Origin of the sequence: Aeromonas bestiarum (genome assembly GCF_028751155.1) — a bacterium.
In the GTDB taxonomy this organism is placed as follows: domain Bacteria; phylum Pseudomonadota; class Gammaproteobacteria; order Enterobacterales; family Aeromonadaceae; genus Aeromonas; species Aeromonas bestiarum.
Genome location: NZ_CP064746.1, coordinates 4,695,001 through 4,751,295, shown reverse-complemented (window position 1 = coordinate 4,751,295; position 56,295 = coordinate 4,695,001). Strand labels below are relative to the sequence as shown.

The following is a 56,295-nucleotide window of genomic DNA, read 5'->3' as shown; positions in this document are numbered from 1 at the left end:
TGACTTTCAAGGATCCAGCACCGCTGGATCTGATTTCATCCCCAAAGTTACCCACAGCCTGATCCATCCAGGATGGCACCAAAGATCCAGACCTGAACCGGTTATTTTATATAACCAAATATCATTTATTCTTTGGCTTTTATTCCAATAACATCAGCGCAAATCCAGTGATTACAACTAAAAATACAGAACAACAGAGAGAGGAATCCCCATGACATCATCCATCAAGCTGGTCTCCGGTGCCGCCATTCTGCTGGCAGCCCTGTCCGGTCAAGCCATCGCCCAGGAAACCATCAAGGTCGGCATGTCCGGCAAGTATTTCCCGTTCACCTTCGTCAAGCAGGACAAGCTGCAGGGCTTCGAGGTGGATATGTGGAACCAGATCGGTGAGCGCACCGGCTACAAGGTCGAGTTCGTGACCGCCAGCTTCTCCGGCCTGTTCGGCATGCTGGAAACCGGCCGCGTCGATACCATCTCCAACCAGATCACCATCACCGACGAGCGCAAGGCCAAGTACGCCTTCTCCCAGCCCTACGTCTATGACGGCGCCCAGATAGTGGTCCGCAAGGGCAACAGCACCATCCACGGTATCAAGGATCTGGAAGGCAAGAAGGTCGCGGTCAACCTCGGCTCCAACTTCGAAGAGCTGCTGCGCAAGAACGACCCGAACAAGAAGATCGATATCCGCACCTACGACTCCAGCTTCGAGCAGGATGTCGCCCTGGGTCGCATCGACGCCTTCGTGATGGACCGCGTCTCCACCGCCCAGCTTATCAAGGAATCCAAGCTGCCGCTGCAACAGGCCGGCGCACCGTTCGAGACCATCGAGAACGCCCTGCCCTTCCTGAAGACGCCGGAGAAACAGGCCGTACTGAAGAAGGTCGACGACGCCCTGACCGCCATGCGCAAGGATGGCTCCCTGCGTCAAATCTCCGAGAAATGGTTCGCTTCCGATATCACCGACAAATAAATGATGGAATTTGACCTCGAGTACACACTAGGGCTGTTCCCCATCCTGCTCAAATACCTGGGCACCACGATGGAAATGGCTCTGTGGGGATTCGTATTGGCACTCGTACTGTCGCTGACCCTGGCGATAGTACGGGTGTTTCGCGTCCCCGTGATCCACTGGCTGGCGATGCTCTATATCTCGTTCTTTCGAGGTACTCCCCTGCTCGTCCAGCTGTTCCTGCTCTACTACGGACTGCCGCAACTGTTCCCCGTCTTCGTGGGGATGGATGCCTTTACCGCCGCCATCGTCGGCCTGACCCTGCACTTCGCCGCCTACATGGCCGAGTCGATCCGTGCCGCCATTCTGGGCATTCACAAGAGCCAGATGGAAGCGGCGCTCAGTATCGGCATGAGCCGCTACCAGGCGATGCAGCGGATCATACTGCCGCAGGCGGCCCGCATAGCGACCCCGTCGCTGATGAACTACTTCATCGACATGATCAAGAGCACCTCGCTGGCCTTCACCCTGGGGGTGGCCGAGATCATGGGCAAGGCGCAGATGGAAGCCTCCTCCTCCTTCAAGTTCTTCGAGAGCTTCATGGCGGTGGCCCTGGTCTACTGGGTGGTGGTCATCATCTTCACCCGCTTGCAGCACCTGCTGGAAATTCACCTGAACCGAGCCTATTAAGGGAGGTCTGCGATGATCAAATTAACCGGCCTCTCCAAGGCATTTCACGGCAACAAGGTGCTCAACAGCATAGATCTGGAGGTCAGGAAGGGGGAGATAGTGGTCATCATAGGCCCCTCCGGCACCGGCAAATCGACCCTGCTGCGCTGCCTGAACCTGCTGGAGACCCCGGATGCAGGCACCCTTGCCATCGACGACCTGCAGCTGGACCTGGCCAACGCCAGCGAGCAGCAGGCCATCGAGCTGCGCAAGCGCGCCTCCTTCGTGTTCCAGAACTATGCCCTGTTCGCCAACAAGACGGCGCTCGACAACATAGCCGAGGGGCTGATCACCGTCTGGAAGCAGCCGAAGGCAGAGGCCCGCGCCACCGCGCTGGGCATCCTCAAGGACATAGGGCTTGCCGACAAGCAGGATGCCTACCCGGCGTCCCTCTCCGGCGGCCAGCAGCAACGGGTCGGCATAGGCCGCGCCATGGCGGCTCACTCCAAGGTCATTCTGTTCGATGAGCCCACCTCGGCCCTGGATCCCGAGTGGGTCGACGAGGTACTCGGGCTGATGAAGGAACTCGCCCGCCAGCACCAGACCATGGTGGTGGTGACCCATGAGATTGAATTTGCTCGTGATGTTGCCGATCGGGTGATCTTCATGGAGGGTGGCCGGATCGTGGAACAGGGCCCACCGGATCAGATATTGGTCGATCCCAAGGATCCCCGTACCCGGGAGTTCTTGCGAAAAGTGCTTAAATAGCTCTCTCTTTGGCGGCCTTGCCGCCTTTTTTATTGGAGGATCCTTGTTTAACCCCGGGTTGCCAGTATAATCCGGAGCCCTTGATCCTCCGGATCCTGCCAGCTTCTCCTGCTTCTTTATGAGTCAGGGCAAGATGAGAGGGAACGGCGGATTGACTAAAAGCCGAACTCTGTTTAGAATTCGGCCTCTTTTGCTAGTCGTCACACGCTATAGCTGGCGCGTCGGCTAAGTGTGACAATCAAAACTGTACAGAAATACGGAATCGAATCATGAAACGTACTTTTCAACCGTCCAACCTGAAGCGCAAGCGCTCTCACGGTTTCCGCGCCCGCATGGCAACTGCCAACGGTCGTAAAGTTCTGGCCGCTCGTCGTGCCAAGGGTCGTGCCCGTCTGGTAGTTTAATGCCAACGCCGCACACCTTCTCTCGGGAGTTACGTCTGTTAACTCCCGAACACTTCAAACGCGTTTTCGCCGAGCCTGTCCGGGCCGCTTCTCCGCAAATTACTCTTCTCGCCTGTCCCAACACCCTCGAACATCCCCGTCTTGGCCTCGCTGTGCCCAAAAAAGCACTCAAGCGTGCCGTCTGGCGTAATCGTGTCAAACGAGTGGTCCGGGAAAGTTTCCGTCTCAATCAAGCCAACCTGCCCGCTATCGACATAGTCGTGATCGCCAAGGGCGGCGTCAAAGAGATGGATAACGAGGAGCTGTTCAAGTTACTGGAAAAGCTATGGCGCACTCTGTCACGCCGTTGCAATGGGTAGCTGTCAAACTGATACGCCTGTATCAGCTAATCATTAGCCCTCTGCTCGGGCCGCGCTGCCGTTTCACGCCAACTTGTTCCCAATTTGCGATAGAAGCAATCCGACTTCACGGTTTCATAAAAGGCGTTTGGTTAGCCAGCAAACGTCTATTAAAATGCCATCCCTTATCCGAGGGTGGTTATGACCCGGTTCCGCAACCAAAGCGAAGAAACTGAAGACTATGGAATCACAACGCAATCTCATCCTGATCGGTTTGCTGTTCGTGAGCTTTCTGCTCTGGCAACAGTGGGAGTCTGACAAGGCTCCGAAGCCGGCCCCGACTACCGTGGCCCAAACCGAACATTTCGTACCTGAAGCCGGTCAGTCCGGTGATATTCCTCAGGTTTCCGAGCAAGCCAACGCGAACGCCGCACGCAAGCTGATCACAGTCTCCTCCGACGTGCTCAAGCTGACCCTGGACACCCAGGGCGGTGACATCGTTTCTGCCGAGCTGCTGGCCCACAAGCTGGAAGAAGGCAAGGATCAATCCTTCGTACTGCTGACCAGTCAACCTGACCGCCTCTATGTCGCCCAGAGCGGCCTGGTGGGTCGCGATGGTCCTGACAGCCAGGCCCAGGGTCGTCCCACCTATGACGCCACCCAGACCAGCTATCAGCTGGCCGATGGTCAGGATCAAGTCGTCGTACCGATGACCTGGACCGACAGCAAGGGTGTGGTCTTCACCAAAGAGTTCGTGCTCAAGCGCGGTGACTATGCGATTGGCGTCGATTACAAGATCGACAACAAATCCGCCGAGCCGGTCCAGGTGCAGTTCTACGGTCAGCTGAAGCAGACCGTGACCACGCCCAAGGATCAGGAAGGTCACGCCATGGTAGCCAGTGCTTACCGTGGTGGCGCCTTCTCCAGCGAAGAGAGCCGCTACAAGAAGTACACCTTCGACGAGATGAAGGATGCCGACCTGAACAAGACCACCAAGGGTGGTTGGGTCGCCATGCTGCAACACTACTTCGTCTCTGCCTGGGCACCGAATGCCGACGATACCAACAGCTTCTACAGCCGCGTGATCCCTGGTAAAGACCAGGCCATCATAGGCTACAAGGCGCCGCTGGTAGACGTGGCTGCCGGCCAGCAGGCCGAAGTGACCAGCAAGCTGTGGGTCGGTCCCAAGCTGCAAGACCAGATGGCCAAGGTGGCAAACCACCTCGACCTGACCGTCGACTACGGCTGGCTCTGGTTCATCGCCCAACCGCTGCACTGGTTGCTGACCGTGTTCCACGGTTTCGTCCAGAACTGGGGTCTGGCCATCATAATGCTGACCCTGCTGGTGCGCGGCATCATGTTCCCGCTGACCAAGGCCCAGTACACCTCCATGGCCAAGATGCGCATGCTGCAGCCCAAGCTGGCCGCACTGCGTGAGCGCTTCGGCGACGATCGCCAGAAGATGTCTCAGGGCATGATGGAGCTGTACAAGAAGGAGAAGGTCAACCCGCTGGGTGGCTGTCTGCCGATTCTGGTCCAGATGCCGATCTTCATCGCCCTGTACTGGGCCCTGATGGAATCCGTTGAGCTGCGTCACGCGCCGTTCACCCTGTGGATCACCGACCTGTCGGTGAAGGACCCCTTCTTCGTGCTGCCAATCCTCATGGGTGCTTCCATGTGGTATCTGCAGAAGATGAGCCCGACCACGGTGACAGACCCGATGCAGCAGAAAGTGATGCAGTTCATGCCGATCATCTTCACCTTCATGTTCCTCTGGTTCCCGGCTGGCCTGACGCTGTACTGGTTGGTGAGCAACGTCATCTCCATTACCCAGCAGACCATCATCTATCGTCAGCTGGAGAAGAAAGGCCTGCACACCCGCAGCTAATCTTCCCCCTGATGACAAAAGAGGCGGCCTTGGGGCCGCCTTTTTTATTACAATGTCCCCCAATTACCGAGCAAATGAGCCAAGCAAGATGACAACAGATACGATCGTGGCCCAGGCCACCGCGCCCGGCCGTGGCGGCGTTGGCATAGTCCGGGTCTCAGGCCCCGCCGCCGAACAGGTCGCCGAGATAGTGCTCGGCAAGCGCCCCCGGGTGCGCTACGCCGAATATCTGCCGTTCAAGGATGAGCAAGGCCAACCGCTGGATCAGGGCATAGCCCTGCTGTTCAAGGCCCCCAACAGCTTCACCGGCGAAGATGTGCTGGAGCTGCAGGGTCACGGCGGCCCCGTCATCATGGACATGCTGGTGCGCCGTATCCTGCAGATAAAGGGACTGCGCCCTGCCCGTCCCGGCGAGTTCAGCGAGCGCGCCTTCATGAACGACAAGCTGGACCTGGCCCAGGCCGAGGCCATCGCCGATCTGATCGAAGCCTCCAGCGAGCAGGCCGCCCGCAGCGCCATGCACTCCCTGCAGGGGCAGTTCTCCAGCAAAATCCAGCAACTGGTGGAGAGCCTGATCCGGCTGCGCATCTATGTGGAAGCCGCCATCGACTTCCCGGACGAGGAGATCGATTTTCTCTCCGACGGCAAGGTGGCGGGCGATCTCTACGCCATCATGGACGAGCTGGATGGCGTGCGCGGCGAAGCCAAGCAGGGCGCCCTGCTGCGGGAAGGGATGAAGGTGGTGATCGCCGGTCGTCCCAACGCCGGCAAGTCGAGCCTGCTCAACGCCCTGGCCGGGCGCGAGTCTGCCATCGTCACCGAGATAGCCGGCACCACCCGCGACGTGCTGCGCGAGCACATCCACCTGGATGGTATGCCGCTGCACATCATAGATACCGCCGGTCTGCGCGATACCCAGGATCAGGTGGAAAAGATCGGCATAGAACGCGCCTGGGCCGAGATAGAGCAAGCCGACCGCGTGCTCTTCATGGTGGATGGCACAACGACAGATGCGATCGACCCGCGGGAGATCTGGCCGGAATTTGTTGATCGGTTGCCAAAAAACATCGGCCTCACGGTCGTGCGCAACAAGGCTGACCTGACCGGCGAAGATCTGGCACCGAGCCAGGAGCTGGGCCACGCCGTCTACCGCATATCCGCCAAGACAGAGCTGGGGCTGCCCGCCCTGCGCGAGCACCTGAAAGCCTGCATGGGCTTCCAGGGCAACACAGAAGGGGGCTTCATGGCCCGCCGCCGTCACCTGGACGCGCTGGAGCGCGCCGCCGAGCGGTTGCTGGTGGCCAGGGATCAGCTGGAAATCTATGTCGCTGGTGAACTGGTGGCCGAAGAGCTGCGCCTGGCGCAGGAGTCCCTCTCCGAGATCACCGGCGAGTTCAGCTCCGACGATCTGCTGGGCCGCATCTTCTCCAGCTTCTGCATCGGCAAGTAATGTGGTGAAAAATCAGCAATAAAAAGCAGCCAGTGAGAACATAAGGCATTGTAAATATTGGACTTTGTTTTTTACTGGCTATTCTTGCCTGATCTTGTTTCGTGAGAATTTACCCCGAGAGTACCCCGAAGTAACCTCTCGGGGTACTTTCGGGGGACAATTATGAAGATCAGCATCGAATTCCGCGAACCGGACGCCGAAGGCAAGCGCGCTCTGCGCTTAACCTATTACGCCGGCTCCTACCTTGACCCAACCACGGGCATCCGCAAGCACAAACGCAGCAGAGAGCCCCTGGATCTCTTCCTGTACGACAAGCCGCGAACCCCAGCACAGCGGCTCCACAACAAAGAAACCCAGCGAGCAGCCGAAGCCATCCGCGCCAAGCGGCTCTTCGAGTACGAGACAGGTAAACACCATCTGGATTTCTCGAACGCCTACAAGGCCAGCTTCTTCGAGTACTTCCAAGAGGTTACTGACCAAAAAGCGGCAGGCAGCAAGAGCAACCATTCCATCTGGATATCAGCCCTCAAGCATTTACGCCAGTACCATAAGCTGCCGGAGCTGACTTTTGAGGAAGTAGATCAGCTGTTCCTGGAGGGGTTTCGGCATTACCTGATGCACAAGGCCCGCACCAAAAGCGGCACACCACTCAGCCGCAACACCCAGAGTGCCTACTTCAACAAGTTGAGAGCAGCCTTGAACCAGGCAGAGCAGGATCGGCTGCTGCCGGATAATCCGGTACGCCGTGTCAAAGCTATCCAGGGGGAGAAGAACAAGCGGGTTTATCTGACCGAAGATGAGGTTCGGGCCATGGCCCAGGCTGAGTGCCGCTATGACGTTCTTAAGCGTGCCTTTCTGTTCTCTTGTTGCACTGGCTTGCGTTGGTCCGACATTCACAAGCTGACCTGGGCCGAGCTGGAGCCCTTCTATGGCCATTACCGTATCGTCTTCACCCAGAAAAAGACCAGCGGCCTTCAATACCTGGATTTGAATGACATGGCGATGCAGCTGATGGGGCGCCCAGGCAAGGCAACAGAGCGGATCTTCAAGGGCCTCAAGTACTCGGCTTGGCACAACATGGAGCTCACCCGGTGGGCGTTGCAGGCGGGTATAACCAAGAAGGTAACCTTCCACAGCGCGCGTCATACCTTCGCCGTCATCCAGCTTAACCGTGGCGTCGATATCTATGCGCTCTCCCGCTTGTTGGGCCACAGTGAGCTGAGAACCACCGAGATCTACGCCGACATCCTTGAATCACGACGCAGGGACGCCATGCTCGATTTTCCCAACGTATTGTTGTGATCATGATGAGACAAAGCCTCGACGAGATCTTGACCTGAATTGATCGAAACAGCTTAGCCAGTTAGGGAAGATCCAACAAACAGGCCAGCGCAACCATACGCTGGCCTAGATTATCTTAGATAATATAGATCGGATCTCAGGATCGGCCTGCAGCCCAAGTAACACTTGGGTTTGACTGATTAGGCCTGTGACCAATATCGTGAACTTTGTGACCACTTTCGTGATAGTCCGTGACCATTATCGTGATAGCGCAGGCCGACCTATGGTGAACCGCCCCTTGGCATGTTCACTGATTGACCAACCCAGTTCAGCCAGTTCATCCAGTGCCTTGCGGACTCGCGATTGCCGCTTTCGGTCGGTGGCCGCGCTGGACTTATCAGGAAAAGCGTAAGAGACCAGTTTATCTAAACCTACTGGCTTGCTGCGGCCACAATCAATCCAGGCGCAAAGCCGCTGATGCAATATCCGAGCAGTGCTACTACGCAGTTGCCGTACCTCAGCCAGATCGATATAGGTATATCGGCCATTCCCCAACACGGCATTGGTCAGTAAAGGATTAAGCGCCACAAAGAGCCCATCGGTCAGGGCATCGCTGGCATAGTTCGCCAGCAGACGAAAACCGCTACGCAGGCCTGCCACCTGTGCTATTACCGACACCTTCCACAACCGCTCGACACTGCGGCGCACCGTGTTGGTGTCACGAGGGTTGGCGTAACCAATCTCCTTGGCCAGTTTGCGCAAGCTGCTTTTGACCACCAAGACATCCTGCTGGTTGGCAATCCCACGAAGCTGAAGTAGTTCTCGTAATATCTCTCCGGTTTCACCACTCGCAACAGGCTCAATCTTGCCGCCTTGTGATTCAAGCCCAGCTAGGGCAACCAACCCTTGAAGTACGCGCAAATCGTCGGCCCCCAAGGGTTCTGGCCCAGAAAACTCAATCTGATTACCGTTATCCAAACGGTAAATCACCGCCAGTTTGTCTCGACGGCGCTGACCAGGAGCGATGGCTCTGAACAATCCTGGGGCCAGACAGTGCATATGGTCGTGCCGAGCATGAGTTAGTTCAAAGCAAGGCACGTTTGCCTCCAGCCCGGCGTGTTACGTCCAACCTGACGGGGTGCAGCACGCCACCTTCCCCCCGCACCAACCAGCGCTCCGGTAGTGGCTGCCCATAATTACTTTTGCTTACTCCAAAGCGCACGTAAAGTTGGCTCAGCTCTGCCGATACGCCCAGCTGCTGCGCCTCTTTCTTGGTCATAGTGGCGAGATAGGCCTGCCAGCGGATGTTGTCCACCAGAACTGACGAACCTCGGCTTGCCTGCTGCAGATCGCCAGCTTCTTGGAATACTGCGGATTTGCTGGTGTGGTGTACAAACAACACAGCGCATCCCAGCCCCATGGCCAGCCGTTCCAACTGACCCAGCACCTGTGTCATGGCACAGGCCGCGTTCTCGTCGGCATCGTGAAAGCGCCTCAAAGTATCGATGACAATCAACCTCACCCCTTCAGCCCAAAGGGCAATCGCTTCCCACCAGTGGCTATCCAACACATTCGGACTGGATCCCAGCAGCGGTATAAGACGAAGGTCTCGTTCAACGTTGGCACGAAGTTCAGCGTCAAGATATCCGCCCAAGGCAAACAAGCGCTGGTGCAGTACAGGCCAAGGATCCTCGGCAGGCAGGTAGAGCACAGCCCCCCTGCCCAGATTGCCAAGCCCAATCCAATCCGGCCCACCGGATATCTGCATTGCCAGTTGCAATGCCAACATCGATTTGCCCACACCTCCCGGCGACACCAAAGCACCAACGCAGCCAACAGGCAGCCCCGGGAGGACAAAATCGAGGGGGTTCGGAGGTTCAGCAAAAGCCGACCGGAGATCCTGGGGCCTGTGAGATGCTATGAGATCTCGCTCCATAACAGCCTCACAACCGCCCATGACTAGCTTGCCGTACACGCTTGGTCACATGCTCAGTGAGCTCGGCGTCCGGTGAAATACGGTGGGAGAGCAGCCAATCGAGCAGCTCGGCTCGCTTAAAGTAGATCTTTTTGCCTTGTGGCTTGTAATGCGGCAGACGCTTTTCACTGGTCAGTCGATATACATAGCTAACCGATACTCCCAGCAACTCGGCACACTCCTCGGCAGAAATCACCTCCTTCTGCCCCTGTCCTTGCTGGATCACCAGCCGTTTCAACTCATAAAGCTCTTTCAGAATTGACCCGTTAGGATCGCTGTAAACTGACGGATTTTGCTCACGCATGCAGATGATCTCCCTGTAACAAACATCAACATGCAAAGCGTACCGAGGACCTAACGAAATCCAGAGCGCTGTAACTGCCCACTTTGGGCACTTACAGCAATTTTTCGGAGAAAAAAATTTCACATGTGAAAATACCGCAAAAACTCCATTACCATTGATGCAAAAAAAGATCGAGCTTTGTCTTGACGGAACAAAGTCTCATCAGAGACACTAATCTCCAGCATCATTAGCGATGACGAGATTTTTTGTGAAATTACACCTGTACCAAATCGCCACTATCAGCGCTGGTTATCCATTTCGCGGCAAGATCCCCGAGTATCCAGAGGGGAATCTGGCCGTTGTGCAGATGAAAGACTCCTCGTCAGAGTTCGGTGTCGACTGGATGAGCTGCGTGCGCAGTGAGGCAACTGGCAAAAAAGCGCCAGACTGGCTGCAAACTGGAGATATTCTGGTGGCAGCACGGGGCAACCAAAACTATGCCGTGCTGGTTGATACCCGGCATGCCCCACTGCCAGCTGTGGCGGCCCCCCACTTTTATGTGGTACGGCCACAATCTGATGCACTGATCCCGGAGTTCCTCGCCTGGCAGCTCAATCAGCAGCCCTGCCAGCGTTACTTCGAACTGCATGCCGAAGGCACCCTGACCAAGAGTATTCGCCGCCAGGTGTTGGAAGAGGCCTTGATTGGGCTTCCATCACTGACAGAGCAACAAACCATTTTGGCAATGGCTCGCACGCTGCAGGAGGAGCGCCAATTGATGCAGCGCCTCCAGCACAATGGCGAGCAGATGATGCATGCCATCGCGACTCGCCTACTTGAACCATCCGATGCAGATGCCTCTTGAGGCTCGCATACCCGTTATTACGCCAAGGAAACACCCTTTATGACCGAACAGATCAATCAGGACGTTATCAACAACACCGTTTGGGGCGCCTGCGATATCTTCCGTGGCACCATCAGCCCCGATACCTACAAGGATTTCATCCTCACCATGCTGTTCCTGAAGTACATCTCCGATGTCTGGCAGGACCATTACGACAGCTACAAGAAGCAGTACGGCGATGCGCCAGAGCTTATCGAAGAGATGATGAAGAGCGAGCGCTTTGTGCTACCCATCGCCGAAATCAAGGATCAGGATGACAAGGTAGTTCAGTCCTTCAAGGCTAACTTTTACAGCTTGTACGAAAAGCGATTCGAACCAGGTAACGGCGAGCGCATTGATGTCTGCCTGCACGCTATCGAAGAAGCCAACGGCACCAAGCTCAAAGATGGCAACAAGAGTGTGTTCCAGGACATCAGCTTCAACAGCGATCGCCTCGGCGAAGAGAAGCAGAAGAACACCATACTGCGCTACCTGCTGGAGGCATTTGCCAAACCGGAGCTCAACCTGAAACCAAGCCGGGTCGGTAACCTCGACGTGATTGGCAACGCATACGAGTACCTGATCGGCAAATTTGCCGCCAACAGCGGCCAGAAGGCTGGCGAGTACTACACCCCGCCCGAAGTCTCCGATCTGATGGCCGAACTGCTGGATCCGCAGCTCGGCGATACCATCTGCGATCCCGCCTGTGGTTCCGGGTCGCTGCTGATGAAATGCGGCCGCAAAGTGGTGCAAAACTACGGCCAGAAACGTTACGCCCTCTACGGGCAGGAGGCCATAGGCTCCACCTGGTCGCTGGCCAAGATGAACATGTTCCTGCACGGGGAAGACAACCACAAAATCGAGTGGGGCGATACCATCCGCAACCCCAAGCTGCTGGATAAAAACGGCGACCTGATGCGCTTCGATATCGTGACCGCCAACCCGCCGTTCTCACTGGACAAGTGGGGTCATGACGAGGCTGGGATTGATAAATATGGCCGCTTCAAGCGCGGGCTCCCGCCCAAGACCAAGGGGGATTACGCCTTTATCCTCCATATGATCGAGACCCTGAAACCCAAGAGCGGCCGTATGGGCGTCGTGGTGCCTCATGGCGTGCTGTTCCGGGGTTCGAGCGAGGGAAAAATTCGCCAGCAGCTGATCGACGAGAACCTGCTCGATGCGGTGATCGGCCTGCCGGAAAAGCTGTTCTTCGGCACCAGCATCCCCGCCGCCATCCTGATCTTTAAAAAAGAGAAGGTGGACGACAATGTGCTGTTTATCGACGCAAGCCGCGACTTCAAGCCGGGCAAGAATCAGAATGTGCTGAGCCCGGAGAATATCGCCAAGATCGTCGCCACCTACCGCAATGGCGGCAATGTCGAGAAATACGCCTATCTTGCCTCGCTCAAAGAGATCAAGGAGAACGACTACAACCTCAATATTCCTCGCTATGTGGATACCTTCGAGGAGGAGGCAGAGATCGATCTGCTAGCGGTGCGCACCGAGCGGGAGCAGCTAAAAACCCAGCTGGCCGAGCTGGAAATCGAGATGGCCAAGTATCTGAAGGAGTTGGGTTATGGTGCCTAATGAGTGGGTCACTAAAGATCTGCGTAGCATATCGCTATTAATCACTAAAGGTTCAACACCAACGACATACGGGCATGAGTTCGTAGAACAGTCGGGAAACTCTATTCGATTCGTCGGTGCTTATAATTGCTCTTTCGACGGAAAGTTCAAATCAGACTCAGAGAAGTGGATATCAAAAGAAGCTGATGAACTATTGAAAAGATCAAAGCTAAATGACAAAGACTGCATAATTTGTATTGTTGGGAATACTATTGGGTCCAACTTCCTTGTTTCCAAAGAGATAATTCCTGCGAATATAAATCAAAATGTAGCTATAATTCGAGCTGATGAAAGAAAAGTTAATTCAAAATATCTACATTATTGGATTATGTCTCCATATATCCAATATCAAGTACAACAGGAAGCATCTACACAGGCACAACCTAGCCTTAGCCTCAAACAGGTTGGTGATTTTACCATCGCCTTGCCACCGCTTAATGAACAGAAGAGGATTGCCAAAATACTTTCCACTTGGGACAAGGCGATCAACACCACCGAGCAACTGCTGGCCAATAGTCAGCGGCAGAAAAAGGGACTGATGCAGCAACTGCTCACCGGTAAAAAACGCTTACTGGATAGCAATGGAATGAGGTTTAGTGGGGAGTGGAGACCTTATAATTTATCCGATATAGCGATAATTATCATGGGCTCATCCCCTAAATCAGAGGCATACAACGAAGATGGTGTCGGTCTTCCTCTGCTTCAGGGTAATGCTGACGTCAAGAATCGAAAATCTGCGCCTAGAATATTTACTTCTGAAATCACTAAAGAATGTGCAATTGGTGACATCTTACTAAGTGTTCGTGCTCCAGTAGGAACAGTTGCTATATCGGAACATAAAGCCTGTATTGGCAGAGGGATTGCTGCGATAAAAGCTAAACGCAAATTTGATCAGGACTTTATCTATCAATGGCTTCTTTGGTTTGAGAAAAGATGGTGTTCCCTTTCTCAAGGAAGTACGTTTGAATCGATCAACAGCGATGACATAAAGCAACTAATAATCAGAGTTCCTGACTTTGGCGAACAGGTGAAAATAGCCGCAGTTCTCTCCACCGCCGATCAAGAAATTACTGCCTTACAACAAAAACTGGCTGCCTTAAAACAAGAAAAAAAGGCGCTGATGCAGCAACTGCTGACCGGCAAACGGCGAGTCAAGGTGGAAGAGGCAGCATGAAAAAAGTGACCATTCACCCCATGACCGAAGCCGAGGTGGAGTGGCTGGAGCAGCGGCTGATGGACTATGGCAACGACGATTCGATGCTTAGTTTGTCGGCGCTCGACGGCTTTCTGACTGCGGTACTCTCCGGCCCCGAGCTGGTGCCACCCAGCCAGTGGTGGCCGGTACTCTGGGGTGGCACGCCCCCAGAGTGGTCTTCCGAGCGGGATATGAAACGGGCGCTGGATTTGATCCTCGGCCATATGAATATTCTGGCCCACACCCTCTGTTATCAGCCCGAGCACTTTATCCCGGTGCTGATGGCCAACTATGTCGAAGGGCAGGAGATCTGCAACGCCGAAGATTGGTGCTTTGGCTATCTGCGTGGCATGGCGCTGGGGAACTGGCCAGCCTTGCCAGAGGAGCAGGAAAGCTCTCTTGAGGTGATCCGCCTGCATGGCAGCGATGACCTGCTGCCACAGCTTGCCAGCCTGTCGCTACCGGAGCACCAGCAGAGCGTGGCCGAGGTGGGCACCGCCGCCTTGCGGCTGCACGCCCATTTTCTGGCCCAACGGGGGCCAAACACAGCGCCGATAGCCACACCAGCACTCACTCCAGTAACCCTGCCGGTTAGAGCGGCCCCCAAGATCGGGCGCAATGACCCTTGCCCCTGTGGCAGCGGCAAAAAATTCAAGCAGTGCTGTTTGTATTGACCAGGAGCCCGGGATGAATAGCAGCAATGATCTGATCCTCTATACCACCGACGATGGCGAGTCCCAACTTGTACTACGTGAGCTAGGGGGTCAGGTATGGCTAACCCAGCAGGAGATCGCCGAGCTCTATCAGACCACCAAACAAAATATCAGTTTGCATGTTCAGAACATTCTGGATGAGGGCGAGCTTGTTCAAAATCTAACCGTCAAGGAAGACTTGACAGTTAAAACTGAGGGGGCGCGTCAAGTCAGGCGGCGGCTGCAACTCTATGCCCTGCCGATGATCGTCGCTATCGGCTATCGGGTACGCTCGACTAGAGGCACCCAATTCCGCCAATGGGCTACACGGACACTTGGTGAATACCTCACCAAGGGGTTCGCCATGGATGACGAGCGCCTTAAGGATCCCAAGTGGGATTACTTCGATGAACTGCTCGAGCGCATCCGCGACATACGTTCATCGGAGAAGCGCTTCTATCAAAAGGTTCGTGACCTGTTCACCTTGGCAGAAGATTATCGAGCCAGCGAGCAAGAGACCCAGTTGCTGTTTGCCGAGGTACAAAACAAGCTGTTTTATGCCGTCACGGGCCACACCGCCGCCGAGCTGATCGTTCTGCGCGCTGATCCGGGGCAACCCAATATGAATCTCCGCAGTTTTGCCGGGAAACGGGTACGTAAGGCCGATGTCGTCATAGCTAAAAACTACCTGCAGGGAGAGGAGCTAGAGCAGTTGAATAGGCTGGTCAGCATGTTCTTCGACTTTGCCGAGTTCCGGGCCAAAAGCAGACAACACCTGTGCATCAAAGAGTGGCGCGACTACCTCGACAAGTTTATGACCTTCAATGAGCAACCGCTGCTGGCTAATGCCGGTCAGGTCAGCCGCAAGCAGATGGAACAAATCGCCTATGAGCGATACGAAGCATTTGACCGTCAGCGCAAGCAGCAAGAAGCCATAGCCGAAGATCAAAAAGAACTGCGTGAGTTGGAACAGCTCGCCGAGCGTATGAGCAAGCGACACAAGGACAAGTCATGACTCACCCCGTGCCAAAATTCCAGGAAGAGTTCAGCGCCAAGATCCCTGCCCTGACCCTACTGACCCAGTTGGGCTGGACTTTTCTGCCCCCCAAGCAGGCACTGGCGGCCCGTAACAATAAATATGACCAGGTCGTGCTGAGCCAGATTCTGCGCGAGGAGCTGAGCAAGCGCGCCTTTGTGTATGCTGGCAAGAGGTATCCTCTCTCGGCCAAGTCAGTCGACAATCTGGTAAGTGAGCTGTGTAATCCAGCGCTTAACGAAGGGCTGATGACTGCCAATGAACGGATCTATAACCATTTGCTCTACGGCATGTCGGTCACCGAATTCATTGACGGCAAGAAGGTGAGCCCGACCATTGCCCTGATCGACTGGCATAACCCGCACAATAACAGCTTCACCTTTACCGAAGAGTTTCATGTCACCCGAGCCAGTGGCATAGAGTCTCGTCGCCCCGATATCGTCTGCTTCGTCAATGGCTTGCCATTGGCGGTGATCGAGGCGAAACGCCCGGATAGCAACGCCAAGAAGGGGCCAACCGTCAAAGAAGGGATCTCCCAGACTATTCGCAACCAGCTACACGGTGAGATCCCGCACTTGTTCGCCTATAGCCAGTTGCTGCTCTCCATCAGCGGAATCGAAGGACGCTATGGCACCTGCGGCACACCGGAAAAATTCTGGGCTGCCTGGCGTGAAGAGGACATAAGCGACGCGCAGATGGCCGAGATCAAGAATCGGCCGATTCCCCAAGATACCCTCTCGACACTGTTTGATCATCGCCCACCGGCCACACTGGATTGGTACCAGACCCTATTGGCCGCCGGCGAGTTGGCGGTGACGGACCAGGATCGGCTGCTTATCAGCCTGCTGTCACCTGATCGGCTGCTGGAGATGACCCGTCTGTTTACCCTGTTTGACAAGAAAGCCGGCAAGATAGTGGCCCGCTATCAGCAGGTGTTCGGCATCAAGCGACTGATCGAGCGGATCAGTCACAAGCGCCCTGATGGCGGCCGCCAAGGCGGGGTGATCTGGCACACCACAGGATCAGGCAAGTCGTTCACCATGGTCTTCCTGAGCAAGGCGATGATCCTGCATGATGCGCTTAAAGCCTGCCGCATCATTGTCGTGACCGACCGGGTGGATCTCGAAAGCCAGCTCAGCAAGACCTTCTCATCCAGTGGTGAACTGGCTGGCAAGAAGGACAAGGACGCGGCGATGGCCACCTCGGGCAAGCGACTGGCCGAGCAAATTGGCAAGGGTACCGAGCGCATCATTTTCTCGCTGATCCAGAAGTTCAACACTGCCACCAAATTGCCTGAGTGCGTCAACAGAAGCCCGGACCTCATAGTGCTGATTGATGAGGGGCACCGTAGCCAAGGGGGCGAAAACAACATTCGCATGCAACTGGCCTTGCCCAATGCCGCCTTTGTGGCCTTTACCGGCACTCCGCTGCTGAAAAACGACAAGACGACCAACAAGTTTGGCCCCATCCTGCACGCTTACACCATGCAGCGAGCCGTTGAGGACAAGGCTGTCACCCCCCTGCTATATGAAGAACGCATCCCGGATCTCGATGTGAACGACAGGGCGATTGATGCCGGTTTTAACCGCATCGCCACCAACCTGACCGAGGAGCAAAAGGCTGACCTGAAGCGCAAATACACACGCAAGGGTGAGCTCTACAAAGCCGATGACCGGCTCCAGCTAATCGCTCGCGACATAGCCGAACACTTCGACAAAAACATTCCGGAAGGGCTGAAAGGTCAGCTCGCCTGCGACAGCAAGTCTTCCGCCATCAAGTACAAGCAATATCTCGATGAGGTTGGATTGTTCGAATCCGCCATTGTTATCAGCTCCCCCGATAGCCGGGAGGGCAATACCGATGTTGATGAATCTACCCTCCCTCTGGTCGTGCAGTGGTGGAAAGATAACGTGGGTAGCCAGGATGAGCAGCTCTACACCAAGCAGATTATCGAGCGCTTCGCCGACAAGGATGATCCGCTCAAGCTTTTGATCGTGGTAGACAAGTTACTGACCGGTTTCGATGAGCCCAAGAATACGGTGCTTTACATCGACAAACCCTTGAAGGAACACAACCTGATCCAGGCCATCGCCCGGGTCAACCGCCTGCACCCGGACAAAGAGTTTGGCTTGCTCATCGACTACCGCGGCATTCTTTCGGAGCTAGATACCACTATCGCCAAGTATCAGGATCTCGCCTCACGCACTCAGGGCGGCTACGACCTTGACGACATCGCCGGCCTCTACAACCAGATGAGCTCTGAATACAAACGCCTGCCACAGCTCTACAAGGACCTGTGGAACATCTTTGCCGGGGTAAAGAACAAGCAGGACATAGAGCAACTGCGCCAGGTGCTGGTACCCCGAATGGAAGAGGTAGAGGGAGAGCTGGTAGATGTGCATCTCAAGGTGCGTGAAGACTTCTATGAAGCGCTCTCCCGCTTTGCCAGTTGCCTGAAAGTAGCTCTACAGTCGGCTTCGTTCTTCGAGGACACCGCCTTTACCGAAGCGGATCGCCGCCACTACAAAGAGACGCTGCAGCAGTTCTCCAGCCTGCGGCAAACCGTGCAACAGGATGCAGGTGAACGAGTCGACTACGACGAGTACGCCCAGCAGGTGAAAAAGCTGCTCGACAAGCATGTGGTTGGCGTCGAGGTCAAAGAGCCCGGTGGTGTATATGAAGTCGGCAAGATGGGACTGCAAAAACCGCCGGAAGAGTGGAGCAAAGAGAAGACCCGCAACGAGACTGATATCATCAAGACTCGCGTCACGCGCATGATTGAGCAGGATCTCAGGGATGACCCTTATGCTCGGGAGTCTTTCTCAACCTTGTTGCGCCTCGCCATTGAAGAGGCGGAAAAACTGTTTGATCACCCTCTCAAGCAGTACATGCTTTTCCGCGAGTTTGAAGAGCAGGTACAGGAACGCCGCCTGAACGATATGCCTGATGCGTTTGGCACTAACCGCCATGCTCAGGCCTACTTCGGGGTCTTCAAAAAGAACCTTCCACAACTGTTTGACAGCCAGGATGCTCAGGTTGAAGAAAAGTGGGTCAAACTCGCTTTCGAGATCGACCGGTTGGTTGATGCCTCAGTCGCCGAACACTCTATCAACCCGCAAAATATTGAGGCCGATATTCGCAAGAAGCTGCTGCCATTGCTGTTCACCGAGTGCAAGGCCATCGGCTGTGGCATGGATCAAGCCAAACGCATGGTGGAAATGGTCGTGCAGATTACCCGAGTTGGTCACAGTGGGATGTAACTGCAGATGAGTACCTCCGGCAACATGGCCAATAGGCTCCAGCACTTTTCCTATGGCGGCGAGCTTATCCGGTTCGAACGGCTCACCAGACCCAAGGCTGGCAAACTGCTGATCAAGGTGCATCCTGACTGCCGGGTTGAGGTGATGGCTCCGCCGCAAACGCCAGATGAAGAGGTGCTTGCGGCGGTAAAAAAGCGTGCCCGCTGGATCTACGAACAGTTGCGTGACTTTCGTCAGCAGTTGGAACATGTCACGCCACGCCGTTATGTCAGTGGCGAGAGTCACCTTTACCTCGGCAAGCAATACCTGCTCAAGGTCATCGTTGCACCAAGCAGTGTGCAAGGGGTCAAACTGCTGCGAGGCAAGCTGGAAGTATCAGTCAGGCAGCCAGGACCCGAGACAGTGAAGGCTCAACTGACCCAGTGGTATAGAACCCGCGCCAGAGAGCTTTTCGCCAAACGTCTCGATGCTATGCTGGAACAAGCCTTGTGGGTTGTGGATCGCCCTCCGCTACGCCTGCTGAATATGCAAACCCAATGGGGAAGCTGCTCACCCAATGGCCGGATCACACTCAATCCTCATCTGGTAAAAGCCCCCAGAGAGTGCATTGATTACGTCATCCTCCACGAGCTTTGCCACCTAGCCGAGCACAATCACAGCGAGCGATTCTGGCGGTTGCTCAGCCAGGTGATGCCGACCTGGGAGAAGACCAAGCTGCTACTCGACGGGATGGCCCACCGACTGCTGACATCCTGAAATATGAGGGGCAAAATTCCAGATAGATAGGAATCCGCCCCCCATATTTCAGCACACCAGAGTCCATCATCCCTTCAAACAAGATGACCAATATTCCAGAGAGAAAAACGGCACGAAATTTCCAGATAGATAGGAAGCCTTCGATCAGGATTCCACATAACTCGTTCTGAATGGGCATTCCACTATGTGGAAAATTCGCACCACTTTTCCAGATAGATAGTTATGTGGAAAGAAACTGGACGGGAATTGGTCGGGAATGACAGTGTTCATTCCATGGCTACACATCCTGCATGATTCCACGCAACCATGTTTGTCGCGAGCGAACAAATTTCAATACTTTCAGTGCGTTGTTGATTTTTTCCTGAGCAGAGTCCATGGTGATATGGAATTTTGTCACACGATCACCTGATTGCGAGGTCATCACCATGAACAGCATCGTCATCCTGAGCATCTTGTTTGCATTCCTGATAGGCTTTGGTGCCTTTGCTGCATGGCTGTATATCGAAAAGCGTCGTATGGGTTCTTCGGATAAATGACCCGCTATTTTGCTGAACGGACCTCTTTTGCCACGCATGAAATCAGATGGCGGGAGCAGCCCAACATTTCCTGGATCACCGAGTAGCTGTGTCCGGTGCTCAACAACTGTGCGATGTGCTGACGCTTCTTTTCATCTTTCTGGCGACCGCGATATTTCCCCTCATCCCTGGCCTTGGCAATACCCTGCTGTTGCCTGCGTCGGCGATCTTCGTAGTCTTTGCGAGCGACGGCTGCCAACATATCCAGCAGCATGCCATTTACAGCCTGCAAGATGGCGCTGGTGAACTCGGAGCGGCTGTCCCCCTGTAACGCCACCCAGGAAGTCGGAAGCTCCGGAGAAACGATGGAGAGCTGTTTCTGAGCCAACAACTGCTTCAATGTTTGCCAATCCGTCTGATTGAGACGAGCCAGACGATCAATCTGTTCTACCAGCACAATGTCACGATCTGCAGCGTCGCGGATCAGCCGCATAAGCTCAGGCCTGTCCAGCGTCGCCCCAGACTCATTCTCCACATAGAAACTGGCAATCTGATGGCCATGCTCCGCAGCAAAACCAATCAGCAGCTCTCGTGCCCGCTCGGCATCCTGCTCCACTGTCGATGCACGTAAGTACGCCCGTATGAACATTGAAACCTCTATCGGTCTGTTTAAACTGGTTCTGAATTGCTGGTTCAATATAAGTGGTTTCAATGTTGTTTTCGAGAGGATATTGAGTAGTTTTTATGGGGTATACCTTTTTAAAACCACCGCATGACGATCAAAACACGACCTTTCGATAGCCTTTTGATCTGACAGCACAAACTTTAAGTGTGATCCGTCATCACAAAGTCGCTTTTGAGTTGTATTTGAGTATTTAAGCGACGTTGCTCACGATTCCTGATCTGCTGAATGGGCTGCCAAAGGAGGAAATCTACAGAAGCTGGGCTTTGAGGTGAGTCATCTTTTCGACTCGCCGAACAAGCCAGCAGCCAAGCGTAGCGCGGCAGTTCTTTACCCCATGGTTTGAGTGAGTAAGATGTATGATTTTTCAGCCCAAAATTAGTACATATGCTCGGATATGTACCTTTTCAGTTCTGACTTGAACTGCAATAATCAACGCGTAGCCCTAGTTTATGTCCTCTCCCAGCCACCTTACTGGTGATGACGCTAGGTTCTTTTGGCCCCACGCTCCAAGGCCGATTCAATTTCTTAATAGGTCCACCTTCTCGGGCCGCAAGGCTATCCCCTCTGACACTCTGCGCAAGCTCATTGGCCTGCGCAACGCGTTAGTGCACGATGACCTTATTATCGAACTCAAGATAATCTGCGGCCTGATCGCTCAGAGCTAAAGTAACCAACTATTGACGTTTGCAGAGCAAGGTCTCAACTGGTTGGGTAATCTCCCCGTCTGCTGTTCTCTTACCCGCTATAGGGGATAAATGTTAAATACCGCCTATGGCGTGTAAATGATACTTACCCTCTATAACAGGTAAATATTGATATACCTGCCATAGCGTGTAAATTGGAAGAAGGCACGCTACCAGGTTGTTGAATCATGAAAGTAACCAGCGCCAAGCAACTGAGCGCCTGTATCAAGGATGCCAGACTTTCTCAAAAGCTCTCTCAAGGCAAAGTGGCCGAGAAAGTGGGGATTAGGCAAGACACTGTCTCCAGCTTCGAGCTCAACCCTGAGTCCACCAAGCTGGAAACCCTGTTCAAGATCCTCGCAGCACTCGAATTGTCAGTGGATATCAAACCCCGCAATGAGTCATCCGATAGTCCGGCATCGAGCTGGAAGGAGGAGTGGTAATGGCCAATCTGGCTGTCTACATGAACGGCTATCGGGTGGGCACATTCACCAAAACTACCAGCGGCGCCCATCAGTTTCAGTACCATGGGTCATGGCTAGCACAACCGGGCAGCCGTCCCATCTCACTCTCCATGCCATTGCGCCATCAGGCCTACCGGGGCGATGAAGCCTATAACTTCTTCGACAACCTGCTGCCAGATAATACGGAGGTGAGGAACAGGGTTGTAGCACGCTATCAAGCGGTATCAACCCAGCCCTTCGATCTGCTCAGTTGCATTGGCCAGGATAGCGTAGGGGCATTACAGCTGGTTACCGAAGGGCACGATGTTCCAGATGTCAGGCGAATCGACTACAAGGCACTTTCCGATGACGAGCTCGAGCAGATCCTGACCAGCTACAAATCAGGAATCCCTTTGGGGATGGTCAGGGAGCAAGAGGAGTTCCGGATCTCTATCGCCGGGGCGCAAGAAAAGACTGCGCTGCTCTATCTCGATGGCCGCTGGTACTTGCCACTCAACGCAACGCCGACAACCCACATTATTAAACTCCCTATCGGCAAGATTGAAAGCCACTCCTACTCGATAGACCTCTCCCAGAGCGTAGAAAACGAATACATCTGCACTCTGATTGCCAAGGAGTTTAGTCTACCCGTACCTCACTGCTTCATGATGCAGGTTGGCCAGGTCAAAGCACTTGCGGTGGAACGCTTCGACAGACGTTACGCTACAGATCGCAGTTGGATCATGCGCCTTCCCCAAGAAGATTTCTGTCAGGTATTGAATGTTCCGTCAGCACGGAAATACGAGAGCCATGGAGGACCGGGGATCACTGACATCATGAAAACCTTGCTGGGCTCTGCGACACCAGAACAGGATCGCTACCTGTTCATGAAATCTCAGGTCCTGTTCTGGCTGCTGGCGGCCACCGATGGCCATGCAAAGAACTTCTCGGTCTTTATTGAACCGGAAGGGCGTTTTCGCCTGACCCCTTTTTACGACATCCTATCTGTCTATCCAGTGTTTGGCGGCCGAGGCCTCAACCGAAGGGACGCCAAGCTCGCTATGGGCCTAGCAAGCAGCAAGGGAAAGAAGTACGCCATTGAGCAGATATTCCCGCGCCATTTCTTCCAAACGGCGAAAGCTGTGGGATTTGAGCGTTCTGCTATGGAAGAGATCCTGACAGAACTGGCCAACTCCGTTGATGATGTTATTGAACGCGTTACCCAGCAATTGCCAGCAGGCTTCCCCGATGCCATCAGCAGCTCCATTCTAGAGGGCCTAAAAGCCCGCTCTGCTAGGCTGATAAAAGGCTGGGATTAAATTGGCGGTATGTGGGGTGATTGCACGGTTAGCCAAACCACCGATGGGAAGCTTGCACAGTTCGAAGAGTAAAAGCGGCTTTCCAGGCACCAAGCGATGCTATAGTCGGTTCAAAATATGTTCAAAACTCACCTAAAAAGAGGTTTTGACTGCGTGTGGTGGCCTCGTATTGATTCATATGGGAAGGCTGCACGATCGAGAATGGACTATGTGGGAACGCAGCACGATAGCAGAAACCTGTGAGCGGCCTCTCAATATGCTGTTTTAGTTACTTTTACCCCAAGTGGCCCCCGAAAAGTCACTAACATGTTGAAGATAATAGATTATTTACATTCTGCATCGGCAAGTAACGCCGCACGGCAGGCAATAAAAAGCCCGGGTTTATCCCGGGCTTTTTTGTGCGTTTTTTCTTCGAAAACCTACAGACGGCGCAGGCACCACATGAAGTAAGCGCCCCCTAACAGGGTGGAGACCAGCCCGACCGGCACGTCCTGCGGGAACAGGATCTGCTGGCCGATCCAGTCCGCCGACACCATCAGCAGGGCACCGGCAGCGGCGGCCCCGAGCAGGTGCCAACGGGCCCGCACCAGTCCCATCAGCTTGGCCATGTGCGGGGCCAGCAGACCGACGAAGGAGAGCGGCCCCACCACCAGGGTGGCGCTGGCGGTGAGCACGGCCACCAACAGCAGTATGGCGAGCTGGGCCCGGTTGAGGCGAATGCCCAATGCGGTCGCCAGCGCCGACCCCATCGGCAGCAGATCGAGCCAACGGCTGATGAGCAGGCAGGCTGCCAGCATCAATACCGCCAGTGCCACCAGTCCATAAGCCACCGGCAGGGTGACGTAATAGGTAGAGCCGGACATCCAGGAGAGCAGCTGCTGCACCCGCATGTCGCCGTTGGCCAGCGCTATGGCCTGCAGCGGCTCGAACAGCGCCGTGATGGCGATGCCGGACAGCAGGATCCGCTCCGGCTGGAAGCCGTGCTTGCGGTTGACCAGCACCAGCAACAAGAGACAAGCGAAGGCGCCGAGCAGGCCACCCAGCAGCATAATGGGCAGCGGCAAAGCCGGCAGCAGCAAGGCCGTCGCTATCACCCCCATGAAGGTACCGCCGCTCACCCCCAGCAGCTCAGGGCTCGCCATGGGGTTGTTGCTGACCCGCTGCAGCAGGGTACCCGCCAGCGCCAGCAAGACGCCGGCGGCACCGGCCGCCAGGGTGCGCGGCAGGCGCCACTCCAGCTGGGCCTGCCACCTGAGCCAGCTCGGCCAGCTCCAGCCAGCCATCCCCTGCCCGACCAGCAGGGAGCCTATGATGGCGAGCCCCAGGCCGAGCAGCAGTAAGGTGAGCAGCCGAGTCGGGGCCGGATGCCGTGCGACCGACAGGCCGCTTGCCCCCTTAGGCGAGCCGGACTTCAGGGCCAGCCGCGGGATCAGCCAGAGCAGCAGCGGCGCCCCCAGCAAGGCCGTCATGGCACCGGTCGGGATCAGCACGGGCCAGACGTTGCTCAGGGTCTGCAGCAGCAGATCGGTGGCCGTCAGCAGCAGAGCCCCCAGGATTGGCCCCCACAACAACCGTTGGCCGAGTTGACGGATCCCCAGCAGCCGCACCATGGCCGGCGCCGCCAGCCCGATGAAACCGATCAGCCCCACCACGCTCACCACGCAGGCGGTGACGAACACCGCCAGCCCGAGTCCGGCCAGTCGCAGCTGCTGCAAGGAAACACCCAGGCTGCGGGCGCTGGCATCGTCCAGCTCCAGCACCGCCAGCGGGCGCACCAGCACAGCCGCCAGCCCACCCGCCACCAGCAGCCGTGGTAGCAGATAGCTCACTCCGCTCCAGCTGTTCTGGGCCAGGGAGCCACTGCCCCACACCAGCAGTCCCTTCAGCTCCTCCTGAAAGAACAGCAGCAGCCCCATGCTGATGGCCGCCAGATAGAGGTTGATCACCAGGCCCGCAAAAACGATGACCACAGGATTGAGCTGACGGCGCCAGGCCAGGGCGAACACCAGCGCCATGGCGAGGCTGCCACCGGCCATGGCGATCCACTCCCGCCCCAGCAGCAGCCAGGAGGGAGCAAACAGGGTCACCATCATCAGCGCCAGCTGGGCGCCGGAGGCCACCCCCAAGGTAGTTGGCGAGGCGAGCGGGTTGCGCAGCACCTGCTGCATCAGGGTGCCGGCCAGACCGAGGGCGGCTCCGGCCAGCAGAGTCACCGTCAGCCGGGGCAGCCAGCTGAAGTGCACCACGGCCTGACGGACATCCTCCAGATTCGGCGAGAAGAGGGTCTGCCACCAGAGCGCACCCGGCACCTGGCGGGCCAGATCCCAGCCAGCGAGCGAAAGTGTCAGCCCCAGCAGGATCAAGGCCGGCCGCAGCAGCGGGGATGGGAATATGTGTTTCATTGGCTAGCTCCCCTGGCATCCTGCTGCAATGCCTCGTTGAGCAGGCTGGCGAAGCGGCGGGCGGCGAGTACGCCACCGAAGCTCCAGACTGCGGGCAGATGCAGCACAGGTGCCTGCTGCACCAGCGGCAGATGCTGCCACAGGCCGGGCTCCTGCAGCCGCTCGCTCACCCCGACGGGGATGGGATCCACCACCACCAGCCGCGCGGCTGGCAGCGCCATGAACTGCTCTATGCTGGCCACCGAGAAACCCCAGGCATTGGTCTCCCCCTGCCAGGCGTTGCGCAGGCCGAGTCGCTGCATCACGGCCTCGAACAGGCTGTGACGGCCGAACACCCGCACGTGGCGCTCATCGATAAACTGCACCACCAGCAGGGGCGGCAGATCCGCTGGCAACTCGGTCCGCATCTGCGCCAGATCCCGATCCAGCCCGGCCAGCAGCCTCTCGGCCTCGGCCGTTTTGTTCACCAGCGCCGCTATGGTCAGGGTCGCCTCATGGAGCCGCTGCCACAGATCGGTTTGCGGATCATAGAGGGCGATGGACTGCACGGGTGCGATGCGGGACAGGGTCGGTGCCAGCGGCGCCGCCAGCGGGGATATGAGGATGCGATCGGGTTTCAACTCGGCCAGCAGCTCGCGGTTGGGCTGAGCCCGCAGGCCTATATCCACCACCTCGGCCGGCAGCAGCGGCTCGCCGACCCAGGCGCGGTAGGAGCTGACATCCCCCACCGCCAGCGGGATCACCCCCAGCGCCAGCAGGGTTTCGGCTATGGTCCAGTCGACTGTGGCAAGGCGGGGTACCGACTTCACAGCATCGGCTTGAGGGAGGTCTGCAGCGGCAGGCATCGCTGGCTCGGCCTGCAACATAAACGGAGCCAAGAGGCAGCAGAACCAGACAGCTTTCTTTAATAAAAACATCGAGATAACAAGCCTTATCTAAACGATGGCGATGGCGTGGTCATGGGCCGGGTGGCGAATGACCTCCATCGGGATGCCATAGATGGCGTGCAGGGTCTCGCTGGTCATGATCCGATCTGGCTCGCCATGGGTGAGCAGGCGGCCCGAGTGCAGTGCCACCAGCCGATCGCAGAAGCGGGAGGCCATGTTGATGTCGTGAATGACTATGATGACCCCGAGGTTGAGCTGACGGCTGAGCTGCTTGACCAGAGTCAGCACCTCCACCTGATGGGCCACGTCCAGCGCGGCCAGCGGCTCGTCCAGCAGGATAAAGCGGCTCTCCTGCGCCAGCAGCATGGCCAGCCAGACCCGCCCCCGCTCGCCGCCGGAGAGAGTATCCACCAGCCTGTCGGCGAAGCGTTCGGTATGAGTGAGGGCGATGGCCCGCTCGACCTGACGCTGATCCTCCTCCCCCATGCGGCCCAGCAGACCGCGCCAGGGATAGCGACCCATCTCCACCAGCTCGCGCCCGAGCAGGTTCTCGGCGCTCGGCAGATGCTGGGGCAGATAGGCCACCTGACGGGCGAAGTCCCGATTGCCCCACGCCTGCAGCGGCTTGTCATCGAACAGGATCTCGCCGTCACTCAGGGGCTGCTGGCGCGCCAGCAGCTTGAGCAGGGTGGATTTGCCCGAGCCGTTGTGGCCTATGAGGCCATAGACCCGGCCCTGCTCGAAACGCAGGTCCGTTGGGTGCAGCAGCTGGCGGTCGTTTACCGCGAAGCTGGCGGCTTTCATCTCAAACATAAGCAATTCCTGTGCTGGCCTGATGCCAGTCTCATCGGTGCAGGCATCAAGCCGGCACCTCGCAATCCAGATGAGCGACGGCATCCTGGCTGACCTGCTCGCGTCGTTCGCCGGTCAGCTCGATAAGCTGACCCTGGCGCATCTCCAGCAGGCGATCGGCCAACGCGAAGTAGTGATCGTCGTGACTGATGGCGATCACCGTCTTGCCCATCGCCTTGAGGCGCGGCAGCAGCAGCTGATAGAAGATGCGGCGGAACTGGGGATCCTGATCCGCGGCCCACTCGTCAAACAGCATCACCTCGCGCTGCTCAGCCAGCGCCAGCAGCAGGGCGACCCGCTTGCGCTGCCCCTGGGAGAGGTCGATATCGGCGATGAAGCCATCCTCGATGGCAAGCTTGCTGCCCATCTGCAACCGATCCAGCCACTCGGCCACCAGCTCGGCCTTGGGCTCGGGCCCCAGCAGGTGCTGGAACAGGTGGTAGTCGGTGAAGATGGCGGAGAAGAGCGCCAGATAGGCGTTGCAATCCGTGACAGGCTCGCCATCCAGCAGGATCCGGCCAGACACCGGCTGATAGAGGCCGGTCAGCAGCATGGCCAGAGTCGACTTGCCGGAGCCGTTGCCGCCTATGATGAAGACTTGCTCCCCCCGCTCGATCACCAGATTGATGGGGCCCACGGCGAAACCGCCCTCCCCCTGATAGTGAAAGCTCACCTGCTCCAGCTCGATGCGTTGCCAGGCACGGGGCGCGGGCGGCAGCGGGAAGTCGGGATCCGGCTCGGCCAGCGCCAGTGCGGCTATCTTGTCGAACGCCACCTGGGCGGAGAGCAGAGTCGGCAGGGCGCCAATCCCCTGCAACAAGGGCGTGCGCAGGAACAGCAGGGTTAGCGCGAAGGTGGCGGCCACATTGGTGTTGGCCCAGCCCAGCCCGTTGGCCAGGAAGAAGACCAGGCCGATGGCCCCCAGCATCATGATATTCGACCAGTTCACCGCGCTCAGGTGATAGGTGTCGGCGCGGATGATCTGCTGGCGATAGTCACGGGCGTTCTGCTCATAGAGCTGGTGGTAGACGAAGTGGGCCCGCTCGCGATTGAGCGCCAGCTCCTTGCTGCCGGCTATGATGGCCTGATAGTTCTGGTAGAGCCTGTCCTCGGCCTGACGCATGTGGGACAGGTGGTGATAGACGCGGTTCACCAGCAGCCAGCCTACCACCATGGTGACAGTGACCCAGAGGGCGGTGACGCCGAGCAGGGCCGGCGAGAGCCAGCCGAGATAGAGGGCCGAGCCCAGGGTGAGCACCAGCCCCTGTACCAGCTCGGGCAGGCGCACGAAGGCGATGGTGATCTGGCCTATGTCGCTGGAGAGGGATGCCAGCAGCGGCCCCTGGCCAAGCTGGCGAATGCGGGCGACATCGGTATCCAGCAGTTGCTTGAGCAGACGGCCCCGCAACCGGTAGACAAAATGATGACCGAGTGTGGTCAAGGCCAATTGAGAGCCGAGTGTGATCACCAGCAGCAACAGGATCAAGCCAAGCAGTTGGCCAAGTACCGGCAGCGGATCGCCGACGGATTCGACAAGAGAGTGATTGATAAAGGCAATGACGCCGATCCCGCTCACTGCGCTGAGCAGGCTGAGCAGGGTAATGGCGATGAAGGGCCAACGATATTGGCGGTAAACCAGAGACAAGAGTTCCATAACGGACCGGTATTCTAGAGATATGCCAGGAGCAATGTGCAGGGAAAAAGGAGGGCGGGAGCCTGGGCCCCCACCCTTCCTCTATTACCAGCGGTAGTTGATGCTGCCCACTACGCTGCGCGGCTCGCCGTAGTAGCAGTAGTAGTCACAGCTGGCCACATAGGTATCACCCAGCAGGTTGTTGACGTTGAGCTGGGCTCGCCAGTTCTTGGCAAAGTCATACCCGATCATCGCATCCCACACGGTATGGGCCGGCACCTGAGCAGAACCATAGATGGGGGTGTAGTCCGCATTCACGGCACCTATGCCGACACTGGAGCCGACATAACGCACGCCGGATCCCAGTTCCAGACCGGAAACCGGACCCTGCTGCACCTTGTAGCTGCCCCAGAAGGAGGCCTGGTGGCGCGGGATCAGGCTGGCACGGCGATTGCCGGTGTCGTTGGTCTTGGCATCGGTATAGGTGTAGGCGGCGGTGAGACGCAGTGCCTCGGTGGCCTGCACGCTCCCTTCCAGCTCGACGCCCTGGGAGGTCACTTCGCCGGCCTGGGTCTGCTGACCTGAACCGGTGGAGACCAGCGAGTTGGTCTGCTCCAGATCGAACAGCGCCAGGTTGATGTAGCCGTCGAGGAAGCTCGGCGCGTACTTGACGCCTGTCTCATACAGGGTGCCCTTGAGCGGCTTGTAGGACTCGCTGGTGTTGGGGTCGATCCCCGGCAACACCTCGAACGACTCGGCGTAGGCAATATAAGGAGAGAGACCGTTGTCGGCCAGGTACATCAGGCTGCCGGAGAGGGAGAGCTCGTGATCATACTGCTTCTCGTTCTTGCCCTTGGCTTCGCTGATGTTGTGGGTCTCCACGTAGTCGAAGCGACCGCCGCCGGTCAGCAACCAGCGATCGTCCCAGCGAACCTGGTGCTGGGCATAGAAGCCGCTCTGGCCCTTGGTGCTCTTCTGGTGGGTGGCGGTGGATTCATCAAAACCGGGGAAGCCGCTGTAATCCGGGTTCATGGTGTTGATGGAGCCCATGCCGTAGTTGTCGGCTTCCTGGCCTTCATTGACATGACGCTGCAGATCCACCCCCAGCAGCAGGGTCTGTTCGGTGCTGTCGGTGTTCCAGTACCCCACCATCTGGTTGTCCATGGTGGCACTCTTGGTGTTGCCATCCCGGTAGACCAGACCGCGGAAGGCGGTGGTGCCTTCATAGGTCGGGAAGATATAGGTTTGACGCAGCAGCAGATCGTTGTAGTTGAAGCGGACGTTCTGCTTGAACTCCCAGGTCTGGTTGAGCTGGTGGGCCAGCTCGTAACCGGTGGAGATCTGGGTGTTGCGGTTGCGATCGTAATCCGGCTGGCTCAGGTTGGTGGAGGGATCGATCTGGCCGCCGCTGGTATTGAGCGTGCCGTAGACGGGGAAGAAGCCGTTGGTCGGTACCCCTTCGTCGTGCAGCAAGCTGGCCAGCAGGGTCAGGCTGGTGCGATCCGAGAGATCAAAGGTCACGCTCGGCGCCAGATAGACGCGATCGTTGTAAGTGCCATCCAGCACGCCATCACGCTCTTTATAGAGGGCAACCATGCGGTAGCGGCTGTTGTCGGTCAGCGCATCGGAGACATCCACCCCGATCTGGCGATGATCCCGGCTGCCCAGCTGCAGATCCAGCAGCCCCTGCGGGGTGGTGGTCGGCCGCTTGCTGATGGCATTGATCACGCCGCCGGGAGGCGCCTCGCCGTAGAGGATCGAGGCCGGCCCTTTCAGCACTTCCACGCTCTCCAGGCCGAACGGCTCGGGCGTCCAGACATAGTAACCTGTGCCGAACAGGCGGTTGCCGTCCAGATAGGAGGCTGCATCGAAGCCGCGCACCTTGAACCAGTCGGTATTGTTGTCGGAGCCATAGAGGCCGCTGAGCACGCCGGAGCGATAGCGCAGGGACTCGTCAAGCTGCTGCACGGCGTGCTGATCCAGATCCTCGCGGTTGACCACTGAGACGGCGCGAGGCGTCTCGGCCATGGGCACTTCCACCTTCATGGCGGTGCCGGTGACCACCATGGTTTCGCTGGCCTTGGGCAGTTCTTTCGGTTGTTCAGCCAGCACTGGCAGGCTTGCCAGCAGGCAGGAGAGCGGCAGCAGATGCTGTGCCCCTCTCTTTCGCATCGCTGCGATTGGGGTGTTTTTTTGCGCAATCATATAAGTGTCTCAAATATCAATGAGTTGTTTCTGGTTTCTTATTATTGGTGCCCGGTCATGCCGGTCGGCCCGGTTCCTCAGGCGAATAAAGCAGCGTCATGCTACTACAGGAGCCATGATCGAATCGATTCAATAATTGCTAATCATTTGCATCTGCATTGTTACTTAACGTATCAAGCAGGCGATTTTCGGGCAGAAGAGGAAGGGAGCAGACGGAGGCATCCCTGCTAAAAAGATCGGAGGAAAGAGGAAATCGAGGGATCCTGCTTTATATAAGCAAAGAAAAGAGGATCCATTATCCCCAAGCTTTATCCATATTTATCCACACCCTTTGACGGTAGAATCCGGGTTCCGCATTTTTCAGGATCCATTCCATGGCCAAACTCAATCTCGTCGTCGGCTCCATGCTGGGCGCCGCCGAATATGTCGCAGACCACGTCGCCAACCTGCTGGAACAGGCAGGCCATCAGGCCGAGATCCACAATCCGGCCACGCTGGCCGAGGTGTTGGCCGAGCCGGACGCCATCCTGCTGGTGGTCACTTCCACCCACGGCGCTGGCGACGTGCCCGACAACCTGCAACCCTTCGCCAAGGATCTTGCCGAGCAGCATCCGGATCTTAATGCCTTGAAATATGGCGTGATCGCCCTCGGCGACAGCAGTTATGACACCTTTTGCCAAGGTGGCAAGACACTGGATCGGCTGCTGGCCGAGTGCGGCGCCAGCCGGATCGGGGATCGTCTCGACATAGATGTCACCCAACACGAGATCCCGGAAGATGCCGCCGAAGCCTGGATCCAGGGCTGGATGCAGTTGATCGCCTGATCAGGGCCTGGGAGATCCGGCAGAAAAGCCTTGATCTCCCCGTTTATCCCCAGATCGCTATCCACCAGGTTATTAACAGATTGATCCTGGCGACTTGTTCTACATGGTTACCCACAACGACCGGGGGTAATGTGTATAACTACAGTGTAAAGCTCTGCAAAACCTATAGTTATCCATGTATGAGATCCAGCCCGCTAGCCGCCTGTGTATAAAAGCACTGGTTATCCCCCTGTTCACGGGGCCAGGATCCAAGCTTTTCCACAAGCTGAGATCGCCTTTAACCAGATGATCTTTATGATCAAAAAGCGCTTATCAACAGAAATGGTGGATCCTAATAAAAGATCCAATAAAAGATCGATCTAAAGATCCTTAAGATCTATTAAGTGGATCCTCCCTCCATACTGACCGTTAAGTAGACGTTCCCCTCAGGACGCGAAACAGATAGAATGTTCCGCCCCTCAGCCCAGGCAAACAACGATCTTCAGGCGTGCAGATCAAGGTGATCCCCAATGCAATACCATGAACAATTTGATGTGATCGTCGTCGGTGGCGGTCATGCAGGAACCGAAGCAGCAACAGCGGCAGCCCGTATGGGTCTGAATACCCTGTTGTTGACCCACAATATCGATACGTTGGGACACATGTCATGTAATCCGGCGATCGGCGGGATCGGCAAGGGACACCTGGTCAAGGAAGTTGACGCCCTCGGCGGGATCATGGCGCGAGCCATAGATCTTGGCGGGATCCAGTTCCGTACCCTGAACTCCTCCAAGGGGCCAGCGGTACGAGCCACCCGTGCTCAGGCGGATCGACTGCTCTACAAAGCCGTCGTACGCCAGATGCTGGAGAACTACCCGAACCTGAAGATCTTCCAGCAGGCCTGTGACGATCTGATCATGGACGGGGATCGTGTTGCCGGTGTGGTGACCCAGAGCGGGATCCGCATCAGCGGCAAGACTGTGGTGCTGACCGTAGGCACCTTCCTGAATGGCTTGATCCACATAGGGATGGAAAACTACAAGGGCGGCCGCGCAGGGGATCCTCCCTCGATCGCCCTGGCTCAACGGCTGCGCGAGATGCCGCTGCGCATCGATCGCCTCAAGACGGGTACACCGCCGCGGATCGATGCCCGCAGCGTCGATCTCTCCGTGATGCAGGCCCAGTACGGCGATGATCCGCGCCCCGTCTTCTCGTTTATCGGCAACGCCAGCCAGCACCCCCGTCAGGTGCCCTGCTACGTCACTCACACCAACGAGCGTACCCACGACGTGATCCGCAACAATCTGGATCGCAGTCCCATGTATGCCGGGGTGATCGAAGGGATAGGCCCGCGCTACTGCCCGTCGATCGAAGACAAGATCACCCGTTTCGCGGACAAGACGGCACACCAGATTTTTGTCGAGCCGGAAGGCTTGACCACCCACGAACTCTATCCGAACGGGATCTCCACCAGCCTGCCATTCGACGTGCAGGTGCAGATAGTGCGTTCCATTCGTGGTTTCGAAAATGCCCACATCACCCGTCCCGGCTACGCCATCGAATATGACTTCTTCGATCCGCGGGATCTCAAGGCCAACATGGAGAGCAAGTGCATCGGCAACCTGTTCTTCGCCGGCCAGATCAACGGCACCACGGGTTACGAAGAGGCTGCGGCCCAGGGCCTGATGGCCGGTTTGAACGCCGGTCTGCGTGCCCAGGACAAGGATCCCTGGCATCCGCGTCGGGATCAGGCCTACATGGGCGTGATGATGGACGATCTCTCCACCTTGGGGACCCGCGAGCCCTACCGCATGTTCACCAGTCGTGCCGAATATCGCCTGCTGCTGCGGGAAGACAACGCCGACCTGCGCCTGACCGCCATCGGCCGCGAGCTGGGTCTGGTGGATGACGAGCGCTGGGGTAAATTCAACGCCAAGATGGAACAGGTGGAGCTGGAGCAGCAGCGCATGCGTTCGACCTGGATCCACCCGCAACATCCATCGCTGGAGGCGGTCAACGCCCTGGTCAATGCCCCGCTGACCCGCGAGCAGAGTCTGGAAGAGCTGCTGCGTCGTCCCGAGGTGACCTACGATGCGCTGATGGCCATCGAAGGCGTGGGTCCGGCGCTGAGCGATCGCGCCGCCGCCGATCAGGTGGAGATCCAGATCAAGTACGCCGGTTACATCGAACGTCAGCACGACGAGGTGGAGAAGCAGCTGCGCAACGAGAACACCCTGTTGCCACTGGACATGAACTACCGCGACGTCAACGGTCTCTCCAACGAGGTGATCGCCAAGCTGAGCGATGCCAGGCCGCAGACCATAGGTCAGGCTTCCCGCATCTCCGGCATCACCCCGGCAGCCATCTCCATCCTGCTGGTTCACCTGAAAAAACACGGCCTGCTGCGTAAAACCGCCTGAGGATCCCCATGCTGGAAAGATTGAACGGCCTGCTCATGCAGGCCGGTATTGTTATCACCGACACCCAAAAGACCCAGTTGGTTCAGCTTGTCGAGTTGCTGCACAAGTGGAACAAGGCTTACAATCTCACCTCGGTGCGTGATCCGGACGCCATGCTGGTCAAGCATATCCTCGACAGCCTGGTGGTGAGCCCTCACCTGCACGGTGAACGTTTCATCGATGTGGGCACTGGCCCTGGGCTGCCTGGCTTGCCGCTGGCCATCATCAATCCGGACAAGCAGTTCGTGCTGCTGGACAGTCTGGGCAAGCGGATCAACTTCATCCGCCAGGTGATCCAGGAGCTGGGCTTGACCAATGTGACGCCCGTCAAATCCCGGGTTGAAGAGTATCGACCCGAGGTGGGCTTCGATGGCGTACTCAGTCGGGCTTTTGCCTCGCTGGAGGACATGCTGACCTGGTGTCATCATCTGCCGTCGGCCCAGGGCAGCTTCCTGGCGCTCAAGGGGCAATACCCCGGGCCCGAGCTGGCTCAACTGCCTGCCAACATACGTCTGGTCGCCTCCCATCAACTGGTGGTGCCGGAACTGGAAGGCGAACGTCATCTGCTGGAATTCAAACATGTCCAGCCCGAATAGGGTCGCAGTTTCATTTAGGGGATAGTGTGGGAAAAGTCATCGCCATAGCCAACCAGAAGGGTGGAGTGGGTAAAACCACCACCTGTGTGAATCTGGCCGCCTCCCTGGCCGCCACCCGGCGCAAGGTGCTGGTGATCGATCTGGATCCGCAGGGCAATGCCACCATGGGCAGCGGCGTCGACAAGTACGAAGTCGAGCGCACCGCCTATGAGCTGCTGATCGAAGACGCCCCCATTGGCGAGGTGATCATCCCCGAAACCTCGGGGGGCTATCACCTCATCGCCGCCAACGCCGACGTGACCGCGGCCGAAATCCGCCTGATGGAATTCTTTGCCCGCGAGATCCGCCTGCGCAATGCGCTGGCCTCGGTACGGGACAAATACGATTACATCTTCATCGACTGCCCGCCTTCTCTCAACATGCTGACCGTGAACGCCATGGCCGCCGCCGATTCCGTGCTGGTGCCCATGCAGTGCGAATACTATGCGCTGGAAGGGCTTACCGCCCTGGTCGACACCATCAGCAAGCTGGCAGCCGTGGTCAATCCGGAGCTGAAGATCGAAGGGGTGCTGCGCACCATGTTCGATCACCGCAACCGGCTGGCCAATGATGTGTCCGATCAGCTGAAACAGCATTTCGGGGACAAGGTCTATCGCACCATAATCCCCCGCAACGTAAGACTGGCGGAGGCGCCGAGCTTTGGTGCCCCGGCCATGCACTATGACAAATCATCGGTGGGCGCCAAGGCCTATCTGGCGCTGGCGGGCGAGATGCTGCGCCGCCAGGAGCAGGAGCGTCAGGTGACCATCGCAGACCGAGAGAGCATATGACGCCGAAAAAACGTGGACTGGGCAAGGGGCTGGACGCCCTGCTCAGCACCAGCACGGCCGCGCGCCAGAAACAGGTGATGAGCGACCAGCGTACCGAGCAGGCCATGGCCCCCACCAATCAGGGGGAGCTGCGCAGGCTGCCGGTGGAGTGGTTGCAGTCCGGCAAGTACCAGCCACGCAAGGACATGTCGCAGGATGCACTGGAAGATCTGGCCAATTCCATCCGTGCCCAGGGCGTGATCCAGCCCATCGTGGTGCGCCCCCTCGGCGAGCAATCCTTCGAAATCATCGCCGGCGAGCGACGCTGGCGTGCCTCCCAGCTGGCCCGGCTCGATGTGGTGCCCTGCATCGTCAAGGATGTGCCCGACGAGGCGGCTGTCGCCATCGCGCTGATTGAGAACATCCAGCGCGAAGATCTCAATGCCATCGAAGAGGCGGTCGCCCTGCAGCGGCTGCTGACCGAATTCGAGCTGACCCACCAGCAGGTGGCCGAGGCGGTGGGCAAGTCCCGCACTACTGTGACCAACCTGTTGCGCCTCAACCAGCTCAACGACGACGTCAAGCGTTTCGTCGAGCACGGCGATCTCGACATGGGCCATGCCCGCGCTCTGCTGGCGTTGAGTGGCCAGGCCCAGTCCGAACTGGCCAAGCTGGTCGCCCAGAAGGGGCTGACAGTGCGAGATACCGAGAAGCTGGTTCAAAAAGCGCTGGAACCGGCAAAAGCCAGGGTTGAACCCGTCCGTGATCCCCAGTTTGGTTACCTGGAGCGCCAGATTTCAGAAAAAATTGGCAATCAGGTACAACTTCAGCCGGGAAAACAGGATAGCGGCAAGTTAGTAATAAGTTACGAGAACTTGGCGGATTTGGACCGGGTATTGGGCTATTTTGGCCTGTCAGAAACGTGATTTTTACGCTTTTTGTAGTAATAAAACATCCATTCCTTTTGATATGGACATAACCTTGATTCTGTGCGGAAAGCCGCAAAAATTAAGGATTTTTGCCATGTTGCAATAGCTGTCTTCAAGGGTATAATTTGACCGGCTTTTAGGGCTGTAAACACGGGGTCTTCGGATCCCGATTTTTTACAGTTCTGTAATGTTCAGGGGTAGGTTGGTGAAGCAGAAAATAGCCTTGGAAGGTTTGACGCTGGCCTTGGCTATGCTCGTTTGTCAGCTCGTCCTGATCCTGGCGATCAGTACCGTCTGGTTTTACCAGGCTGGTGCGTTTGCCGGACGTTCCTCCCTCTATGGGGGGAGCATGTACTGGGTTCCTCAAGCCCTGTTCACGCTCTGGGTTCTGCGCCGCAAGGTGACGAAGGAGAGTGTGGGCCTGGTTCTGCGGGACTTTTATGGTGGGGCAGGGATTAAGCTCATTACTACAACAGGACTTTTCGCCCTGATGTTTGGCGCCGGGATCGAGGTCGATACCGTCTCGTTCTTTGCCACTTATATCCTCGCCCTCGTTGTACAGTGGATAGTCTCATTCACGCTTAACAACCACTATTAGGAAAACTCATGTCTGCAACCGGAGAAGTCCTGACTCCTCAGGGATATATCTCCCACCATCTGACCCATCTGCAAGTCGGGTCTGGGTTCTGGACAGTCAATGTCGACTCAATGATATTTTCTGTTCTGTTGGGCACTCTGTTTATCTGGTCTTTCCGCCGTGTAGCCGTCAACGCTACCAGTGGTGTGCCCGGTAAGCTGCAGTGCTTTGTGGAGATGCTGGTCGAGTTTGTGAGTGGTAACGTCAAGGACATCTTCCATGGTCGTAACAAGGTCATCGCACCTTTGGGCCTGACGGTGTTTGTGTGGATCTTCCTGATGAACCTCATGGATCTGATCCCAGTTGACTTTATCCCCCACGCTGCACAGTTGATGGGTGTTCCCTATCTGCGTGTGGTTCCCTCTGCTGACGTTAACATCACCATGTCCATGGCTTTGGGCGTGTTCTTCTTGATCCTGTACTACAGCATCAAGGTCAAGGGTATCAGCGGGTTTGTGAAGGAGCTGACGCTTCAGCCTTTCAACCACCCGGCTGCCATCCCGGTTAACTTCATCCTTGAAACCGTCACGTTGATTTCCAAACCTGTTTCTCTGGGTCTACGACTGTTCGGCAACATGTATGCTGGCGAACTGATCTTTATCCTGATTGCGGGTTTGTTACCCTGGTGGTCACAGTGGATCCTGTCCGTGCCTTGGGCAATTTTCCACATCCTGATCATCACTTTGCAGGCGTTTATCTTCATGGTTCTGACCATCGTATATCTGTCGATGGCACAAGAAGACCATGGTTGATGCAACTCAAATAATCCTTTTTATACAATCAATTACATCTAAATAAATGGAGATCCTCATGGAAAACTTGAACATGGACCTGCTGTACATCGCTGCTGCAATGATGATGGGTCTGGCGGCTATCGGCGCGTCCATCGGTATCGGTATCCTGGGTGGCAAGTTCCTGGAAGGTGCAGCTCGTCAGCCTGACCTGATCCCTGTTCTGCGTACCCAGTTCTTCATCGTGATGGGTCTGGTGGATGCGATCCCGATGATCGCCGTTGGTCTGGGTCTGTACGTGATGTTTGCGGTTGCTGGCTAAGTCTCAACGACTCCCAGGCATAACCCATTAACTAACTAAGAGGACATAGGCTGTGAATATCAACGCCACCCTCCTCGGCCAAGCAATTGCTTTTTTCTTCTTCGTAGTGTTTTGCATGAAGTACGTGTGGCCGCCGCTGATGGCAGCCATCGAAGCCCGTCAGAAAGAAATTGCTGATGGTCTCTCTTCCGCAGAGCGTGCCAAGAAAGATCTGGATTTGGCCAAGGCCAACGCCACCGATCAGCTGAAAGAAGCCAAGCTCCAGGCTGCAGAAATCATTGAACAGGCTAACAAACGTAAAGCCCAGATCATTGATGAGGCTGCTGTCGGAGCCCAGACTGAGCGGGAAAAAATCCTGGCTCAGGGCCGCGCCGAGCTCGAAGCTGAACGTCATCGTGCCAAAGAAGAACTGCGTAAGCAGGTTGCTGCTCTTGCCATTGCTGGTGCAGAGAAGATCCTGGCGCGTCACATCGACCAGGCTGCCAACAGCGACATCGTCGACAAACTGGTAGCAGAACTGTAACGGGAACGGGGCTATGTCTGAACTGACTACAATCGCTCGCCCCTACGCCAAGGCTGCTTTCGAGTTTGCCGTTGAGCACAAGGCGGTTGACCAGTGGCTGGGGATGCTCGGCTTCGCTGCACAAGTAGCGGAGAACGAGACCATTCACAACTTGGTGAACGGCTCTGTCGCTGCCGAAGAACTGGCAAATCTCTTTGTCGGTATCTGTGGTGAGCAACTCGACGAGCATGGCCAGAACCTGATCCGGGTGATGGCTGAGAATGGTCGCTTGGGTGTGCTGCCGGCGGTCGTTGCTGAATTTGTAGCGTTCAAGGCTGAACTGGATAAAGAAGTTCAGGCTGACGTGATTTCGGCGACCGAACTGACCGACCAGCAGAAAGCCGCTATTCAGGCTTCTCTGGAACAACGTCTCGCGCGCAAAGTGAAGCTGAATTGCAGCATGGATGCGTCCTTGATGGCCGGGGTGCTCATCAAGGCCGGTGATCTGGTAATCGACGGCTCTGTCCGCGGTAAGCTGGGTCGCATGGCTGACGCGCTGCAATCTTGATTGGGGTATTAGAGCATGCAACTGAATTCCACTGAAATCGCCGAGCTTATCAAGCAGCGCATCGCGCAGTTTGATGTCAAAAGCGAAGCGCGTAACGAAGGTACCATCGTCTCTGTGAGCGACGGTATCATTCGTATTCACGGCCTGGCCGATGCCATGCAAGGTGAGATGATCGAGCTGCCGGGCAACCGCTTCGCTCTGGCATTGAACCTGGAGCGTGACTCCGTCGGTGCTGTGATCATGGGTTCCTATGACGGTCTGTCAGAAGGAATGAAAGTAAAAGGCACTGGCCGTATTCTGGAAGTGCCGGTCGGTCGTGGTCTGTTGGGCCGGGTGCTGAACACCCTGGGTCAGCCGATCGACGGCAAAGGTCCGGTCGACAACGACGGCTTCTCGCCGATCGAAGTGATCGCCCCGGGCGTTATCGAGCGCAAATCCGTTGACCAGCCGGTTCAGACCGGTCTGAAAGCCATCGATGCCATGATCCCAATCGGTCGTGGCCAGCGTGAGCTGATCATCGGTGACCGTCAGGTGGGCAAGACCGCCATCGCGATCGACACCATCATCAACCAGAAAGACTCCGGCATTAAGTGTGTCTACGTTGCGATTGGCCAGAAGGCCTCCACCATCGCCAACGTGGTGCGCAAGCTGGAAGAGCACGGCGCGCTGGCCAACACCATTGTCGTTGTTGCTTCTGCCTCCGAAGCCGCTGCCCTGCAGTACCTGGCACCCTATGCCGGTTGCTCCATGGGTGAGTACTTCCGTGACCGCGGTGAAGACGCGCTGATCATCTATGATGACCTGTCCAAGCAGGCCGTAGCTTATCGCCAAATCTCCCTGCTGCTGCGCCGTCCGCCAGGACGTGAAGCCTATCCGGGTGACGTTTTCTATCTGCACTCCCGTCTGCTGGAGCGTGCTGCTCGCGTCAACGCCGAGTACGTAGAGAAGTTCACCAATGGTGCCGTGAAAGGCCAGACCGGTTCTCTGACCGCGCTGCCGATCATCGAAACCCAGGCCGGTGACGTATCTGCATTCGTACCGACCAACGTGATCTCCATCACAGATGGTCAGATCTTCCTGACGTCACAGCTGTTCAACTCCGGTATTCGTCCGGCGGTTGACCCGGGTATCTCCGTATCCCGTGTGGGCGGTGCCGCTCAGACCAAGATCGTCAAGAAGCTGTCCGGTGGTATCCGTACCGCACTGGCCCAGTATCGCGAACTGGCGGCATTTGCCCAGTTCTCTTCCGATCTGGACGATGCGACTCGCAAGCAGCTGGACCATGGTCAGAAAGTGACCGAGCTGATGAAGCAGAAACAGTACTCTCCGATGAGCGTGGCCCAGCAGTCGCTGGTGCTGTTCGCCGCCGAGAAAGGCTATCTCTCCGATGTCGAGCTGAACAAGATCGTCGACTTCGAAGCCGCTCTGCTCTCTTACGCCAATACCCAGCATGCTGAGCTGATGGCTGAAATCAATGCCAAAGCAGACTACAACGACGCGATCGTTGGCAAGCTGACTGCGTTGCTGGATGACTTCAAGGCAACCCAGACCTGGTAAGCGTGTGTGGCAGCGCGAGCTGCCACCTGATGGAGAGTAAGAGATGGCCGGCGCAAAAGAGATACGTAACAAGATCGGGAGTGTGAAAAACACTCAGAAGATCACCGGCGCTATGGAAATGGTGGCAGCAAGCAAGATGCGCCGTGCGCAGGAACGCATGTCTGCCAGCCGTCCGTACGCTGAAACCATGCGCAAGGTGATCGGCCATATCGCCCAGGGGAACTTGGAATACAAGCACCCCTACCTCATGGAACGTGAGGTAAAGCGAGTGGGTTACATAGTCGTCTCCACCGACCGTGGCCTGTGTGGCGGTTTGAACATCAACCTGTTCAAGGCTGCCCTCAATGATATGAAGCAATGGAGCGCGAAAGGTGCCAAGGTTGACCTGGCTCTGATCGGCAACAAGGCCTCCAACTTCTTTGAACGGCACGGCGCCAAGGTGAAAGCTCATGTCGCAGGACTGGGTGACAACCCGAGCGTCAATGACCTGATTGGTTCAGTCAAGGTCATGCTGAAGGCTTACGACAACGGTGAGATTGACAAGCTGTACCTGGTGTACAACAAGTTCGTCAACACCATGGTGCAGCAACCACGAGTCGATCAACTGCTGCCTTTGCCCGTAACTGAAGACAGCAAGCTCGCCAAGAAGCAACACTGGGATTACCTCTATGAGCCGGATCCCAAGCAGCTGCTGGATACCCTGTTGATTCGCTACGTCGAATCCCAGGTGTACCAGGGGGTGGTAGAAAACTTGGCAAGTGAACAGGCAGCCCGAATGGTTGCCATGCAAGCCGCGACTGACAACGCCGGTAACCTGATTAACGATCTGCAACTGGTATACAACAAGGCCCGTCAGGCCAGTATTACCCAGGAGCTGACAGAGATCGTATCCGGTGCTGCTGCGGTGTAAGGCAAGGGTTATCAAAGGTTTAGAGGATTTGACATGAGTAACGGTTTCATCGTCCAAATCATCGGCGCTGTGGTGGACATCGAGTTCCCGCAGAATGCCGTGCCCCAGGTGTACGATGCACTGAAGGTCGTCAGCGAAGGTCAAGGCCTGGGTCTGGTGCTGGAAGTGCAGCAACAGATCGGCGGCGGCGTCGTTCGTTGCATCACCATGGGCTCCTCCGACGGTCTGCGTCGTGGGTTGGAAGTAATGAATAGCGGTAAATCCATCCAGGTGCCGGTCGGTGTATCGACTCTGGGTCGGATCATGAACGTACTGGGCGATCCGATCGACGAAAAAGGTCCGATCGGTGAAGAAGAGCGTTGGTCCATCCACCGCGCGGCTCCCAGCTACGAAGATCAGTCCAACAGCAACGACCTGCTGGAGACCGGCATCAAGGTTATCGACCTGGTATGCCCGTTCGCCAAGGGTGGTAAAGTCGGTCTGTTCGGTGGTGCCGGTGTAGGCAAGACCGTCAACATGATGGAGCTGATCCGTAACATCGCCATCGAGCACAGCGGTTATTCCGTGTTCGCCGGTGTAGGTGAGCGTACCCGTGAGGGTAACGACTTCTACCACGAGATGATGGAGTCCAACGTACTGGACAAAGTATCTCTGGTTTACGGTCAGATGAACGAGCCGCCCGGAAACCGTCTGCGCGTGGCGCTGACCGGCCTGACCATGGCCGAGAAGTTCCGTGACGAAGGTCGTGACGTGCTGTTCTTCGTGGACAACATCTACCGTTACACGCTCGCGGGCACCGAGGTATCCGCACTGCTGGGCCGTATGCCGTCCGCAGTAGGTTACCAGCCGACCCTGGCCGAGGAGATGGGTGTTCTGCAAGAACGCATCACCTCCACCCGGACCGGTTCCATCACCTCAGTCCAGGCCGTTTACGTGCCTGCGGATGACTTGACCGACCCGTCTCCGGCGACCACCTTCGCCCACCTGGACGCCACCGTCGTTCTGTCCCGTCAGATCGCGGCTCTGGGTATCTACCCGGCCGTTGACCCGCTGGACTCCACCTCTCGTCAGCTGGATCCGCTGGTGGTAGGCAAGGAGCACTACGAGACCGCTCGTGGCGTTCAGACAGTACTGCAGCGCTACAAAGAGCTGAAGGACATCATCGCCATCCTGGGTATGGATGAACTGTCAGAAGAAGACAAACTGACCGTAGCCCGTGCCCGTAAGATCGAGCGTTTCCTGTCCCAGCCGTTCTTCGTGGCAGAAGTGTTTACCGGTTCTCCGGGCAAATACGTGCCGCTGAAAGAGACCATCCGTGGTTTCCAGGGCATCCTGAAAGGCGAGTACGACGATCTGCCTGAGCAGGCGTTTTACATGGTTGGCAGCATCGACGAAGTCGTCGAGAAATCCAAGAAACTGTAAGCCTCGATAGGAGGGCCCATGGCTGAGATGATCTCCTTTCACCTGGATGTGGTGAGCGCCGAAGGGAAACTTTTTTCCGGTCGGGTGCAATCTGCTCAGGTATCAGGCTCCGAAGGTGAGCTGGGTCTCCGTCACGGTCATGCTCCGTTGCTGACTGCCATCAAGCCGGGCCTGGTCCGCTTGATCAAGCAAAATGGTAGCGAAGAGGTGCTGTATATTTCCGGCGGCATGCTGGAAGTGCAACCCGAAGCCGTGACCGTGCTGGCGGATACCGCGATTCGTGCCAACGATTTGGATGAGGCGAAAGCCCAGGAAGCCAAACGTGCGGCCGAAGAGCGGATCCACAGCTCCCATGGTGATATCGACTATGCCCAGGCCGCTACCGAGCTGGCCAAGGCGATGGCCCAACTGCGGGTTATCGATATCGTCAAAAAGAATTACCGTTAAGTTCGGTGATGCAAAAAGCGACCTTCGGGTCGCTTTTTTTTTACTCGTTGGATAGACTCCGCCGAGTATTTATTCATGTTCCAAAGGTCGAGTTATGTCCCTCAATGTCGTGATCCTGGCGGCGGGTAAAGGCACCCGCATGCGCTCAGCCCTGCCCAAAGTACTGCACCCGGTAGCCAATAAACCCATGGTTTCCCATGTGATCGACACCGCCCGCAAGGTCGGTGCCGAGCAACTGCATCTGGTCTATGGCCACGGTGCCGAGCTGCTGAAGGAGCGGATCCAGGCCGCCGATCTGAACTGGGTACTGCAGGCGCAGCAACTGGGTACCGGTCATGCCGTCGCCCAGGCCATCCCGTTCTGGAAAGATGAGGATGACGTGCTGGTGTTGTACGGCGACACCCCGCTGATCCAGCCGGAAACCCTGCAGCGGCTGCTGGCGGCCAAGGCCGACGACGGCATGGCGCTGCTGACAGTGGTGCTGGACAACCCGACCGGTTATGGCCGCATAGTGCGCGCCAACGGCCAGGTGGTCGGCATCGTCGAGCAGAAGGATGCCAACGCCGAGCAGCTCGCCATTCGCGAGGTCAACACAGGCGTGCTGGTGGCCAACGGTGGCCAGTTGCGTCAATGGCTGTCACGTCTGGACAACAAGAATGCCCAGGGCGAGTTCTATCTGACGGATGTGATTGCCATGGCGCACGGGGATAATTGCCCCATCGCCGCCGTGCATCCGGACCACGCCATGGAAGTGGAAGGGGCCAATAATCGGGTTCAACTGGCTCAGTTGGAGCGCAGTTATCAGCAAATGCAGGCCGAGCAGCTGATGATCGCCGGCGTCACCATGATCGACCCCGCACGCTTTGATTTACGGGGAGTTTTGGAAATTGGCGAGGAAGTGGTTATTGATGTAAATGTCATCATTGAGGGCAAGGTAACGCTCGGCAACCACGTGCGCATCGGCGCCGGCTGCGTGCTGAAGGATTGCGTGATCGGTGACCACACCGAGGTGAAGCCCTACTCCGTCATCGAGGGCGCCCAGGTCGCGGATCAGTGTTCGGTCGGTCCATTTGCCCGCTTGCGTCCCGGCTCCGTTCTGGAGCAGGATGCGCACGTTGGCAACTTCGTCGAGATGAAGAAATCCCGTCTCGGGGTTGGTTCCAAGTGTGGTCATCTCACCTATCTGGGGGATGCAGAGATCGGTGCCAAGGTGAACATAGGGGCCGGTACCATCACTTGCAACTACGACGGGGTCAACAAGTTCCAGACCATCATCGAGGACGATGTGTTCGTCGGTTCCGATACTCAATTAGTAGCGCCAGTTCGCATCGGCAAGGGAGCAACCCTGGGTGCGGGCTCTACTATTACCAAGGATGTGGGTGAGCATGAACTCGTGATTACCCGGGTGCCCCAGCGCCACATCCGCAATTGGGCTCGTCCGGTCAAGAAGAAGTGATGCCCGATCAATGAAATGCAAACCGGCGCCTGATGGCGCCGGTTTTGTTTTTAGCTCTCCTGCTCGGTGGCGGGGAGCGTCGGGACACTACCCATCACCCGATACCAGTCCAGCTTGCGGGTCAGCACCATGATCAGCGCCAGTATGGCGAACAGCAGCAGGGCGCCGAGCAGCAGGGCTGTCTCCTGTGCTTGCAGCAGGCCGAACAGGATGGCGTAGACCAGCCCGAGCAGGGCCGCGAAGCCGAGCCCCTGTCTGGGGCCGCCCAGCACATGGCTGAGATAGAAACCGTTGAGGGCAACGCTGGCCAGGCTGGCAATCAGGTAGGCCCAGCCAAAGCCGAGGTGCTCGGTCAGCGCCAGCAGCACCAGATAGAAGATGGCCAGCCCCATGCCCACCAGGGCGTACTGGATCGGGTGTACCCGCAATCCCCTGAGCAGTTCGAACATGAAGAAGCTGAGGAAGGTGAGGCCGATGAACAGCAGGGCATACTTGGCCGCCCGCTCGTTCAGCTGGTAGTGATCCACCGGTTGTACCAGGCTGACGCTGAAGGCGGGCAGATCGCCGCCGGCGCCCTTCATCATGCGGTTGAAACGGGTCTCCATGTCGGTGGCGAACCAGCTGCTCTGCCAGCTGGCGTCGAATCCCCGGGCTGTGAGGGTGCGGCTGCCCGGCAGAAAGTCACCGATGAAGTTGGGATGAGGCCAGTTGCCGCTCAGCTGCAGCTTGCTGTCCTGGCCGAGGGGCACCACTTCCAGCTCATTCATTCCCTGCAGATCCAGCTCGATATGAAAGGCGTCTCCCTCACCCGGCAGGGCATTGAGCGGCGCATGGATGCCGGCCAGACCGTCACCCAGCAGGGCGCCGGGGGTGAACGGGATGCGCTGCTCACCCAGCTGCAGTTCCGGCACGCTGTTGATGCCGCGGGCATCGGACAGCACCAGGCTCAGATAGGGAGTACCCGCCACCAGCGCCGGATCGGCGCCATCGACGGTCAGGTCTGGTTCGCCGCTTATCAGGGCCTTGCCGTTCAGCCCGGTGGGCAGGCGCCCCGAGAGGGAGAGCCGGGTGTGATAGACCTGAGCCTGATAGATGCCGAGCTTGCGGGGGGTGACCTCCATGCTGGCCCGCACATCCAGCTGCTCCGGCAGCAGGTAGCGGTAGAGCTGCAGCTTGCGCTCGAAGCGCTTGCCATCCTGCTCCACAGTGACTGTGCGGGTGTAAGGCTGCACCACGACGGGCCCCAGCAGCCGCTGCGGACCGCTGCTGCTGGCCATGATGCTGTGAATGGCCTGACTGCGATAGGCCTGACGCTCCCGGTTCAGCTCCATGATGGATTGCACCGGCACCATCAGCAGCAGGCTGAGCAACAGCAGCAGAAAGATTTTGTGGCTGAATATCTGTTTGACCATGACACGTCTCCTTGTTGACGGGAACAAGTGTGTCTGGCTCGGGTGAAGAGGCGATGGGGCCGTGTGAAGTGGGGGTGAAGGGCGATAAAAAAACCGGCGCCTTGCGCCGGTCTTGGCATCACAGCTTCTTCAGCTGTTCGGGCAGGGCGGCAAACACCTCTTCCTTCGCCTTGATCGAGGCGAATTGCTTGCCGGGCTTTTGCACGACAGTGTGGACGAAGATGAGCTGCTTGCCCGGCTTGCTGGCCCAGCCGACGAACCAGCCGATCTGCTGATCCCGGTTGAGGCTGCCATCCAGCAGCTTGGGGTAGCCCATGCCGGTCTTGCCGTGGATCTGCCAGCCGTCGATGTCGGGCTGACGCAGGATATTGGCCGTGTGCTGCAGGGTCTGGGCGGAGACAGGCAGCTTGCCGCTCACCAGCTTGCCGAGGAAGCGGGCCTGCTCCTGCGGGCTGATGGCGAGGCTGGAGCTGAGCCAGGCCTGGGTCAGACCGTCGTGCTTGCCGGGGTTGCCAGAGAGATCCCGGTTGCCGTAGTCGAAGCGATCGACGTACTGCTGGAAGCGCTCCATCCCCAGCCACTCGGTGAGGCGCTGGGAGTACCAGACCACAGAGTAGGTGAGCCAGCGGCTCGGGGTTGTGGTCTCGCGCCAGGCGGGCAGCCAGTCATCGTCGCCGGGTTTGAATGGCAGGGCCGGCAGCTTTTCATCCACCAGGAAACCGCTGTCATACCCCATCAGTGCCAGCGGGATCTTGAAGGTGGAGGCGGGAGGCAGCTGGCTTGAGCAATCCCCCTGGCTGCTGATGGGCTTGCCGCTACCATCGGCAAACAGCATGCAGCCGGAGGCGGCGCTGGCCGGCAGCGAGAATAGCAGGCCTGCGGCGAGCAGGCCGGGTAACAGAATGCGGGACATGGGGTCTCCTTGGACAAATGGGGCTGAGGGCCGGGAGGCGGCAGCATAACGCCGCTTTATGTGGCCAGTGTGAAGTGTCAGCCGGTGGGCAGCCAGAGCTCGGCCAGCACTCCGCCATCGGGCTGATTGCCGAGGCTCAGGTGGCCGCCGTGCTGGCGGGCCACCTCGGTGGCAAAGCTGAGCCCCAGGCCGCTGCTCTTGCCCTTGTCGGGCCTGGGCAGGGAGTAGAAACGCTCGAAGATGCGTGGCAGGGCATAGTCCGGAATGCCGGGCCCCTGATCCCGCACCCGGAAACAGTAACCGTCTGCGCTCATCTCGCCGGTCAATCTGACCGTGCTGCCGGCGGGCGAGAAGTCGAGGGCGTTGTCCAGCAGGTTGCCGAGGGCCTGCTCCACCAGCAGCGAGTCCCACTTCTGTTTCTGGGCCTCGCCGAGTTCGGCCACCAGCGTTACCTGGCGGCGCTGGGCCAGGATCTGGCGGGCATCGAGCGCCCGCCTGCCCAGTGTGGCGGGGGCTATGGCCTGTCTGTCCAGCCCCTGCCCCGACTCCAGTTTGGCCAGTTGCAGCATGCGTTCTATCAGCTGCTGCATGCGGGCCGTCTCCAGATTGATATTGCCGATAAAGCGCTTTGCGACGTCCAGCGGCGGCGCTTCCGCCAGCAGCTCCCCTGCCCCGCGAATGGCGGCCAGCGGGCTCTTCAGCTCGTGGGTCAGGCTGTGCACATAGGCTTCGATATAGGCCTTGCCGTCCAGCTGGCGACGCATGGTCTCCAGAGATCGGCCGAGCCGATCCAGCTCGGGGCTGTAGAGGCGCGGCAGGCTGGCCGGCTGGTTGTGGCTGACCGCATCGGCGTAGTGCACCAGCTTGCCGATGGCGCGGTTGAGCCACCACACCAGCAGGGCGCCGATCAGCAGCGAGATGAACAGCAGCAGGGCCGCCCCCTGCAACAGCTGGTGTTCGCTGCGCTCTATCATGGGCAGCAAAGTGCGGTTGGGCTTGGCGACCGTGAGGGATCCCAGGATGTCGTCCCCCTCCCGCAACGGCGCGGCCACGTGCATCACTGAACTGGCGGGATCGTCGGGGTCGCTGCGGGTGCTGCGGGCCCCGTATTCGCCGCGCAGGGTGCGATAGACATCGTTCCAGCGCGAGTAGTCCTTGCCCAGATCCACCCCGTCCGAGTCGTAGACCACCTTGCCCCAGCGGTCGACCACATAGATGCGGTACTCCGCCTGCTGCTTGAGGTGGCCATCGATCAGGGCGTTGATGGGACTCTGGTTGAGGCGGGCGAAGGCGCTGGCCAGCCTGCCATCCGCCATCTTGCCTTCCTGCAGATCGTCCAGTGCCAGCGGCGCCAGCATCTGGGCCATGTCGACCAGGGTATCTTCGGTGGCGCTGCGCACCCCGGGTTTTATCTCCTCGACGAAGATCTCCAGCACGAACCAGGCGGCCAGTGCGAAGATCAGCACCAGTCCGCACAGCAGTTGCAGTCCAATTCTCATGTCGGCTCCCGGCCGCTGCACGGCAGCAGCATGTTCATGCCAGCTCCAGGCTGTAGCCCAGCCCACGATGGGTCAGGATCAGGTTGGCGTCCGGGTCGCGCTCCCGCAGCTTGGCGCGGATGGTCTTGATGTGGGTGTCGACGGTGCGATCCAGGCTCTCCTCCGCCCCGCTCCACACCAGATCCATCAGCTGCTGGCGGGAGTAGACCCGGCCCGGCGCCTGCATCAGGGTCTTGAGCAGCAGGTATTCGTAACGGGTGAGTGCCAGTGGCTGACCGTGGAAGCTGATGCGGGCCCGCTCCTCATCCAGGGCCAGCAATTGGCTCGGTGGGGGCGTGGCTGGCTGGCTGCGGCGCAGAATGACCCGCACCCTGGCGCACACCTCCCGCGGCGAGAAGGGCTTGGCCACATAGTCGTCGGCCCCTATTTCCAGCCCGATCAGCCTGTCTATCTCCTCGCTGCGGGCGGTGAGAAACATCAGCGGAGTGTCGCAGCAGGCCCGCACCTGCTTGCACAGCTCGAAGCCGCTGATGTCCGGCAGCCCCACATCCAGGATCAGAAAATCCGGTCGCGTCTGTTCCAGTCGCGCCAGCAGCGGCTGGCCGAGGGGAAACCACTCCACCTCGAAGCCGTCGGTTTGCAGCGCATAGATCAGGGTGTCGGCTATGCTGGCCTCATCTTCCACCAGCCAGATGACTCGTTTTTGCATGGCGTCCTCGTCGTAAATCCGTTGTCCCATTCTGGCATCGAACCAAATCGGATCCTATTTGCTGTTTTATTTTTCCAAAAAAGGCGCTAACATTTCGACATTCTTTCGAATCGAAACTTAAAGATGACCAAACGTAATACCCAGCAGCGCCGTCACACCATAGTGAGCCTGGTGCAGGAGCAGGGGGAAGTGAGCGTCGATACCCTGGCCAAGCACTTCTCCACCTCCGAAGTGACCATCCGCAAAGATCTGGCCGTGCTGGAAACCGGTGGCCTGCTGTTGCGTCGTTACGGTGGTGCCGTGCCCCTGCCCAGCGAGATGGTGGTGGACAGCAATCCCGAGCAAGTTTCGAAACGAAAGCTGGCCATAGCCCGTGCCGCCGCCGAACGGATCCGCGATCACAATCGCGTCATCATCGACAGCGGCAGCACCACCAGCGCCATGATCCCCATGCTGGGCAACAAGCGCGGTCTCATCGTCATGACCAACTCCCTCAACGTGGCTGGCGCCCTGCGCGAGCTGGAGAACGAACCCACCCTGCTGATGACCGGCGGCACCTGGGATCCCCACTCCGAATCCTTCCAGGGTCAGGTGGCGGAGCAGGTGCTGCGCTCCTATGACTTCGACCAGCTGTTCATCGGCGCCGATGGCATAGACCCTGAGCGGGGCACCACCACCTTCAACGAGCTGGTGGGCCTGTCCCGGGTCATGGCCGAGGTGTCGCGGGAGGTCATAGTCATGGTCGAGTCGGAGAAGATAGGCCGCAAGATCCCCAACCTCGAGCTGCCCTGGGCGAACATCCAGACCCTGGTGACCGACGAAGGGCTGGCCAGCTCGGCCAGAGAACAGATTCAAGCCCGGGGGATCACGCTGATCTGCGCCCCCGTGGCCGGCTGATATCGCCAATCAAATATCCCGTTATCCAAACCTATTTCTGAATTCAATCGAGGAGAAGTGTATGTGTGGCATCGTCGGGGCCGTCGCCCAACGTGATGTGGCTGAAATCCTGGTAGAAGGCCTGCGCCGTCTGGAATACCGTGGCTATGACTCCGCCGGTGTGGCCGTGTTCAGCGCCAGCCAGCCGCTGCAGCGGGTTCGCCGTCTGGGCAAGGTGGCCGAGCTGGCCAAGGCGCTGGAGGAGCAGTCCGTCCACGGTGGAACCGGTATCGCCCATACCCGCTGGGCTACCCATGGCGAGCCGTCCGAGCGCAATGCCCACCCCCACGTCTCCGAGCACATAGTGGTGGTGCACAACGGCATCATAGAGAACCATGAAGAGCTGCGGGCCGAGCTGCAAGGGCTGGGCTATGTGTTCAGTTCAGACACAGACACAGAGGTGATCGCTCACCTGGTGCACCACGAGCTGAAATCCGCCCCCAGTCTGCTGGTAGCCATGCAGGTGGCGGTGAAGCAGCTGCGCGGCGCCTACGGTACCGTGGTGATGGACAGCCGTGACGACAGCCGTGTAGTCGTGGCCCGCTCAGGTTCCCCGCTGGTGATCGGCCGCGGCATAGGCGAGAACTTCATTGCCTCCGACCAGATGGCGCTGCTGCCGGTGACCCGTCGCTTCATCTTCCTGGAAGAGGGTGACGTGGCCGAGGTGACCCGCCGCGACGTGCACATCTTCGATACCCATGGCGACGCCGTGGTGCGCGAAGAGCTGGAATCCGAGCTCTCCCACGATGCCGGTGACAAGGGCGAATACCGTCACTACATGCTCAAAGAGATCTACGAGCAGCCCAAGGCCATCACCAACACCCTGGAAGGCCGTCTGGGCACGGATCACGTTGTGGTCGAGTCGTTCGGCAACGGCGCCCGCGCCATCTTCGACAAGGTCGAGCACGTCCAGATCGTCGCCTGCGGCACCTCCTACAACTCGGGCATGGTGGCTCGCTACTGGTTCGAAGAGATAGCCGGCGTCTCCTGCGACGTGGAGATCGCCTCCGAGTTCCGCTATCGCAAGTCGGTCGTGCGCCCCAACAGCCTGCTGGTGACCCTGTCCCAGAGCGGCGAAACCGCCGATACCCTGGCCGCCCTGCGGCTGGCCAAGCAGTCCGGCTACATGAGTTCGCTGGCCATCTGCAACGTACCCGGCTCCTCCCTGGTGCGCGAATCGGATCTGGCCTTTATGACCCGCGCGGGGGCAGAAATCGGGGTGGCCTCCACCAAGGCGTTCACCACCCAGCTGGCCGGCCTGCTGATGCTGGTGGCCTCTGTCGGTCACTGCCGTGGCAACCTGAGCGCCGCCGCCGAGGCCGAGCTGGTCAAGGCGCTGCAAGCCCTGCCGCTGCGCATCAAGGAGAGCCTGGCGCTGGCCAAGGACATAGAAGCCCTGGCCGAAGAGTTCGCCGACAAGCACCACAGCCTGTTCCTCGGCCGTGGCAGCCAGTACCCCATCGCCATGGAGGGGGCGCTCAAGCTCAAGGAGATCTCCTACATCCACGCCGAGGCCTATGCCGCCGGTGAGCTGAAGCACGGCCCGCTGGCGCTGATCGATGCCGAGATGCCCATCATAGTGGTGGCGCCGAACAACGATCTGCTGGAGAAGCTCAAGTCCAACGTGGAAGAGGTGCGTGCCCGTGGCGGTATCCTCTATGTGTTCGCCGATGCGGATGCCGGCTTCAAGAGCGACGAGACCATGCGGGTGATGAGCCTGAACCATGTGGAAGAGATGATAGCCCCCATCGTCTACACTGTGCCGTTGCAGCTGCTCTCCTACCACGTCGCCCTCATCAAGGGCACGGACGTGGATCAGCCGCGCAACCTGGCGAAATCCGTGACCGTGGAATAAGCCGTTGTCAGAAATGAAAAAAGAGCCGCATTGCGGCTCTTTTTGTTTGTCTGGTAGGGGCGCTATGACAGCCGCAGGTTGGTGATGGTCACGTCGTCCAGCGAGGGCACTATGATGCCGCTGGAGATGCTCTTGGCGATCGCCTGGTTGCGGTTCTTCGAGTCGGTCTTGTTGGTGACCTGATTGAGGTGGAAGTTAACGGTCCGCTCGCTGATGCCGAGTATGGTGGCTATCTCCCAGGAGGTCTTGCCCTCGCTGGCCCAGAACAGACACTCCTTCTCCCGGTCCGACAGCTCGGTCAGGTACTTCATCAGATCCGGTCTGCTCTTTATCAGCTGCAGCGCCGAGTTGAAGATGTAGCTGGCGCAGAACGACAGCAGGGGAACGTTTTCAAACATCAGATCAGAGTTGGATTTCTCCTTGCTGATGAAGGAGAGGATGCCGTGTTCCCCCTGCGGGGTGTGCAGCGGGAAGGAGACACCGTTCCTCACCCCGAAGTCGGCGGCCAGATTCATCACCTCCCGGCTGGCGCTGGGCAGCCAGGGAGAGTCGCAGTCGAGCTTGTTCCAGAAGATGGGCTGGGTCTGCTTCAGGCCCAGAAAGACCACAGGATCCTGGGTCAGGTAGTGCCGCTCCGTGTAGGCATCGAACCAGCTGGTGGGGCAGTTGTTGAACAACGCCACGTGGGATTTCTGCATGCTGATGGGGAAAATAATCAGCAGACGGAAGTAATCAAAGCCCATCTGATGACTGAAGCGCTCCAGTTGCTGCTGGATATCGCTGGTCTTCTTGGCCTTGGTGAACCGATCGATGTGTTCCCAGATCGCATCGTTAAACATGTACATCTCCTTTTTCGATCTCTATCACATTGATCGAAAAGATATTTTTTATTTATTAATTTGGTGTTGTGACTACCAACGCCAGTGACTCCCGTGCTTGCTTAAAAATTATCCTGTTTTTTCGGCCGAAGGCCAAGAAAATCATCTGATTGCCACTGACCCCACTCTTTGAGACAATGAGAATAGTTATCATTGTTAAGATTTATATCATGAATAAGTTTTGGGGTTTGGCCTTGTTGCCATTGTCAGTCCACTTTGCTGCCATCGGGGATGAGCTGGTTGCTCCCGCCCTCAAGAACAGCATAGCTGCCGGGAAAGCCTCCCAGCAGCGGGTGGAAAAAGCCGCCGATGCCGCCGTAGCCGCACGACTGGAGCTGCAAAATGCCCAGCTGCAACTGCGCGATCTGGAAGCCTACAACCGCTACATGCAGTCTCTGGTGGCCGATCAGAAAAATGAGCTGGGCAAGCTGAGCCAACAGCTGGAAGCGGTACAGGAGACCCGGCAGGGCCTGATCCCGCTGATGCTGCAGATGCAGGCCGACCTGGAGCAACTGGTACAAAATGACATCCCGCTGCGCAGGGAAGATCGGCTGGCGCGGGTTGAACAGTTGAAAGCGACCCTGGCCCGAGCGGACGTGAGCGAGGCGGAGAAATTCCGTCAGCTGCTGCAGGCCTATCAGATCGAAGCCGAATACGGCAGCCGGCTGGATAGCTATTCCGCCGAGCTGGCGCTGGACGGCGCACCGCGCCGGGTCGATGTGCTGGCAGTGGGCCGGGTCTCCCTGCTGGCGATGACCGCCGATCGCTCCCAGGCGTGGCGCTGGTCTGCGCAGAGCAAGCAGTGGCAGGCCCTCGACAGCCAGTGGCTCTCTCCCATCGCCGAGGCGCTGGAGATGGCTGCCGACAAGAAGGTCCCCCAGTTGTTGAATGTCCCCCTTTCCGTCAGCCGTGGTCAGGAGGCCCAGTCATGAGCGTCACCATGAAGTGGTTCCCCCTCGCCATTGCCCTCTCTCTGGGCACCACTGCCGCCGTTGCCGATGAAGCCTGGCAGCAGCAGGAGCAAGCCCGTGAACAGCAGGCGCAGCAGGATCTGGCCTCCGTCTCCAAGGCGCTGAACGGTGCTCGTGCCAAACTGGCCGCGGCCCAGAGCCTCAGCAAGCAGTTGGCGGCCGAGTTTGCCGGCAACGAGAAGCAGCTGGTGGAGCTCAACGCCCAGTGGGAGCAAGCCTCCGGCGACATGAACGAGATCTTCGCGGTCACCCGTCAGGGGGCAAGCGACGCGGTCAAGCTGCTGGCCGAGTCCGCGGTCGAGGGCCAGTATCCCGAGCGCCTCGCCCCGCTCAAGGCTATGGCGCAGGAGAAGCAGGTGCCGGATCGCGCCGCTCTCGCCCTGTTGCCCGCGACTCTGCTGCAAGAGATCCGCGAGTCTGGCCGGATTGCCCGGTTCGACGGCAAGGTGCTCGATGCCCAGGGGGCTGCCAGCGAGCAGGCGCTGACCCGGGTCGGCAGCTTTGCCCTGCTGGGTGGTGAAGGCTTCCTGCAACCCACTGCCGAAGGCTTGAGCCCTGTGCTGGGTCTGCCCGGCAGCGTGCTCTCCGACGTTGCGGCCTATCAGGGTCAGGAGGGGGAAGCGCTGCCGCTGGATCCCTCCCACGGTACCCTGCTGGAGATGCTGGCGCAGGCCCCCACCTTCTGGCAGCAAGTCCAGCAGGGTGGTCAGGTTGGCGCCATCATAGTGCTACTGGCCGCCATAGGTCTGGGCATTGCCGCCGCGCGGCTGTGGAGCCTTTCCCGTGAACTGGGCCGGGTGCGTCGTCAGCTCAAGAGCGGCGAATATCACGCCGACAATGCCCTCGGCCGGGTGCTGACGGTGGCGGAGCAGCATCCCGAGCTGAGCATGGAGACCCTCGAACTGAGGCTGGACGAGGCGATCCTGCAGGAGACGCCCCGCATGGAGCGTGGCATCGGCATGGTCAAGGTGATCGCGGCCATAGCCCCCATGCTGGGTCTGCTCGGCACCGTGACCGGCATGATCGGCACCTTCCAGGCCATCACCCAGTTCGGTACCGGTGATCCCAAGATCATGGCCGGCGGCATCTCGATGGCGCTGATCACCACGGTACAGGGTCTGGTGGCGGCCATTCCGCTGATCCTGGCTCACAGCCTGCTGCAGTCCCGCTTCACCGAGCTCTCCAATGTGCTGGAGCAGCAAGTCGCCGGCATCCTGGCCGAGCGCGCCGAGAGCAATAACGGCGGGATGGAGCGAGCGGCATGATGCTCGACATCTGGCAACAGTTGCAGAGTTTCATGGGCCGTGGCGGCCCCGTGCTCTGGGTCATTCTGGCCCTGCTGGTGCTGATGTGGATTTTGATGATCGAGCGGCTGCTCTACCTCAATCTGGGCTTTGGCCCCTTGCAGCAACAGCTGCTGAGTCGCTGGCAGGGGCGCAGCGAGCGCCACAGCTGGCATGCCAGGGCCATTCGCAGCCGCTGGCTGGCCCAGGCCGAGCTTGAGCTCAACCGTCATCTCATCTTCATCCGCACCCTGGTGGTGCTCTGCCCCATGCTGGGGTTGCTGGGCACAGTGACCGGCATGATAGGCGTATTCGATGCGTTGGCCGCGGCCAACCGCTTTAACCCGGAGAGCATGGCTGGCGGTATCTCCCGCGCCACCATACCCACCATGGCAGGCATGGTGGTGGCCCTCTCCGGCGTCTTGTTACTCAGCCGGCTCGAGAGCCAGGCCAGGCGTGCGCTGGCCAAGACCCGGGACGGCCTGCGAGAAGAGAAGGTAATGCAATGAGACGGCAATCCAAACGCCAGCGTGACGAAGTGCAGATCGACATGACCCCCATGCTGGATATCGTGTTCATCATGCTGATCTTCTTTATTGTCACCACCTCCTTCG

At 58.0% G+C, this 56,295-nt stretch carries 53 protein-coding genes (1 of these 53 only partly in view); 39 read left to right on the top strand and 14 right to left on the bottom strand.

Features of this window, described 5'->3' with window-relative positions; genetic code table 11:
• Positions 1-211 precede the first annotated feature (211 nt).
• From IU367_RS22035 to IU367_RS21995, 9 genes are all read left to right on the top strand, one after another.
• On the top strand, positions 212-970 hold the full coding sequence (locus IU367_RS22035) for an amino acid ABC transporter substrate-binding protein (protein ID WP_043557335.1): 759 nt from the start codon (positions 212-214) through the stop codon (positions 968-970).
• A complete protein-coding gene (locus IU367_RS22030; RefSeq protein WP_122974194.1) occupies positions 971-1,639 on the top strand; it encodes an amino acid ABC transporter permease in 669 nt (222 codons plus the stop codon).
• Between the two features lie 12 nt (positions 1,640-1,651).
• Positions 1,652-2,386: an amino acid ABC transporter ATP-binding protein gene (locus IU367_RS22025; RefSeq protein WP_005319551.1), complete on the top strand. Its 735-nt coding sequence runs from the start codon at positions 1,652-1,654 to the stop codon at positions 2,384-2,386.
• 269 nt (positions 2,387-2,655) lie between these two features.
• Complete coding sequence (rpmH, locus tag IU367_RS22020) at positions 2,656-2,790, top strand: 50S ribosomal protein L34 (protein WP_005307156.1); 135 nt, start codon at positions 2,656-2,658, stop codon at positions 2,788-2,790.
• Positions 2,790-3,149: a ribonuclease P protein component gene (rnpA, locus tag IU367_RS22015; protein WP_042037151.1), complete on the top strand. Its 360-nt coding sequence runs from the start codon at positions 2,790-2,792 to the stop codon at positions 3,147-3,149. Before rpmH ends, rnpA begins: the two co-directional genes overlap by 1 nt.
• Complete coding sequence (yidD, locus tag IU367_RS22010) at positions 3,116-3,364, top strand: membrane protein insertion efficiency factor YidD (protein WP_010635605.1); 249 nt, start codon at positions 3,116-3,118, stop codon at positions 3,362-3,364. The genes rnpA and yidD overlap by 34 nt, the downstream gene beginning before the upstream one ends.
• Before the next feature lie 5 nt (positions 3,365-3,369).
• Positions 3,370-5,016, top strand: coding sequence for a membrane protein insertase YidC (gene yidC / locus IU367_RS22005; protein WP_274453110.1), 1,647 nt, complete (start codon positions 3,370-3,372; stop codon positions 5,014-5,016).
• An 88-nt stretch (positions 5,017-5,104) separates the two neighbouring features.
• Complete coding sequence (gene mnmE / locus IU367_RS22000) at positions 5,105-6,466, top strand: tRNA uridine-5-carboxymethylaminomethyl(34) synthesis GTPase MnmE (protein WP_098981225.1); 1,362 nt, start codon at positions 5,105-5,107, stop codon at positions 6,464-6,466.
• A 162-nt stretch (positions 6,467-6,628) separates the two neighbouring features.
• Positions 6,629-7,768, top strand: coding sequence for a site-specific integrase (locus IU367_RS21995; RefSeq protein ID WP_101345822.1), 1,140 nt, complete (start codon positions 6,629-6,631; stop codon positions 7,766-7,768).
• A gap of 237 nt (positions 7,769-8,005) precedes the next feature.
• On the opposite strand, the gene repC is transcribed toward IU367_RS21995, so the two are convergent.
• Genes repC through IU367_RS21980 form a run of 3 tightly spaced genes read right to left on the bottom strand, consistent with a single transcriptional unit; the run spans position 8,006 to position 10,026 of the window.
• Entirely contained in the window at positions 8,006-8,806 is an 801-nt protein-coding gene (repC, locus tag IU367_RS21990) for a replication protein C, IncQ-type (protein WP_199269088.1), read from the bottom strand.
• Positions 8,807-8,831: 25 nt separating this feature from the next.
• Positions 8,832-9,683 (bottom strand): helicase RepA family protein, encoded by an 852-nt coding sequence (locus IU367_RS21985; protein ID WP_274453108.1) that lies wholly within the window; start codon positions 9,681-9,683, stop codon positions 8,832-8,834.
• Between the two features lie 7 nt (positions 9,684-9,690).
• The gene (locus tag IU367_RS21980) at positions 9,691-10,026 is read right to left on the bottom strand and encodes a helix-turn-helix domain-containing protein (RefSeq protein WP_247823707.1); all 336 of its coding nucleotides are present in this window, start codon (positions 10,024-10,026) and stop codon (positions 9,691-9,693) included.
• A gap of 247 nt (positions 10,027-10,273) precedes the next feature.
• On the opposite strand from IU367_RS21980, the gene IU367_RS21975 reads away from it, so the two are divergent.
• From IU367_RS21975 to IU367_RS21945, 7 genes are read left to right on the top strand one after another with little or no spacing between them, the layout of a single operon-like run.
• On the top strand, positions 10,274-10,870 hold the full coding sequence (locus IU367_RS21975; RefSeq protein ID WP_274453107.1) for a restriction endonuclease subunit S: 597 nt from the start codon (positions 10,274-10,276) through the stop codon (positions 10,868-10,870).
• A gap of 39 nt (positions 10,871-10,909) precedes the next feature.
• A complete protein-coding gene (locus tag IU367_RS21970; RefSeq protein WP_274453106.1) occupies positions 10,910-12,475 on the top strand; it encodes a type I restriction-modification system subunit M in 1,566 nt (521 codons plus the stop codon).
• Complete coding sequence (locus IU367_RS21965) at positions 12,465-13,688, top strand: restriction endonuclease subunit S (protein WP_274453105.1); 1,224 nt, start codon at positions 12,465-12,467, stop codon at positions 13,686-13,688. The genes IU367_RS21970 and IU367_RS21965 overlap by 11 nt, the downstream gene beginning before the upstream one ends.
• Positions 13,685-14,383, top strand: coding sequence for a UPF0149 family protein (locus IU367_RS21960; protein ID WP_274453104.1), 699 nt, complete (start codon positions 13,685-13,687; stop codon positions 14,381-14,383). Before IU367_RS21965 ends, IU367_RS21960 begins: the two co-directional genes overlap by 4 nt.
• 13 nt (positions 14,384-14,396) lie before the next feature.
• The gene (locus IU367_RS21955; protein WP_274453103.1) at positions 14,397-15,416 is read left to right on the top strand and encodes a virulence RhuM family protein; all 1,020 of its coding nucleotides are present in this window, start codon (positions 14,397-14,399) and stop codon (positions 15,414-15,416) included.
• Positions 15,413-18,697, top strand: coding sequence for a type I restriction endonuclease subunit R (locus IU367_RS21950; protein ID WP_274453102.1), 3,285 nt, complete (start codon positions 15,413-15,415; stop codon positions 18,695-18,697). Before IU367_RS21955 ends, IU367_RS21950 begins: the two co-directional genes overlap by 4 nt.
• A 6-nt stretch (positions 18,698-18,703) precedes the next feature.
• The gene (locus IU367_RS21945; RefSeq protein ID WP_274453101.1) at positions 18,704-19,453 is read left to right on the top strand and encodes a M48 family metallopeptidase; all 750 of its coding nucleotides are present in this window, start codon (positions 18,704-18,706) and stop codon (positions 19,451-19,453) included.
• A gap of 540 nt (positions 19,454-19,993) precedes the next feature.
• Here IU367_RS21945 and IU367_RS21940 read toward each other — a convergent pair.
• Positions 19,994-20,617: a recombinase family protein gene (locus IU367_RS21940; protein WP_042878565.1), complete on the bottom strand. Its 624-nt coding sequence runs from the start codon at positions 20,615-20,617 to the stop codon at positions 19,994-19,996.
• Positions 20,618-21,524: 907 nt separating this feature from the next.
• Here IU367_RS21940 and IU367_RS21935 point away from each other — a divergent pair.
• Positions 21,525-21,779 carry a helix-turn-helix domain-containing protein gene (locus IU367_RS21935; protein ID WP_274453100.1) on the top strand — a complete coding sequence of 85 codons (255 nt, stop codon included), beginning with the start codon at positions 21,525-21,527 and terminating at the stop codon, positions 21,777-21,779.
• Positions 21,779-23,098 carry a type II toxin-antitoxin system HipA family toxin gene (locus IU367_RS21930; protein WP_274453099.1) on the top strand — a complete coding sequence of 440 codons (1,320 nt, stop codon included), beginning with the start codon at positions 21,779-21,781 and terminating at the stop codon, positions 23,096-23,098. Before IU367_RS21935 ends, IU367_RS21930 begins: the two co-directional genes overlap by 1 nt.
• Before the next feature lie 419 nt (positions 23,099-23,517).
• Here IU367_RS21930 and fhuB read toward each other — a convergent pair whose 3' ends face one another.
• The 5 genes from fhuB to IU367_RS21905 all read right to left on the bottom strand — a co-directional run bounded on the left by fhuB (position 23,518) and on the right by IU367_RS21905 (position 31,077).
• Positions 23,518-25,500, bottom strand: coding sequence for a Fe(3+)-hydroxamate ABC transporter permease FhuB (gene fhuB, locus IU367_RS21925; protein ID WP_274453098.1), 1,983 nt, complete (start codon positions 25,498-25,500; stop codon positions 23,518-23,520).
• The gene (locus IU367_RS21920; RefSeq protein ID WP_274453097.1) at positions 25,497-26,417 is read right to left on the bottom strand and encodes an ABC transporter substrate-binding protein; all 921 of its coding nucleotides are present in this window, start codon (positions 26,415-26,417) and stop codon (positions 25,497-25,499) included. The genes fhuB and IU367_RS21920 overlap by 4 nt, the downstream gene beginning before the upstream one ends.
• An 18-nt stretch (positions 26,418-26,435) precedes the next feature.
• Entirely contained in the window at positions 26,436-27,200 is a 765-nt protein-coding gene (locus IU367_RS21915) for an ATP-binding cassette domain-containing protein (RefSeq protein ID WP_274453096.1), read from the bottom strand.
• Between the two features lie 46 nt (positions 27,201-27,246).
• Positions 27,247-28,893: a multidrug ABC transporter permease/ATP-binding protein gene (locus IU367_RS21910; protein WP_274453095.1), complete on the bottom strand. Its 1,647-nt coding sequence runs from the start codon at positions 28,891-28,893 to the stop codon at positions 27,247-27,249.
• Positions 28,894-28,977: 84 nt separating this feature from the next.
• Entirely contained in the window at positions 28,978-31,077 is a 2,100-nt protein-coding gene (locus IU367_RS21905) for a TonB-dependent siderophore receptor (protein ID WP_274453093.1), read from the bottom strand.
• A gap of 374 nt (positions 31,078-31,451) precedes the next feature.
• Between IU367_RS21905 and mioC the strand changes: the two genes are divergently transcribed.
• The 15 genes from mioC (at position 31,452) to glmU (ending at position 45,225) form a co-directional block, all read left to right on the top strand.
• Positions 31,452-31,901, top strand: coding sequence for an FMN-binding protein MioC (gene mioC, locus IU367_RS21900; RefSeq protein WP_098981241.1), 450 nt, complete (start codon positions 31,452-31,454; stop codon positions 31,899-31,901).
• Positions 31,902-32,410: 509 nt separating this feature from the next.
• A complete protein-coding gene (mnmG, locus tag IU367_RS21895; protein WP_043557322.1) occupies positions 32,411-34,300 on the top strand; it encodes a tRNA uridine-5-carboxymethylaminomethyl(34) synthesis enzyme MnmG in 1,890 nt (629 codons plus the stop codon).
• A gap of 8 nt (positions 34,301-34,308) precedes the next feature.
• Complete coding sequence (rsmG, locus tag IU367_RS21890; RefSeq protein ID WP_043557321.1) at positions 34,309-34,935, top strand: 16S rRNA (guanine(527)-N(7))-methyltransferase RsmG; 627 nt, start codon at positions 34,309-34,311, stop codon at positions 34,933-34,935.
• Between the two features lie 26 nt (positions 34,936-34,961).
• The gene (locus tag IU367_RS21885) at positions 34,962-35,765 is read left to right on the top strand and encodes a ParA family protein (RefSeq protein WP_042037160.1); all 804 of its coding nucleotides are present in this window, start codon (positions 34,962-34,964) and stop codon (positions 35,763-35,765) included.
• On the top strand, positions 35,762-36,670 hold the full coding sequence (locus IU367_RS21880) for a ParB/RepB/Spo0J family partition protein (protein WP_043557320.1): 909 nt from the start codon (positions 35,762-35,764) through the stop codon (positions 36,668-36,670). Before IU367_RS21885 ends, IU367_RS21880 begins: the two co-directional genes overlap by 4 nt.
• Positions 36,671-36,860: 190 nt before the next feature.
• A complete protein-coding gene (locus IU367_RS21875; protein ID WP_010635593.1) occupies positions 36,861-37,271 on the top strand; it encodes an ATP synthase subunit I in 411 nt (136 codons plus the stop codon).
• An 8-nt stretch (positions 37,272-37,279) separates the two neighbouring features.
• The gene (atpB, locus tag IU367_RS21870; protein ID WP_042873491.1) at positions 37,280-38,062 is read left to right on the top strand and encodes a F0F1 ATP synthase subunit A; all 783 of its coding nucleotides are present in this window, start codon (positions 37,280-37,282) and stop codon (positions 38,060-38,062) included.
• Between the two features lie 58 nt (positions 38,063-38,120).
• Positions 38,121-38,363 (top strand): F0F1 ATP synthase subunit C, encoded by a 243-nt coding sequence (atpE, locus tag IU367_RS21865; protein WP_005307205.1) that lies wholly within the window; start codon positions 38,121-38,123, stop codon positions 38,361-38,363.
• 52 nt (positions 38,364-38,415) lie between these two features.
• On the top strand, positions 38,416-38,886 hold the full coding sequence (atpF, locus tag IU367_RS21860) for a F0F1 ATP synthase subunit B (RefSeq protein WP_042873489.1): 471 nt from the start codon (positions 38,416-38,418) through the stop codon (positions 38,884-38,886).
• A 13-nt stretch (positions 38,887-38,899) separates the two neighbouring features.
• A complete protein-coding gene (gene atpH / locus IU367_RS21855) occupies positions 38,900-39,433 on the top strand; it encodes a F0F1 ATP synthase subunit delta (protein WP_043557318.1) in 534 nt (177 codons plus the stop codon).
• A gap of 15 nt (positions 39,434-39,448) precedes the next feature.
• Positions 39,449-40,990 (top strand): F0F1 ATP synthase subunit alpha, encoded by a 1,542-nt coding sequence (gene atpA / locus IU367_RS21850; protein WP_043557317.1) that lies wholly within the window; start codon positions 39,449-39,451, stop codon positions 40,988-40,990.
• A 43-nt stretch (positions 40,991-41,033) separates the two neighbouring features.
• Positions 41,034-41,900: a F0F1 ATP synthase subunit gamma gene (gene atpG, locus IU367_RS21845; protein WP_043135297.1), complete on the top strand. Its 867-nt coding sequence runs from the start codon at positions 41,034-41,036 to the stop codon at positions 41,898-41,900.
• 33 nt (positions 41,901-41,933) lie between these two features.
• Positions 41,934-43,322 (top strand): F0F1 ATP synthase subunit beta, encoded by a 1,389-nt coding sequence (gene atpD, locus IU367_RS21840; RefSeq protein WP_042037168.1) that lies wholly within the window; start codon positions 41,934-41,936, stop codon positions 43,320-43,322.
• A gap of 18 nt (positions 43,323-43,340) precedes the next feature.
• Positions 43,341-43,769 carry a F0F1 ATP synthase subunit epsilon gene (locus tag IU367_RS21835; RefSeq protein ID WP_043135298.1) on the top strand — a complete coding sequence of 143 codons (429 nt, stop codon included), beginning with the start codon at positions 43,341-43,343 and terminating at the stop codon, positions 43,767-43,769.
• Positions 43,770-43,863: 94 nt separating this feature from the next.
• Positions 43,864-45,225: a bifunctional UDP-N-acetylglucosamine diphosphorylase/glucosamine-1-phosphate N-acetyltransferase GlmU gene (gene glmU / locus IU367_RS21830; protein ID WP_098981246.1), complete on the top strand. Its 1,362-nt coding sequence runs from the start codon at positions 43,864-43,866 to the stop codon at positions 45,223-45,225.
• 50 nt (positions 45,226-45,275) lie between these two features.
• Here glmU and creD read toward each other — a convergent pair whose 3' ends face one another.
• The 4 genes from creD to blrA form a co-directional block, all read right to left on the bottom strand.
• Positions 45,276-46,637 carry a cell envelope integrity protein CreD gene (gene creD / locus IU367_RS21825; protein WP_274453090.1) on the bottom strand — a complete coding sequence of 454 codons (1,362 nt, stop codon included), beginning with the start codon at positions 46,635-46,637 and terminating at the stop codon, positions 45,276-45,278.
• A gap of 118 nt (positions 46,638-46,755) precedes the next feature.
• Positions 46,756-47,550 (bottom strand): class D beta-lactamase, encoded by a 795-nt coding sequence (gene blaOXA, locus IU367_RS21820; protein ID WP_043557314.1) that lies wholly within the window; start codon positions 47,548-47,550, stop codon positions 46,756-46,758.
• A gap of 77 nt (positions 47,551-47,627) precedes the next feature.
• On the bottom strand, positions 47,628-49,049 hold the full coding sequence (gene blrB, locus IU367_RS21815; protein WP_274453089.1) for a beta-lactam sensor histidine kinase BlrB: 1,422 nt from the start codon (positions 49,047-49,049) through the stop codon (positions 47,628-47,630).
• A 34-nt stretch (positions 49,050-49,083) separates the two neighbouring features.
• Positions 49,084-49,758, bottom strand: coding sequence for a beta-lactam response regulator transcription factor BlrA (gene blrA / locus IU367_RS21810; protein ID WP_274453088.1), 675 nt, complete (start codon positions 49,756-49,758; stop codon positions 49,084-49,086).
• Positions 49,759-49,881: 123 nt separating this feature from the next.
• On the opposite strand from blrA, the gene IU367_RS21805 reads away from it, so the two are divergent.
• Both IU367_RS21805 and glmS read left to right on the top strand, forming a co-directional pair.
• Entirely contained in the window at positions 49,882-50,655 is a 774-nt protein-coding gene (locus IU367_RS21805; RefSeq protein WP_041218325.1) for a DeoR/GlpR family DNA-binding transcription regulator, read from the top strand.
• A gap of 61 nt (positions 50,656-50,716) precedes the next feature.
• Positions 50,717-52,549, top strand: a complete 1,833-nt coding sequence (gene glmS, locus IU367_RS21800) for a glutamine--fructose-6-phosphate transaminase (isomerizing) (RefSeq protein WP_043557310.1) — start codon at positions 50,717-50,719, stop codon at positions 52,547-52,549.
• A 62-nt stretch (positions 52,550-52,611) separates the two neighbouring features.
• Here glmS and IU367_RS21795 read toward each other — a convergent pair whose 3' ends face one another.
• Positions 52,612-53,388, bottom strand: coding sequence for a helix-turn-helix transcriptional regulator (locus tag IU367_RS21795; RefSeq protein WP_042873460.1), 777 nt, complete (start codon positions 53,386-53,388; stop codon positions 52,612-52,614).
• A 209-nt stretch (positions 53,389-53,597) separates the two neighbouring features.
• Between IU367_RS21795 and IU367_RS21790 the strand changes: the two genes are divergently transcribed.
• The 4 genes in view from IU367_RS21790 to IU367_RS21775 are tightly spaced (each overlapping or abutting the next) and all read left to right on the top strand, a layout consistent with a single transcriptional unit that may run on beyond the window.
• Entirely contained in the window at positions 53,598-54,359 is a 762-nt protein-coding gene (locus tag IU367_RS21790; protein WP_274453087.1) for a DUF3450 domain-containing protein, read from the top strand.
• Positions 54,356-55,663 carry a MotA/TolQ/ExbB proton channel family protein gene (locus IU367_RS21785; protein ID WP_274453086.1) on the top strand — a complete coding sequence of 436 codons (1,308 nt, stop codon included), beginning with the start codon at positions 54,356-54,358 and terminating at the stop codon, positions 55,661-55,663. Before IU367_RS21790 ends, IU367_RS21785 begins: the two co-directional genes overlap by 4 nt.
• Positions 55,660-56,190, top strand: coding sequence for a MotA/TolQ/ExbB proton channel family protein (locus tag IU367_RS21780; RefSeq protein ID WP_241280384.1), 531 nt, complete (start codon positions 55,660-55,662; stop codon positions 56,188-56,190). The genes IU367_RS21785 and IU367_RS21780 overlap by 4 nt, the downstream gene beginning before the upstream one ends.
• On the top strand, positions 56,187-56,295 hold the 5' portion of the coding sequence (locus tag IU367_RS21775; RefSeq protein WP_005321875.1) for an ExbD/TolR family protein. 293 nt of this gene lie beyond the right edge of the window; the window shows 109 of its 402 coding nt (coding positions 1-109); it begins with the start codon at positions 56,187-56,189; the stop codon falls past the right edge of the window. Before IU367_RS21780 ends, IU367_RS21775 begins: the two co-directional genes overlap by 4 nt.

What these genes read in the sequence shown, in the direction of transcription:
- IU367_RS22035 (WP_043557335.1), top strand. Translation starts at nt 212, where the DNA reads ATGACATCATCCATCAAGCTGGTCTCCGGTGCCGCCATTCTGCTGGCA.
- IU367_RS22030 (WP_122974194.1), top strand. Translation starts at nt 971, where the DNA reads ATGATGGAATTTGACCTCGAGTACACACTAGGGCTGTTCCCCATCCTG.
- IU367_RS22025 (WP_005319551.1), top strand. Translation starts at nt 1,652, where the DNA reads ATGATCAAATTAACCGGCCTCTCCAAGGCATTTCACGGCAACAAGGTG.
- rpmH (WP_005307156.1), top strand. Translation starts at nt 2,656, where the DNA reads ATGAAACGTACTTTTCAACCGTCCAACCTGAAGCGCAAGCGCTCTCAC.
- rnpA (WP_042037151.1), top strand. Translation starts at nt 2,790, where the DNA reads ATGCCAACGCCGCACACCTTCTCTCGGGAGTTACGTCTGTTAACTCCC.
- yidD (WP_010635605.1), top strand. Translation starts at nt 3,116, where the DNA reads ATGGCGCACTCTGTCACGCCGTTGCAATGGGTAGCTGTCAAACTGATA.
- yidC (WP_274453110.1), top strand. Translation starts at nt 3,370, where the DNA reads ATGGAATCACAACGCAATCTCATCCTGATCGGTTTGCTGTTCGTGAGC.
- mnmE (WP_098981225.1), top strand. Translation starts at nt 5,105, where the DNA reads ATGACAACAGATACGATCGTGGCCCAGGCCACCGCGCCCGGCCGTGGC.
- IU367_RS21995 (WP_101345822.1), top strand. Translation starts at nt 6,629, where the DNA reads ATGAAGATCAGCATCGAATTCCGCGAACCGGACGCCGAAGGCAAGCGC.
- repC (WP_199269088.1), bottom strand. Translation starts at nt 8,806, where the DNA reads ATGCACTGTCTGGCCCCAGGATTGTTCAGAGCCATCGCTCCTGGTCAG.
- IU367_RS21985 (WP_274453108.1), bottom strand. Translation starts at nt 9,683, where the DNA reads ATGGAGCGAGATCTCATAGCATCTCACAGGCCCCAGGATCTCCGGTCG.
- IU367_RS21980 (WP_247823707.1), bottom strand. Translation starts at nt 10,026, where the DNA reads ATGCGTGAGCAAAATCCGTCAGTTTACAGCGATCCTAACGGGTCAATT.
- IU367_RS21970 (WP_274453106.1), top strand. Translation starts at nt 10,910, where the DNA reads ATGACCGAACAGATCAATCAGGACGTTATCAACAACACCGTTTGGGGC.
- IU367_RS21965 (WP_274453105.1), top strand. Translation starts at nt 12,465, where the DNA reads ATGGTGCCTAATGAGTGGGTCACTAAAGATCTGCGTAGCATATCGCTA.
- IU367_RS21960 (WP_274453104.1), top strand. Translation starts at nt 13,685, where the DNA reads ATGAAAAAAGTGACCATTCACCCCATGACCGAAGCCGAGGTGGAGTGG.
- IU367_RS21955 (WP_274453103.1), top strand. Translation starts at nt 14,397, where the DNA reads ATGAATAGCAGCAATGATCTGATCCTCTATACCACCGACGATGGCGAG.
- IU367_RS21950 (WP_274453102.1), top strand. Translation starts at nt 15,413, where the DNA reads ATGACTCACCCCGTGCCAAAATTCCAGGAAGAGTTCAGCGCCAAGATC.
- IU367_RS21945 (WP_274453101.1), top strand. Translation starts at nt 18,704, where the DNA reads ATGAGTACCTCCGGCAACATGGCCAATAGGCTCCAGCACTTTTCCTAT.
- IU367_RS21940 (WP_042878565.1), bottom strand. Translation starts at nt 20,617, where the DNA reads ATGTTCATACGGGCGTACTTACGTGCATCGACAGTGGAGCAGGATGCC.
- IU367_RS21935 (WP_274453100.1), top strand. Translation starts at nt 21,525, where the DNA reads ATGAAAGTAACCAGCGCCAAGCAACTGAGCGCCTGTATCAAGGATGCC.
- IU367_RS21930 (WP_274453099.1), top strand. Translation starts at nt 21,779, where the DNA reads ATGGCCAATCTGGCTGTCTACATGAACGGCTATCGGGTGGGCACATTC.
- fhuB (WP_274453098.1), bottom strand. Translation starts at nt 25,500, where the DNA reads ATGAAACACATATTCCCATCCCCGCTGCTGCGGCCGGCCTTGATCCTG.
- IU367_RS21920 (WP_274453097.1), bottom strand. Translation starts at nt 26,417, where the DNA reads ATGTTTTTATTAAAGAAAGCTGTCTGGTTCTGCTGCCTCTTGGCTCCG.
- IU367_RS21915 (WP_274453096.1), bottom strand. Translation starts at nt 27,200, where the DNA reads ATGTTTGAGATGAAAGCCGCCAGCTTCGCGGTAAACGACCGCCAGCTG.
- IU367_RS21910 (WP_274453095.1), bottom strand. Translation starts at nt 28,893, where the DNA reads ATGGAACTCTTGTCTCTGGTTTACCGCCAATATCGTTGGCCCTTCATC.
- IU367_RS21905 (WP_274453093.1), bottom strand. Translation starts at nt 31,077, where the DNA reads ATGATTGCGCAAAAAAACACCCCAATCGCAGCGATGCGAAAGAGAGGG.
- mioC (WP_098981241.1), top strand. Translation starts at nt 31,452, where the DNA reads ATGGCCAAACTCAATCTCGTCGTCGGCTCCATGCTGGGCGCCGCCGAA.
- mnmG (WP_043557322.1), top strand. Translation starts at nt 32,411, where the DNA reads ATGCAATACCATGAACAATTTGATGTGATCGTCGTCGGTGGCGGTCAT.
- rsmG (WP_043557321.1), top strand. Translation starts at nt 34,309, where the DNA reads ATGCTGGAAAGATTGAACGGCCTGCTCATGCAGGCCGGTATTGTTATC.
- IU367_RS21880 (WP_043557320.1), top strand. Translation starts at nt 35,762, where the DNA reads ATGACGCCGAAAAAACGTGGACTGGGCAAGGGGCTGGACGCCCTGCTC.
- IU367_RS21875 (WP_010635593.1), top strand. Translation starts at nt 36,861, where the DNA reads ATGTTCAGGGGTAGGTTGGTGAAGCAGAAAATAGCCTTGGAAGGTTTG.
- atpB (WP_042873491.1), top strand. Translation starts at nt 37,280, where the DNA reads ATGTCTGCAACCGGAGAAGTCCTGACTCCTCAGGGATATATCTCCCAC.
- atpE (WP_005307205.1), top strand. Translation starts at nt 38,121, where the DNA reads ATGGAAAACTTGAACATGGACCTGCTGTACATCGCTGCTGCAATGATG.
- atpH (WP_043557318.1), top strand. Translation starts at nt 38,900, where the DNA reads ATGTCTGAACTGACTACAATCGCTCGCCCCTACGCCAAGGCTGCTTTC.
- atpA (WP_043557317.1), top strand. Translation starts at nt 39,449, where the DNA reads ATGCAACTGAATTCCACTGAAATCGCCGAGCTTATCAAGCAGCGCATC.
- atpG (WP_043135297.1), top strand. Translation starts at nt 41,034, where the DNA reads ATGGCCGGCGCAAAAGAGATACGTAACAAGATCGGGAGTGTGAAAAAC.
- atpD (WP_042037168.1), top strand. Translation starts at nt 41,934, where the DNA reads ATGAGTAACGGTTTCATCGTCCAAATCATCGGCGCTGTGGTGGACATC.
- IU367_RS21835 (WP_043135298.1), top strand. Translation starts at nt 43,341, where the DNA reads ATGGCTGAGATGATCTCCTTTCACCTGGATGTGGTGAGCGCCGAAGGG.
- glmU (WP_098981246.1), top strand. Translation starts at nt 43,864, where the DNA reads ATGTCCCTCAATGTCGTGATCCTGGCGGCGGGTAAAGGCACCCGCATG.
- creD (WP_274453090.1), bottom strand. Translation starts at nt 46,637, where the DNA reads ATGGTCAAACAGATATTCAGCCACAAAATCTTTCTGCTGCTGTTGCTC.
- blaOXA (WP_043557314.1), bottom strand. Translation starts at nt 47,550, where the DNA reads ATGTCCCGCATTCTGTTACCCGGCCTGCTCGCCGCAGGCCTGCTATTC.
- blrB (WP_274453089.1), bottom strand. Translation starts at nt 49,049, where the DNA reads ATGAGAATTGGACTGCAACTGCTGTGCGGACTGGTGCTGATCTTCGCA.
- blrA (WP_274453088.1), bottom strand. Translation starts at nt 49,758, where the DNA reads ATGCAAAAACGAGTCATCTGGCTGGTGGAAGATGAGGCCAGCATAGCC.
- IU367_RS21805 (WP_041218325.1), top strand. Translation starts at nt 49,882, where the DNA reads ATGACCAAACGTAATACCCAGCAGCGCCGTCACACCATAGTGAGCCTG.
- glmS (WP_043557310.1), top strand. Translation starts at nt 50,717, where the DNA reads ATGTGTGGCATCGTCGGGGCCGTCGCCCAACGTGATGTGGCTGAAATC.
- IU367_RS21795 (WP_042873460.1), bottom strand. Translation starts at nt 53,388, where the DNA reads ATGTTTAACGATGCGATCTGGGAACACATCGATCGGTTCACCAAGGCC.
- IU367_RS21790 (WP_274453087.1), top strand. Translation starts at nt 53,598, where the DNA reads ATGAATAAGTTTTGGGGTTTGGCCTTGTTGCCATTGTCAGTCCACTTT.
- IU367_RS21785 (WP_274453086.1), top strand. Translation starts at nt 54,356, where the DNA reads ATGAGCGTCACCATGAAGTGGTTCCCCCTCGCCATTGCCCTCTCTCTG.
- IU367_RS21780 (WP_241280384.1), top strand. Translation starts at nt 55,660, where the DNA reads ATGATGCTCGACATCTGGCAACAGTTGCAGAGTTTCATGGGCCGTGGC.